Annotated in this window: 32 protein-coding genes; 22 read left to right on the top strand and 10 right to left on the bottom strand. The window is 46.8% G+C overall.

Features of this window, described 5'->3' with window-relative positions; genetic code table 11:
- Positions 1 to 117: 117 nt before the first annotated feature.
- On the bottom strand, positions 118 to 930 hold the full coding sequence (locus GPL15_RS09900) for a histidinol-phosphatase HisJ family protein (RefSeq protein ID WP_215698515.1): 813 nt from the start codon (positions 928 to 930) through the stop codon (positions 118 to 120).
- A gap of 261 nt (positions 931 to 1191) precedes the next feature.
- Here GPL15_RS09900 and GPL15_RS09895 point away from each other — a divergent pair, with 261 nt between their 5' ends.
- The 4 genes from GPL15_RS09895 to GPL15_RS27710 all read left to right on the top strand — a co-directional run bounded on the left by GPL15_RS09895 (position 1192) and on the right by GPL15_RS27710 (position 7683).
- Positions 1192 to 2877: a Na/Pi cotransporter family protein gene (locus tag GPL15_RS09895; RefSeq protein ID WP_215698514.1), complete on the top strand. Its 1686-nt coding sequence runs from the start codon at positions 1192 to 1194 to the stop codon at positions 2875 to 2877.
- 143 nt (positions 2878 to 3020) lie between these two features.
- Positions 3021 to 4316 (top strand): extracellular solute-binding protein, encoded by a 1296-nt coding sequence (locus GPL15_RS09890; RefSeq protein ID WP_215698513.1) that lies wholly within the window; start codon positions 3021 to 3023, stop codon positions 4314 to 4316.
- Positions 4317 to 4342: 26 nt separating this feature from the next.
- Positions 4343 to 6820 (top strand): response regulator, encoded by a 2478-nt coding sequence (locus GPL15_RS09885; protein ID WP_215698512.1) that lies wholly within the window; start codon positions 4343 to 4345, stop codon positions 6818 to 6820.
- A gap of 236 nt (positions 6821 to 7056) precedes the next feature.
- Entirely contained in the window at positions 7057 to 7683 is a 627-nt protein-coding gene (locus GPL15_RS27710) for a 3D domain-containing protein (RefSeq protein WP_215698511.1), read from the top strand.
- 72 nt (positions 7684 to 7755) lie between these two features.
- Here the strand turns inward: GPL15_RS27710 and GPL15_RS09875 are convergent, their stop codons facing one another.
- Positions 7756 to 7938: a (2Fe-2S)-binding protein gene (locus GPL15_RS09875; RefSeq protein ID WP_215698510.1), complete on the bottom strand. Its 183-nt coding sequence runs from the start codon at positions 7936 to 7938 to the stop codon at positions 7756 to 7758.
- A 325-nt stretch (positions 7939 to 8263) separates the two neighbouring features.
- Between GPL15_RS09875 and GPL15_RS09870 the strand changes: the two genes are divergently transcribed.
- From GPL15_RS09870 to GPL15_RS09820, 12 genes are all read left to right on the top strand, one after another.
- Entirely contained in the window at positions 8264 to 9853 is a 1590-nt protein-coding gene (locus tag GPL15_RS09870; RefSeq protein ID WP_215698509.1) for a sensor histidine kinase, read from the top strand.
- Positions 9846 to 11426, top strand: coding sequence for a response regulator (locus tag GPL15_RS09865; protein ID WP_215698508.1), 1581 nt, complete (start codon positions 9846 to 9848; stop codon positions 11424 to 11426). Before GPL15_RS09870 ends, GPL15_RS09865 begins: the two co-directional genes overlap by 8 nt.
- Positions 11427 to 11740: 314 nt before the next feature.
- Positions 11741 to 13147, top strand: coding sequence for a sugar ABC transporter substrate-binding protein (locus GPL15_RS09860; RefSeq protein ID WP_215698507.1), 1407 nt, complete (start codon positions 11741 to 11743; stop codon positions 13145 to 13147).
- Between the two features lie 114 nt (positions 13148 to 13261).
- Positions 13262 to 14170: a sugar ABC transporter permease gene (locus tag GPL15_RS09855; RefSeq protein ID WP_215698506.1), complete on the top strand. Its 909-nt coding sequence runs from the start codon at positions 13262 to 13264 to the stop codon at positions 14168 to 14170.
- The gene (locus tag GPL15_RS09850; RefSeq protein ID WP_215698505.1) at positions 14167 to 15009 is read left to right on the top strand and encodes a carbohydrate ABC transporter permease; all 843 of its coding nucleotides are present in this window, start codon (positions 14167 to 14169) and stop codon (positions 15007 to 15009) included. Before GPL15_RS09855 ends, GPL15_RS09850 begins: the two co-directional genes overlap by 4 nt.
- Before the next feature lie 10 nt (positions 15010 to 15019).
- Positions 15020 to 15997: a uroporphyrinogen decarboxylase family protein gene (locus GPL15_RS09845; RefSeq protein WP_215698504.1), complete on the top strand. Its 978-nt coding sequence runs from the start codon at positions 15020 to 15022 to the stop codon at positions 15995 to 15997.
- A gap of 1 nt (position 15998) precedes the next feature.
- Positions 15999 to 18509: an alpha-mannosidase gene (locus GPL15_RS09840; RefSeq protein WP_215698503.1), complete on the top strand. Its 2511-nt coding sequence runs from the start codon at positions 15999 to 16001 to the stop codon at positions 18507 to 18509.
- Positions 18510 to 18525: 16 nt separating this feature from the next.
- Entirely contained in the window at positions 18526 to 19542 is a 1017-nt protein-coding gene (locus GPL15_RS09835) for a uroporphyrinogen decarboxylase family protein (RefSeq protein WP_215698502.1), read from the top strand.
- Positions 19543 to 19951: 409 nt separating this feature from the next.
- Complete coding sequence (gap, locus tag GPL15_RS09830) at positions 19952 to 20983, top strand: type I glyceraldehyde-3-phosphate dehydrogenase (protein ID WP_215698501.1); 1032 nt, start codon at positions 19952 to 19954, stop codon at positions 20981 to 20983.
- A 188-nt stretch (positions 20984 to 21171) separates the two neighbouring features.
- Complete coding sequence (locus GPL15_RS27400) at positions 21172 to 22386, top strand: phosphoglycerate kinase (RefSeq protein ID WP_252198269.1); 1215 nt, start codon at positions 21172 to 21174, stop codon at positions 22384 to 22386.
- Between the two features lie 21 nt (positions 22387 to 22407).
- Positions 22408 to 23157 carry a triose-phosphate isomerase gene (gene tpiA, locus GPL15_RS27395; protein WP_252198267.1) on the top strand — a complete coding sequence of 250 codons (750 nt, stop codon included), beginning with the start codon at positions 22408 to 22410 and terminating at the stop codon, positions 23155 to 23157.
- Positions 23158 to 23322: 165 nt separating this feature from the next.
- Positions 23323 to 26274 carry an EAL domain-containing protein gene (locus GPL15_RS09820; RefSeq protein WP_215698500.1) on the top strand — a complete coding sequence of 984 codons (2952 nt, stop codon included), beginning with the start codon at positions 23323 to 23325 and terminating at the stop codon, positions 26272 to 26274.
- 132 nt (positions 26275 to 26406) lie between these two features.
- On the opposite strand, the gene GPL15_RS09815 is transcribed toward GPL15_RS09820, so the two are convergent.
- Positions 26407 to 27201 carry a M55 family metallopeptidase gene (locus GPL15_RS09815; protein WP_215698499.1) on the bottom strand — a complete coding sequence of 265 codons (795 nt, stop codon included), beginning with the start codon at positions 27199 to 27201 and terminating at the stop codon, positions 26407 to 26409.
- 358 nt (positions 27202 to 27559) lie between these two features.
- Here GPL15_RS09815 and GPL15_RS09810 point away from each other — a divergent pair, with 358 nt between their 5' ends.
- On the top strand, positions 27560 to 28255 hold the full coding sequence (locus tag GPL15_RS09810) for a FadR/GntR family transcriptional regulator (protein WP_215698498.1): 696 nt from the start codon (positions 27560 to 27562) through the stop codon (positions 28253 to 28255).
- 509 nt (positions 28256 to 28764) lie between these two features.
- Positions 28765 to 30486: a dihydroxy-acid dehydratase gene (ilvD, locus tag GPL15_RS09805; RefSeq protein ID WP_215698497.1), complete on the top strand. Its 1722-nt coding sequence runs from the start codon at positions 28765 to 28767 to the stop codon at positions 30484 to 30486.
- Between the two features lie 79 nt (positions 30487 to 30565).
- Here ilvD and GPL15_RS09800 read toward each other — a convergent pair whose 3' ends face one another.
- Genes GPL15_RS09800 through GPL15_RS09790 form a run of 3 tightly spaced genes read right to left on the bottom strand, consistent with a single transcriptional unit; the run spans position 30566 to position 33694 of the window.
- Positions 30566 to 31912 carry an ABC transporter substrate-binding protein gene (locus GPL15_RS09800; protein WP_215698496.1) on the bottom strand — a complete coding sequence of 449 codons (1347 nt, stop codon included), beginning with the start codon at positions 31910 to 31912 and terminating at the stop codon, positions 30566 to 30568.
- 38 nt (positions 31913 to 31950) lie between these two features.
- Positions 31951 to 32808 carry a carbohydrate ABC transporter permease gene (locus GPL15_RS09795; protein WP_252198265.1) on the bottom strand — a complete coding sequence of 286 codons (858 nt, stop codon included), beginning with the start codon at positions 32806 to 32808 and terminating at the stop codon, positions 31951 to 31953.
- On the bottom strand, positions 32798 to 33694 hold the full coding sequence (locus GPL15_RS09790; protein ID WP_215698495.1) for a sugar ABC transporter permease: 897 nt from the start codon (positions 33692 to 33694) through the stop codon (positions 32798 to 32800). The genes GPL15_RS09795 and GPL15_RS09790 overlap by 11 nt, the downstream gene beginning before the upstream one ends.
- 416 nt (positions 33695 to 34110) lie before the next feature.
- On the opposite strand from GPL15_RS09790, the gene gpmI reads away from it, so the two are divergent.
- Positions 34111 to 35649: a 2,3-bisphosphoglycerate-independent phosphoglycerate mutase gene (gene gpmI, locus GPL15_RS09785; RefSeq protein ID WP_215698494.1), complete on the top strand. Its 1539-nt coding sequence runs from the start codon at positions 34111 to 34113 to the stop codon at positions 35647 to 35649.
- Between the two features lie 98 nt (positions 35650 to 35747).
- Here gpmI and GPL15_RS09780 read toward each other — a convergent pair whose 3' ends face one another.
- From GPL15_RS09780 to GPL15_RS09765, 4 genes are all read right to left on the bottom strand, one after another.
- Positions 35748 to 36527, bottom strand: coding sequence for an amidohydrolase family protein (locus GPL15_RS09780; protein WP_215698492.1), 780 nt, complete (start codon positions 36525 to 36527; stop codon positions 35748 to 35750).
- Entirely contained in the window at positions 36524 to 37303 is a 780-nt protein-coding gene (locus tag GPL15_RS09775; RefSeq protein ID WP_215698491.1) for an amidohydrolase family protein, read from the bottom strand. Before GPL15_RS09775 ends, GPL15_RS09780 begins: the two co-directional genes overlap by 4 nt.
- Positions 37304 to 37322: 19 nt before the next feature.
- A complete protein-coding gene (locus GPL15_RS09770; RefSeq protein ID WP_215698489.1) occupies positions 37323 to 38621 on the bottom strand; it encodes a hypothetical protein in 1299 nt (432 codons plus the stop codon).
- Between the two features lie 96 nt (positions 38622 to 38717).
- The gene (locus GPL15_RS09765; RefSeq protein WP_215698487.1) at positions 38718 to 39947 is read right to left on the bottom strand and encodes a pyridoxal phosphate-dependent aminotransferase; all 1230 of its coding nucleotides are present in this window, start codon (positions 39945 to 39947) and stop codon (positions 38718 to 38720) included.
- 469 nt (positions 39948 to 40416) lie between these two features.
- On the opposite strand from GPL15_RS09765, the gene GPL15_RS09760 reads away from it, so the two are divergent.
- The 3 genes from GPL15_RS09760 (at position 40417) to GPL15_RS09750 (ending at position 43480) form a co-directional block, all read left to right on the top strand.
- Complete coding sequence (locus GPL15_RS09760) at positions 40417 to 41088, top strand: PAS domain-containing protein (protein ID WP_215698485.1); 672 nt, start codon at positions 40417 to 40419, stop codon at positions 41086 to 41088.
- Positions 41089 to 41249: 161 nt separating this feature from the next.
- Entirely contained in the window at positions 41250 to 42788 is a 1539-nt protein-coding gene (locus tag GPL15_RS09755) for a DUF1538 domain-containing protein (RefSeq protein ID WP_215698483.1), read from the top strand.
- Between the two features lie 14 nt (positions 42789 to 42802).
- A complete protein-coding gene (locus GPL15_RS09750) occupies positions 42803 to 43480 on the top strand; it encodes a P-II family nitrogen regulator (protein WP_215698481.1) in 678 nt (225 codons plus the stop codon).
- The last annotated feature ends 142 nt before the right edge of the window (positions 43481 to 43622 follow it).

The following is a 43622-nucleotide window of genomic DNA, read 5'->3' as shown; positions in this document are numbered from 1 at the left end:
CTTAGTTTCACTTACGGTTGGAAGCTGGTTTTCATCCCCGAAGGATTCCCCTGGGCCCGCCCCCATCCAAACATCCAGTCTGTCCCCTCGTCCCGCTTTCCTGCGTATCTTTCTCAATTAACCCCCAATTTTGATAAACTCCGGCTTTCTCTCATGAAATACCGTATAATATCGGAATCCGCATTTTTCAAGCACTGGCTTTAACCGTTCAAAATCATAAGCCAGGTGCTCCAGCGCATGGGCGTCAGATCCAATGGTTAAGATTTCACCGCCCAATTGGCGGTAGCGGGACAAAATCTCTTCGCTGGGATTGGGGTGGCCCAGCTTGTATTTGTAGCCGCCGGTGTTGCATTCCAGCCCCTTTCCTTTTTCGATCAATGTTTTCAGGATCGGGTCGATCAAATCTCCGTATTCTTTCAGAGAATAGAATTGATTCTTATTTGGGCCGTAGCGGACGACATAATCCAGATGGCCGAATACGTCGAAACAGTCCAATTCCTTCACCCGCTTCAGGGTGACTTCAAAATACCGGCTGTAGGCCTCTTTTTCGGTGCGCCCTGCAAAGAATTCAGGATAATAAGGATCCATACGGTCGATGAAATGGCTGGAACCAATGATGAAATCAAAGTTGTATTTACGGACAAAATCTTCCAGATACTCTTTCAGGTGAAGCTGCAGGCCCAGCTCAATGCCGATGTTTACCCGTATCCGGCCGGAATATGTTTCCCGTATCCGGTTCATATATGGGAGGTAAGCGTCGATGTCCAGCTCGAAAACAGGCCCCAGGCCGGGGATGATGATGTCATGATCGTGGTGATCCGTAATGCAGATTTCCTTCATTCCCAGTTCAACGGCCCGGTCAAGCTGTTTGGAAACCGGTGTGTCGGAATCGCCGGAAAAATCAGTGTGCGTATGAAAGTCAGAAAACATGGTGCTGCTCCTTTTGTGTGATGTTTGCACGATACCATTTCCAATTTCACGGCCCGTAAAAGGCGGAAAGGGAGGATATCCATGCCGGTCTTAGGGATATTATACAGCAGATATGGGCAGATTTGGCGATTTAACTTAAAATTAACGAAATTTTACATAATTTTTAAAAATGATTGAATTAAAAACCATGTCTATGTTATCATTGATATGTCTGCGCGTGCAGAAATACGAAAGATATTTTTTTCATGTTAGGAGGAATTTATGTCAATCAGTGACATTTCGAATCTGTTTGGGTTCTTGGGCGGTCTTGGTATGTTCTTGTACGGTATGAATATCATGGCCGACGGTATGCAGAAAACTGCAGGGTCTAAGATGAGCCAGTTTTTGGGGATGCTGACAAATAACCGTTTTCTGGCAGTCGGGCTGGGTGCATTGATCACTGCGATCATTCAGAGCAGCGGGGCTACCACGGTTATGGTAGTGGGGTTTGTAAGTGCCGGGGTTTTAAATTTGTCCCAGGCGGTAGGCGTGATTATGGGCGCCAATATCGGTACCACAATTACCGCGTGGATTGTATCCATGAGCCAGCTTGGAGACGCGTTTGAAGTTATGAAGCCGGCATTTTATGCGCCGTTTTTAATCGGTATCGGCGCTCTTTTACTGGTATTTGCGAAAAAACAGAAACAAAAAACAATCGGGGAGATTTTAATCGGACTGGGGCTTTTATTTATGGGACTGGATCTGATGTCCGATTCGATTTCCGTATATACGGATGCGCCTATCTTTGCAAAAGCGTTTGAAGTTCTGGGCGGCAATCCGCTTTTAGGAATGCTGATCGGTGCATTGGTTACCGCATTGCTTCAGAGTTCATCCGCGTCGGTCGGTATTCTCCAGACGCTGGCGATGAACGGGGTGGTGACCACTGGGGCGGCTATCTATATTACATTGGGTCAGAACATCGGGTCCTGTGTGACTGCCATGATCTCCAGTGCAGGCGGTTCCAGAATCGCCAAGAGGGCCGCGGCAATCCATCTGAGTTTTAATATCATCGGCGCCATCCTCTTTGGAGTGCTGGGATTTGTATTATTTACCATCAGGCCGTCGTTTGGCACCAGCGGGATATCAGCCGTGCAGATTTCCATTTTCCATACCATATTCAACCTGACCAATACGGCGCTGTTGTTTCCATTTGCCAATCAACTGGTTAAATTGTCCGGCATTTTGGTGAAGGAAAAACCGGAAAGCAGTTTGGGCGAAGGGGAATATGAAGAAGATGATGAGGCGGTTCTGGCAGGACGCCATCTGGATGAAAGAATTTTCGAATCACCGGCATTTGCGGTGGAAACAGCCGCTTTGGAAGTGGTCCATATGGGACAGATTGCGACAGCCAATGTGAAAAAGGCGATAGACGCCATAATTACAGGTAATATCGATGAGATAGAAGAAGTTTATAAAATGGAGAAAGTGATCAATAACATGGAAAAACTTCTGACCGAATACCTGATTAAAGTGGATAATTTATCGTTAACCGAACATCAGAAGCTGGTTGTCAACGACTTGTTCTACAGTGTCAGCGATATTGAGCGGGTGGGGGATCATGCGGAGAACCTGGCCGAATCGGCGGAATATATGGTAAAACACAATCTGGATTTCTCAGAGACGGGGATCGCGGATCTGGAAGAGATCAGCAGCTCTGTGTTAAAAGCATTTGAATATGCCATTGACGCAAGGCAGAATGGAAATATGGATTCCGTCCGCAAGGTGAGCCAGTATGAGGACGATGTGGACAGCATTGAAGAGGAGCTGAGAGAGAAGCACATTGAGCGCCTTTCCAGCGGCGAATGCGCTCCTTCGGCAGGCGTGGTATTCCTGGATATTATCAGCAACATGGAGCGTATATCTGACCATGCTTACAATCTGGCAGGTTATGTTAAAAATGAGATGTAAATGAAAGAAGGATGGCAGGAAATGATCCGGGGGTTCGGACCGTTCCGGTCATCTTTTTGTTATGGAAATTTTTCCTGAAAATCCAATTTATGCGAATGATATTCTATGCTATAATAGCAGGTATCAGGAGGCTTGGAGACAGTATGGGAAAACATGAGTTCTTCCGGGCTGCAGCGCTGGCGGCGGCTGTTTGTCTGTGCGGCTGTACGAAACCGGAGATTAAGAATATGGAAAATACTTCTGCGCCTGTATACGAGTGGGGGACTGTGACCGGGCGGACCATAACCGTATGGGGCAGGGAAGATGATCTGACCCGCAGTTATATTAGCCGGGCATTCAGGCGGTATGAGGAGATGACCGGGAATGCGGTGGAAATCAAAGCATTTTCACCAGATCAGGTGGAAGAGCGGGTGTCTGAAGCGATTATGGACAAGGAGTCCGGTATGGATGTGCTCCTGTATTTCGGAGGCGTCAATATCGATGCATTTGACCCTGATGCGAATTTTTATGATTTCAGTGAGGCTCCATGGGTGGAGGACTTGACTGATACTGCGGTGAATCAGGCCATTTATCATGGTAAGGTGATCGGACTTCCCCATTGGGAGGCGTCTGTGTCAGGAACATTATATAATAAGAAGCTGTTTAAACGGTATGGGATCACCCCTCCGGAAACGCAGGAGCAGTTTTGGCAGACCTGTGAAACGCTGCTTCAAAACGGGATCACGCCGCTGTATCTTCCCTGCGGCTCCCCTACGATGCTGCTCTACCAGTTCCCTTTGGATACCATTGTCAAACAGAACGGGGTTTTAGAGGAAATCAACCGGGGGACTTTGGATTATGCCGATTTGCCGGAGATGAAAACTGTGGCGGATTGGTACCGGAGGATGGCAAAAAACGGTTATCTGGGAGAGGGTTTCATGGAAAATGACTGGGCCGGAATGAGCCCGGCCATGGAGAGCGGCGAATATGCCATGATGCTTTGCTGGGATACCTGGCTCTATACCGATTTTGAAGGGGATCCATCGGATTTTGGGCTGATGCCCGCCTTTGTGGGGGTGCCGGAGAAGGGGACATTTGAAGGGCCCAATCTCTCACTATTCATGGTGAACCGCCATGGGGCGCAGGTGGAGGCGGCTCTTGACCTGATTTCCTTCATGGCTGATCCCTATAATTATAATGATGCGTTTGAGGGGATTTACACGGCCCCTGTTTTCAAAGGCCAGAAGGCCAGCATTTCTACGCCTCAGTATGTGGAAGCAGCACGGTGGATTGAAGAAAATTATAATGACTCCATCGCCTGGCTCAACATCAAAGGATTTTCCCAATGGGATGCGGTCTGTATCCGGGATTATATGTCTTCCGATGAAGACGTTACGGCGGAGGAATGTCTGAGGGATATGGATGAGCTCAGGAGGAAGAGAGCTTCGTTATCCCCCTGAATGAAGAAAGAAGAGGAAACGGTCAGATGAAAAAGCTCAATAAAGAACAAAGGCGTTTTTTATTTGCCATTGCGGCGCTGATCTTCATTGTGGCGGTGTTCGGCGTTTTGTTTTTCAATTATATCAGGAAGTTTGAACGAACTTTAAAAGAGGAGAACTGTTCCCGCCTATCCGAGGTGTCCGGACACATTTCCAATTATATGGAGAAGATGATGTCGGAACAACTGCTGGAACTGGGCCTGGCTGCCAATTTTGTTTCCTCTGTGGAGGAAACATCCCAACAGGTGGAATATCTGGAAGATATAGCGGAAGAATTGGGATTTGAGTACATCGGTATCGCGGACAGTGACGGCCGGCTGGCGGCATCTGTTTTCCCGGAACCGGAAGACGTGTCGGAGGAAGAGTATTTTAAGGCCGCTTCCATGGGCAAAGTTTTTATTTCGGATATTACCAGAAGGATCTTTTATGATAAAGCGGTGGGCGGCGTCATCATGTCGGTTCCTGTTCCCGGGAAAAAAGGGCAGATTCTGGCGGCTATGGTCAGCACGGCCAAGCTGGGGGAAGATGTCCAGGTGGACAGTTTCGATAAGGAAGGGTATTCCTATGTGATAAACAGGAATGGGGATCTGGTGATCCATGCCAGAAGCATGGAATACAATAACCTGTTCCAGTCTATGGAAAATATGGAGTTTGCCTCCGGTTACAGCCTGGATGCGATGCGGGATGATATTTTAGGCCGCCGGGAGGGCATGACGGCCTATTCCGATTTTGGAATTGAAAAATTCGCGTATTACCGTCCCATGGAAGTAAACGGCTGGACGGTGGTCAGCACGGTGCCTCAAGGCGTGATCACAAAAAGGACGGCAGGATTGCTTAAAAACCTGATCACCCTCTGCGCCGCCTCCATGGCAGTATTTCTGCTGATGATCCTGGTAGTCTGCAATATGTTTCTGAGACTGGAAAGCAGAAGGAGGGCGAACCGGGCAAAGTCCGTATTCCTCGCAAATATGAGCCATGATATGCGCACGCCGATGAATGCGATCATGGGGATGACAGCTATAGCGGGAACCCATGCGGATGAGCCGGAACTGGTGAAGGACTGCCTGAAAAAGATCACCCATTCCAGCCGGCACCTGCTGGGGCTGATCAATGATATTCTGGATATGTCCAGAATTGAAAGCGGTAAGATTGTCCTGAGCCGTGAACCATTTTTCCTGGCTGAAGTTATAGAGGGGCTGGTGGATATGATCTATCCCCTCATAAGCGCCAAACACCAGAAGTTTTCCATCCGTCTTCATGGGATAGGTCATGAGAAGTTTGAAGGCGACAGCCTGAGACTGAGCCAGATATTTATAAATATTTTAACAAATGCGGTTAAGTTTACGCCGGAAGGCGGCAGCATTATCATTGACATAGAGGAATTGGATAGGAAGGATGAAAATACGGCTTCCATGCGGTTTTCTTTTGCCGACAATGGAATCGGCATGAAAGCGGAGTTTTTAAAAGACGTATTTTCCGCATTTGTGCGGGAACGGGACAGCAAGGTGGACAAGATAGAAGGAAGCGGCCTCGGTATGGCCATCACCAAGGAGATTGTGGAACTGATGGGCGGCAGCATCTGTGTTGAAAGCGAAGAGGGCCGGGGAACCATGTTTACCGTAATCCTTCCCCTTGCCATCTGCCGGGAGGAAGGGGAAGAACAGTTGACAGCCTGTGAAACAGTGCTGGCGGCTGGCGGTGACAAAGACCAGGGGGTGGAATTGGTTAAGACCCTGGAAAAGATGGGAATCAGGGCTTTGTGGGCGGCCGATGGAACGGAGGCGGCAGCGCTCATTTCAAAGGAGGGAGAACAGAAAATCCGGCTCATCCTGATTGACCGGGATCTTCTGGAACATGGGGATGTGGATTTGATCCGCAATGCGGGCGGCGCGAAGATACCGATGATTCTGGCTGCTTATGCCTGGAATGATCTTAGGGACGAAACAGAGGCGGCGGGAATTACAGGATTCGTCCAAAAACCGCTGTTCCCGTCTGTGCTGCGCCGTATGTTTTACCAAAACGCAGAGAAGGAGGGCGGTGAGGAATTTATAAAACCGGATGAGTTTGATTTTAATAACCGCCGTGTACTGCTGGCAGAAGATAATGAGCTGAATCTGGAGATTATCCGGAATATTCTCATGGAAACAGGCGCCGATGTGAGCTGCGCGAAGAACGGGGCGGAATGCGTGCTGAACTTTATGGAATCGGAACCCGGTAAATATGATCTGATCCTGATGGATATCCAGATGCCGGAGATGGACGGCTATGAGGCGGCAAGAAGAATACGCGCTTTAGAACGCGCCGATTCCGGGATACCCATATTTGCCATGAGCGCCAATGCCTATGAAGAGGATATCGAAGCAGCCCGCAAGGCCGGAATGACCGGATACCTGACAAAGCCCATCGATGTAGGGGGCTGGCTGACGGAGATCAGCAGATATCTGGCGGCCGGCAGGGGGATGTGAAGAAGGGATGAATGCTGTTTAATGACCGATGCGGTCATTGGACGGCATTTTTCATTTTTATACATGTTTTACGGTGAAAAATAAAAAAAATTTAAAAAAATGGAATAAAACGGCTGATTTAGTCAATGATTTCTTAATATGAGGGGTGCGGCCCGTCTATGAGAAGGGGATCCGGAGAAAACAGATATGCCCCATAAAAAGGCTATAGCCTTATTTATAAGCGTTAAGGAGATCAGATGAAAAAGTTTTTGTTATTTATGATTACCGTGTTATCCATTATTACAGTGACAGACACCGCTGCGCAGGCGGATGAAAGGGAAGCGCGCATCATAACCGCGGAACAGTTTATACAGAGATTACAATATATTGATGATACTTCCACAAGATATGCGGTGTCCAATGATATCAACATACGGATGGAGCCCAATACAAACTGCGGAGTATACAGACATACCCGATACAATGAACGGTTCGAGGTCCTGCTGGAACTGGGCGGCTGGAGTATGGTTTCCAAGGACGGCATGACTGCCTTCATTAAATCGGAATACCTGTCCAAAGAGGAAACGGCAGTTTATATGGGGAAATTTAAAATCAGCCATTACTGTTGTGAAAAATACAAGCATATCTGCGGAACAGGAAGCGGAAAGACGGCAACCGGCCTGGATGTGCGGCCCGGCCTGATTTCTGTGGATCCCAGAGTGATTCCTTTAGGCTCCGTAGTCATAATCAACGGTAAGGAATACCGGGCGGAAGATACCGGTGGCATGATAAAAGGTAAGAAGATCGATCTGGCGGTTGCCCATCACCAGGAAGCGCTGGATCTTGGGGTTTATTATGCCGATGTTTATGTAAAAAAGAGATGACAGGATTGGCCGCTGGTCCGGATTTTATGACAGATTCCGGATCAGCGGCCGGCCTGATGTCCGGGCAGCCTTTTATTTACCTTTGACAAGCTCATCAATTAACTGCTGCACATCGTCCAGACATGCACCGCATATGGTGCCTGCTTCTGTTATTTCCTGCACCTCTTCCAAGGTTCTGGCGCCGGAATCCACAGCCTCCTTGATCATTCCGTTGGTAATTCCAAGACATGGGCAGATTGTATCGTTAAGATCCATTTTGTTATCTCCTTTTTTTAAAATAGTATCTGCGGAAATGGCCATATTATTCATTTCTGGATTTTGTTAAATATTTTTGATAAACTAGCTTATAACAGGTGCTGTTGTTTTAAATTTGGCCATTGGTGGGAAGGGATATCAAAAAGTGAAGAAAATAAACAGTATAAGATTTAAACTGATTTGTTTTATGATTACCATAACGGTAATCCCGTGTACGCTGATTTTGCTTTTGCTACTGAATCGCACGACCTCCGTGCTTAAACATGAGATGAGTCTTTCACAGCAAAATAGTCTGAATTATATTCTGAAGTTGGTAGATATTACAATGGGTGAGGTGGATAATGTATCGGCCAATATTTTATTCGATAAAGACCTGCAAAAAAGAATTGACTTGGATGTAGATCTTATGACGCCGTATGAGAATTATATAAACACGGCTTACATAAGGGATTCACTGCTGAAACTTAAAAATACGAATCCCAATATCGATTCGATTTTTCTGGTGGATTGGAAAAATAAAAGGGGATTTTCTACGGAAACAGCCGGTTATACAACAGAGAAGCAGTTTGACCGGTTCGGTTGGACCAGCCTGATTGAACAGACCGGACATAAATCGGATTTATATCTGATCGATAAAAATCTGGTAAATTATATGCCAAGTTCCGGCACCTACGCGGGTCAGAAACTGCTTTGCGCCAAGAGAACATGTATCTACCAGCAGAATGAATTATTTACTTTTTATGTCAATATAGATAAGTCCACGATTGACCGCCTTTTAGCCGAACTTAAAACTACTCCAGGGGCAAATGTCTATTTGACGGATGGGGATTTTAATCTTTTAAGCGGTACGACTGAGTATGAAGACTTGAAAATGGATAAAGGATATGAAGGAGGAGCTGGTTATTTTACTAAGGATGATGATTTTTATGTGTATACGACTTCGGCAGCGACGGGCTGTCATTTGATTTCTGTTATGCCGATGAATGAAATCGACTATGTCATCAGAGACGTGAGCGTGATAACGAAAATAATATTGTTGGTTTCCGTTGTTTTAATCCTATTTTTCGGTTCTTATGTGTACCACCTTTTCTATAAACCGATGAACAGTTTAATCGGTACGATGAAAGACAATGAATCCGGAAGATTTACGCTCAGCCCGCTGGAGAGCCAAAAAGACGAATTTGGTGAAATCGGCGGCCATTTCAATAAGATGCTCACAACGGTGACACAATTAAATATGAAGCTGTATAAGCAGGAATTATTGGCAAAAAATGCCCGCATTAAGCTTTTACAGTCTCAAATCAATCCTCATTTTCTATACAATGTGCTGGATACGATTCACTGGATGGCCCGGATGGGGAAAAATGATGAAGTGGCGAAAATGACATTTGCCTTATCCAATTATTACAGGAAAAGTCTTCAGGAGGGACGGGAGGTTGTTACTATATCGGAAGCGGTAGAACTTGTGTATGCCTATTGGGATATCATAAAGCTAAGATTCGGTGATAAGATGGAGTTAATTGTGGACTTAGAACCGGAGATAGAGAATCTTCTCATTTCCCAATGGCTTCTTCAGCCTCTGGTTGAAAATGCCGTGATGCACGGATTTGAACAGAATGGACAAAAAGGGGTTATCATTGTGTCAGGCATCGAATTGGAACGATGCATTAAACTGGTGGTGGAAGACAACGGCATCGGGATGTCGGAGAAAAAACTTAAAATCCTGTTGGATGATATAGAAAAAGAAGACACTTCTTTAGGCAACTTCGCCCTTAGGAATATAAATAACCAACTGAAGCTGGCATACGGGGAAAATGGCCGCCTATTGATAGAAAGCCGGGAAGGAGAGGGCACAACCATTACAATTGTGATACCCAAAAAAACAATTCAGGAGAAGGGGGATATTGATGTATAAATTACTGATTGTAGATGACGAAGAATGGATTAGAGAAGGCTTGACCCGTACAATTGACTGGGAATCATATGGCATATCCTCTGTAAGGGCGGCGGTGGATGCGATTGACGCCATGGAAAAAATGAGGGTCGATGCACCGGATCTCGTCATATCCGATGTTGTGATGCCGGAGATGAAAGGGACGGAGCTGATTAAATGGATCCATGAACATTATCCTGCGGTAAAGACCATTATGATAAGTGGATTTGACCAGTTTGAGTATGCAAGAGATGCATTGCGAATGGGAGCGGTTGACTATATCTTAAAGCCGGTTGATGAAGTCAGTTTGATGGAGGCTGTAAAAAGGGCAGTCCGTATGATCCGGGAGACGGAAAAAAAATTCTCAGCTTCATCCGGCAATAAAGAGGATGCCGGCTTAAAACATCTGTTTTATATGAAACTAATTGACCTGGAACAGCCTATCGATGCAGTTAAATCTATACTGGGCGAATTCTCAGGCATTAATATGACCGGGAAGATCAGATACAGTGGTGCTTTATGGGAGTTTAACGGCATTCAGGAACGAATTATGAGCCGGATTATTACTGCAATGGAGAGTCGGCTGGGAGAGAGCTTTTGCGGTGATGCAGGTTATGAGCTGTTTCCGTATATGGATATGGTAGTTGTTATCGTATATAGTGAAAATGGGGAACAGGATTTATCCCATCTATTGAAATCTCAGTGTGAGCGCTTGGAAATGGGACGGATTTGGGATCAGTACCATTGCTGTGTAGGTGGTAATGGTGTGGGAATGGAGGGGCTTAGAGAGGTTTTGGCCAGATTAAATCTTCTGGAGGAAAATTCGATGCAGCTGCCTAAAGCCTCTGTTCTGACAGATTATGAACTGGCTAGTATTCACAAGAATGCCCTTCATCAGTGCAGCCTCATCGTTCCTGCGTTTATTAAAGAGTTCAGAGAAAAGGGCATCCCATGGGCTCATGCCCATGGCGGGGAACTGTTGGATGAAATCCTGGATAAAGCGCCCTATATCGGAAAATCTGAACTGGGCACCATTCTATTCCGGTTTATGACCCAATGTATTGCGGTTACGGAAGAGACAGGAAGGCTATTGAATCATCAGATAGAAGAGGATAATGAGGTGCTCACCTGGGTGTTTTCTATAAAAAGTATTGCGGATATCAGAATAAAACTGGAAAGCTTTTTTGCATTTCTTTCCGATAGCATTTATGCATCTAGTGAAAATGTACAGAAAAAAATTATTCGTGATGCTTTAAGATATATTCATCTTCACTATAAAGAAGATATTTCAGTACAGGATTTATCAAGTTATTTATCCATCAGCAGTTCTTATTTTTCCCAGCTTTTTAGCAGAGAAACAGGAATTGGGTTTTCCAGATACCTGATGAATTACAGGGTGGAACGAGCCAAAGAACTGCTGTCTGGTACGTCCATGAGAGTCTATCAGATCGCTGCGGATGTGGGATATTCTGATGTAAAATATTTTTTGAAGGTATTCAAGAAAGTGACGGGAGTGTCTCCGCAGAGTTATCGGGATAAGGGGGGATTTAATTGATTTATTCGTGAAAGTAACGCCGCGAAGAAGGGAACTCCGGAGCGGAGGGCCTTTTGATCCAAGGCCCTCCGCTCCGGAGTTCCCTTCTTCACGGCTGGGTATTGGCTGAATAAAAGATCAATAAAGGATTGGCGGGGTGGTCTTATTTACTGTGTAGCGTTTGATAGGTGCCTCCATGTTTACTCTGTCTTTATTTGTGTAAAATAGTACACCTAATCTATTAAATGTGGAATGTACAGGGGGAAGTGTATAATTTATACTAAAAATATGAGAAAAGCAACTGGAAAATAGTCAAAATGACGGGAGGGAGTCGTATGAAATGTAAAAAGTATATGATACCGTTGATATTATCATCGGCCTTGGTGATGTCTGTAACCGCGGGATGCGGTAAGCCGCAGACGCCGGCTGCATCTTCGGAGCAGCAGACACAGAAGGAGCAGCAGACACAAAAGGAGGAGCAGGTTCAGACGGAGCAACAGAAAAAATCATCAGAGGCACCGGTGGAAAAGGTAAAGATCAAGATGATCAGTTCCACGGAATTTGAGGTAAATGAATTTGCCAATCTGGAAGAAACCTTTGCAAAATTTTCCGACATCGCTCCTAATGTGGAGATTGAGGGAGAATATATTCCATGGACAGAGCTGGATAATAAGCTGTTTTTAACCAATGCGGGAGGGGATTATTATGATGTGATTCTGGTAAACAACTCTACCTTACCGGCATTGGTGGAAGCCGGAATTCTAGCTGATATGAAGGAGTTTACAAAAAAGGATAATTTTGATGTGGATCAGGTATTTACACCTGCTATGGCTGATTTGTGCAAGTATAAAGAGGGGATCTATGCATTCCCATTCCAGACAGATACCAGAGTTTTGGCCGTCAATACGAAGATGCTGGAGGAAGCGGGCATGGAACTGCCCAAGACAAAAGAGGATATGCTGGAAATTGCCAAGGCAGTCACAAAGGACACCAATGGAGACGGAACCCCGGATCAGTTCGGTTATTCCATGAATATCTCAAGAACCCTTCCCTGTGTGTATATTCAAGGGAACTGGCTTATCGCCAATGGGCTGCACCTGTACGAAGTGGAGGACGACGGACAGTACGTGTGCAGGCTTAATTCAGAGGCAGGTATTGACTTTTTCAAATGGGCTACAGAAATGGCCAAATACATGCCCAATGACATGATAAGCTACGATAACGCCATGATTGACAATGCATTTGCCAGCGGTAAATTCGCAATGTATACATATGGAGCCTGGATGACAGCCCGTGAGGATTTCATTAAAACAGTGGAGGAAACGGGAACAGAGTATCAATTAATTCTCAATCCGGAGGGGCTGGAAGGGACAGCTTCTACCAGTGGAGGTTGGATGCTGGGAGTATCGCCGAAATCACAGAATAAAGAGGCGGCCTGGGAATTTATTAAATTTATCGTGAATCCAGAAGTGAATGCTTCTATCTGTTCAGGCCTTCCGCCGGTTCAGGACGCTTATAACTATCCTCCGTTCAACACCGAAGAATATGGAATTTTGAAAGAACAGCTCCAGACATCCCAGACAGCGGTTAAGAATTTTATTCCTGAGTTCAATGAACTGGTAGATATCTATGGAAATAATTTCATAGCGTCCGTACTGGGGGAAAAATCACCGGAGCAGGCGGCAAAAGAAGCTGAAGACGGTGTAAATGCATTGTTAAAGGAAAAGGGATACCAAAAGTAAAGGATATTAAATAAAGGATATCATGAATAAAAGGGAGGGGCCGCCACATTCGAAATATGATATGTGGCAGCCCTTTTCAAATCAATCTGCGGAACATAAGGTGAGGAGGATATCATGGCAAAAGGAAATAAAAAGACCGTCTACCTGTTTCTTGCCCCTATGGCGGCGGTGCTGCTTTTAATGGTGGCCTATCCGTTTCTTGCTAATATCGGGTACAGCTTTTTAGACTACAAATTGACTAAAATGGACAAACCATTTATATTTTTCGATAATTATATACGAATCTTCACCTCTGAAGATTTTTTGGGGATTTTAAGAAAAACAGTGGTTTGGACTATTGGAAATATGGTTTTGATTTTAACTCTTGGAATATCGGTTGGAATGCTTTTGGATTCTAAATTAAAGGGGAAAGTGATTCTCCAGACCGTTCTTCTCATTCCGTGGGTGATTCCAGAAACAGTGACAGGCTATACCTGGAAATGGATGATGGCATCCGATTACGGAATTCTCAACCGGATTTTAATGCAGCTCCATATCATTGATTCCAATTTTTCCTGGTTCAGAAATGGGGATATGGCCATGCTGGCGGTTATTTTGGCAAATGTGTGGAGGGCGTTTCCGTTTATGTCGGTGATGGTATATGCCAAAAAGAAATCCATGCCGTTGGACTGGGAAGAAGCAGCCCTGGTGGACGGCGCCAATAAGTTCCAGATATTCCGCTATATTACGATTCCGTATATTATGCCGGTGGTGGCCCGGGTGGCTACTCTGATCTTTATCTGGTCTTATAATGCGTTCGGAATCATATACACCATGACAGACGGCGGGCCTTTGGGGGCCACTACCATTTTTCCCGTTTACATACAGAAAAAGGCGTTTGCCAATTATGATTTTGGAATCACATCCGCAATGTCTGTGCTGATGATGGTATCCATGATTGTGATCTTATTCGGTATTAGAACGGGCACGAAAGGGATCAGGAAGCTGTGGGGGCTTCAGACGATAGAGGAGGAGTGCCAATGAAGATGAATAATCAATGGAAAAAGAAGATTTTTGATGGTCTTAGGTATCTTTATGCGGCTGTGATCGTCGTCTTTTGTATTTTTCCGTTCTCATGGATGCTGTCGACTTCATTTAAATCCCAGAAGGATATTTTTACATCGCCGCCCAGATTCATTACGTCTGATATGACCCTTAATAACTATGTCAATGCGATTGAAAAGAACAATCTTCTGTTATATACGAAAAACAGCCTGATCATAACAATTGCCACTGTCATTCTGACTATTCTCATAGCGACCCTGGCCGCATTTGCCATCGGCTATCTGAAGCTTAGGGGAACCAGGATTTTAACCAGCCTGCTGGTATCCCTTCAAATGCTGCCTGTGGTGATCGCCATCATACCGCTGTACATTATTTGTGGGAAAATGGGAATTTTGAACACTTATAAAGCGCTGGTACTATCCTATCTGGGAAGTTCTGTGCCCATTGCCGTGATTCTTCTGACCGGTTTCTTCGTGGATGTGCCTGCGGATCTGGGAGAAGCGGCTATGATAGACGGATGCAATATCTGGCAGTGTTTTTGCCGGGTAATCCTGCCGGTATCCATACCGGGGATTATATCGGGAGCGATCTACACATTTATCAGGATTTGGCAGGAGTTTATTATCGCCCTGTCATTTACCACCAATAAAAGCATGTATACGCTCACCATCGGCCTTAGGGCGTATGAAGGCTATAACCAGACGGATTGGGGCGGGCTTATGGCTACGGCCGTGGTAATCTCCATTCCTGCTATTATTTTATTTGTATTGGTACAGAAACAGTTTGTTGACAGTCTTTCGGGATCGGTAAAAGGTTGAGGAGGGGAATATGACAGGCAGAGAACGGCTGATGAAAACACTTAATTTGGAGAGAGTGGGAGGGCGGGTGCCCCATTTTGAAATCTCTATGTTTTTAACCATGGAATCCCTGGGCCGGGTTCATCCAAAACACAGAAACTATGCCCAATGGAATCAGATGAGCCTGAGGGAAAAGAAACTGACAATGGAGGATATGGCGGATGTTTATGCTGAGATAGCTTCCAAATACGGATATGATGCCATATTTGTTAATTATCTGTTCCCGGATATCAGGGATCAGTTGGAGTTTCTCAATGTGATCTCAGAGCGCACGAAAGGACAATATATGATTCTGACCCATGGCGATGCCACCTATGGGATACCGGATGGAAACGGATTGGAGGAATTTTCCTACAGGCTGGCAGACGAACCGGAAGCGTTGCGGAGGGAGGCAGAGTGCATGGTGGACGAAGCGTTAAAAAAGGCTGAAATTTATGAGCGGTCAGGCCTTTTAGACGGATTTATTCTCTGTTCCGACTATTGTTTTAATTCAGGGCCGTTTTTAAGCCCCAGCATGTTTGGCGAGTTTGTCGCTCCTTACCTGAAGCGGCTGATACGGTCCTACAGGGAAATGGGGTTTTATACGATCAAGCATACGGACGGAAATATTATGCCCATAATAGACCAACTGGCAGAGGCTGGCCCCCATGCCCTTCACTCTCTTGATCCACAGGCGGGGATCGATATAGGGGAGGTAAAGAAGCTGTATGGAAACAAGATGTGCCTTATGGGAAATGTGAACTGCGGTCTGATGCAGACCGGAACGGAAGAAGAGGTGAGAATGTCCGCACTGTATTCACTTGAACAAGGGATGTCCGATGGGAAAGGCTACATATTTTCCACCTCCAATTGCGTTTATACGGGCATGCCTCTGGAACGTTATGAGCTGATTGTGGATTTATGGAGAACATACGGAGTTTATCAACCGACAGAACAGGAGGAAATATAGGATGCAGAAAATACATTTGATCAGCAATGCCCATTTGGACCCGGTCTGGCTTTGGCGCTGGGACGAAGGCGCGGCGGAAGCCATTTCCACATTCCGGGTGGCGGCGGAGTTTTGCGAAAATTATGAGGGATTTGTGTTCAACCACAATGAAGCGGTTTTGTATCAGTGGGTGGAAGAATACGAACCCCGGTTGTTTGAACGGATTAAAGCCCTGGTGAAGGCCGGAAAGTGGCATATTATGGGCGGCTGGTATCTTCAGCCCGACTGTAATATGCCTTCCGGAGAAGGGATTATCCGTCAGATCGAGCAGGGGCGGCGCTATTTTAAAGAGAAATTTGACTGTGTGCCCACTGTAGCGGTCAACGTGGATTCCTTCGGCCATTCCCGGGGATTGGTGCAGATTCTTAAAAAGACGGGATATGAAGGTTACTTATTCTGCCGCCCTCTCAGGGAGTTTCTGGGGGAAGTGATCGACGAATGGGGATATGATAATTTTAAATGGAAAGGCTACGACGGATCTGAGGTATTTGGGCACCGCCATTACGCAATCTACAATTCAAAACTTGGAAAAGGGGCGGAAAAACTACAAAATTACCTGGAAGTGAGAGGGGATGTGCCGAGAGGGTTGATGCTTTGGGGAATCGGAAACCATGGAGGAGGGCCTTCCAGAATCGATTTGACGGAAATCAATTCCATGATTGAGAAAGAACAGGGACGGCAGATCGTACATTCCACGCCGGAGGCATTTTTTGAAGAATTGAAAGAACAGGAAAGCCGCCTTCCTGAGATCGCCCATGATTTAAATCCCTGGGCGCCCGGCTGTTATACCACCCAGGGGGAGATCAAGAGAAAATTCCGCGAACTGGAGAACGAGCTGTTTGTGACGGAAAAGATGGTATCCCACGCGGCAGCCTTAAATTTATGCCAATACCCGGGAGACGTGATGGAAGATGCAGAACAGGATCTGTTGTTTTCCCAGTTCCATGATATCTTGCCGGGAACCGTGATACCGCCTGCCATGGAAGATTCCCTGCGCAGAATGGATCACGGGCTGGAACTGCTGGCCAGAGTGAAAGTCAAAGCATTTTTCGCCCTCACCGGCGGCCAGATAAAGGCAGAGGATGGGGAGATCCCCATTATGGCATATAATCCTCATCCTTATCCGGTTGAAGGAATCTGGGAATGCGAGTTCCATATGAATGAAGAGTTTTCCAGGAAACATTTTGCGGCAGTGCCCTTGGTGTATCAGGATGGAGTGAAAATCCCCAGCCAGCTTGAACAGGAAACTTGTCAAATGCCCATGCAGTGGAGGCGGAAAGTGGCTTTCAGAGCAGTTTTGAAACCCATGCAGATTACCAGGTTTGACTGCCGGATTGAAAAACAGGAAAAGAAAATCCCAACAGTATTTCCTTATGATAACGGCGTTTACCGATTTGAGACGGAAGAATTGCTGGTAGAAATCAATACGAGGACAGGGCTTTTGGACCGTTACTGTGTAAATGGCACGGATTACCTTGAAAAAGGCGCATTTACACCGGTTGTGATAGAAGATAACGACCATTCCATCGGCACATTTGTCAAATCATTTCGGAACGTCTGCGGCAGATTCCAATTGGCGGCAGATATTGATGCCACTAGATTCTGCGGTGTTTACGGAAAACTGTTGTCTCCGGTTCATATTGTGGAAAGCGGGGAAGTCAGGGTGGTTCTGGAGGCGGTTTTTGAGTGGAATGAATCGAAACTGTGTCTCAGATACTGCCTTCCCAGGAAAGGGACGGAACTGAAGGTGACAGCAATTGTCCACTGGAATGAAAAAAATAAAATGCTGAAGCTCAGCATTCCGTCATGTTTGAAACAGCCCCAATATATGGGACAGGTGATGTACGGTTATGACCGGTTGTATGAGAACGGAGATGAAGCCGTTGCACAGAAATGGACCGGCATTTTGGATACCGGTGACGGACGGATGCTTTCTGTCATCAACGACAGATGCTACGGTTCCAGTTTTGAATCCGGCGAAATCCGCATGTCTCTGGTGCGTTCTCCCAGATACGGTTGCCTGGTCAGGGACGAAGACCGGTATATTCTATATAATGAAGGTTATGTGCCCCACACCGATCAGGGAGTTCATACCTTTAACTTCTGGATCAATGGGGAAATGGCTCAGGAGAGGCTGAAAAAACTGGAACGGGAGGCGGCCGGTCATCATGAGACGCCGTATCTCATGTCATTCTTCCCAAGCGGGGATGGAGAAAGAATCCATGGCCTTTTGGAATTGAAGGGGGACGCTACGGTGATAACAGTCATAAAAAGATGCCATTATTCCGATAATTTCCTGATCCGCCTTTATCATGGTTTTGCAAAATCTGAAGAGATTGAATTAAAGCTTACCGGATGTAAAAAGACGATCAGGCTGACTATGAATGCATTTGAGGTGAAGACCTTGATCGTGGATTTTAACAGCGGGGAATGGAAAGAGACGGATATGCTGGAAGATGAGTATAAGAAATAGAAAGGGGATCATAAAAATGACATCGAAACAGTTGGTAGCCGATACACTGGAGTTTTGCCATACCGGACGGGTTCCGCGGCAGATGTGGGTATTAAACTGGGCAAAGCTGAATTATCCCCAACAATTGGCTGCGATATCCGGAGAATTTCCGGATGATATTGTGAGTCCGCCGGTTTTGTGCAGAGAGGCCAGCAAGGTTAAAAGGGGCAATAAATTTGCAGCCGGCTCTTATACGGATGAATGGGGCTGTACCTTCCTGAATGTGCAGAACGGAATAGCAGGGGAGATGAAAGAACCTCAGGTTTGCGGGGAAGAGTGGGAGGATTGGGAAAATGTACATATACCGGACGAAAATCTCACGCTGGATGTGGAGGAAATCAACCGCTTCTGCCGCCAAAACCGGGACAAATACCTGTTAAGCGGATGTTTTCCCCGTCCGTTCGAACGTCTGCAGTTTATCCGAGGGACGGAAAATCTTTATATGGACCTTATGTTTCCTCCTGATGCCATGATATCATTTATGAAAAAAATGCATGAACATTACTGCAATGAACTGGAAATCTGGGCCAAAACGGATGTGGATGGGCTGCAGATCATGGACGACTGGGGCGCGCAGAACAATCTTCTGATTAACCCGTCCATATGGCGAGAGTTATTTAAACCCATGTATAAAGAGTATGCCCAAATTGCTCACAGACACGGCAAGAAATTATTCATGCATTCCGATGGAAATATATTGAAAATCATACCGGATTTGATTGAGATCGGCGTGGATGCCTTAAACTCCCAGATTTTCTGCATGGGAGTGGAGAATTTAAAACCTTTTAAAGGAAAGATCACATTCTGGGGCGAGATTGACCGGCAGAATATACTGCCGTCTCCCCACATCGGAATGACAAGGCAGGCAGTGGATGAGATATACGGCGCCCTGTATTCAAAAGGCGGATGCATTGCCCAGTGTGAATTCGGTCCGGGAGCCAGACCTGAAAATGTGTATGAAGTGTTTCACCGATGGAATGAGAGATCGGGATGAATGCAGCTATATAATAAGGAAGGGATTATGACGGAAGATCAGAATGATTCTGTTAAACAGATGTTGTCAATGTGATCCGATTCTGGTACAATATCAATGGATGACATGGCATCAGCTCTTTATGGAAACATTTATTTTAAGAATAATTTTGAAGAAATGTGCCATTCTACTACAACAGGAAGTAGGCAGCAGACTGTGTTCTAAGGAATCTGGCTCTTGCAGCGATTTGGCCGCAGCCACTCAAAATGACCACGTAAAGCCCTAAAAACCTGATAAAATAAGCGTTTTTAATGAAAATGAAAAAAATAATACAAACTACTTGATCTTTCGTACTTTTTTATGTACAATGATCTGTAGGTTGATTATATTTTAACAATCATTTAAAATTATTCTTTAGGAGGAATTAATTATGGCAGTAAAAGTAGCGATCAATGGTTTTGGACGTATTGGCCGTCTGGCTTTCAGACAGATGTTCGGTGCAGAAGGATACGAAGTAGTTGCAATCAACGATTTAACAGATCCTAAGATGCTCGCTCATTTATTAAAATATGATACCGCTCAGGGCGGATATGCCGGACATCTGGGTGAAGGAAAACATACAGTTGAAGCTGGAGAAGATTCCATCACTGTTGACGGAAAGACAATCAAAATCTATGCAGAAAAGAACGCTGCTGATCTTCCTTGGGGAGAAATTGGTGTTGACGTAGTATTAGAGTGTACAGGCTTCTACTGCTCCAAAGAGAAATCCCAGGCTCATATCGATGCAGGCGCTAAGAAAGTTGTTATCTCCGCACCGGCTGGCAATGACCTTCCGACTATTGTATACAGTGTTAACGAAAAAGTTCTTACAGCTGACGATACAATCATTTCCGCAGCTTCTTGTACAACAAACTGCTTAGCTCCTATGGCGAAAGCTCTGAATGACTATGCTCCGATCGAATCCGGTATCATGTCAACCATCCACGCTTATACAGGCGATCAGATGATTCTTGACGGACCACACAGAAAAGGTGATTTAAGAAGAGCAAGAGCCGGCGCAGCTAACATCGTTCCTAACTCAACAGGCGCAGCAAAAGCCATCGGTTTAGTTATTCCTGAGTTAAACGGCAAATTAATCGGTTCTGCACAGCGTGTTCCGGTTCCGACAGGATCCACCACAATCTTAGTAGCAGTTGTTAAGGGCAAAGATGTGACAAAAGAAGGCATCAACGCAGCTATGAAAGCAGCATCTTCCGAATCCTTCGGTTACATCGAAGATCCGATCGTTTCTTCCGACGTTATCGGTATGAAATACGGTTCTTTATTCGATGCTACTCAGACCATGGTTTCCAAGATCGGTGATGATCTGTATCAGGTACAGGTTGTTTCATGGTATGACAACGAGAATTCTTACACAAGCCAGATGGTAAGAACAATCAAATACTTCGCTGAATTAGCTTAATATCGTTCTGCGGATCAAGACGCAGACTTTATAACGATCCATAGAAGGGTCCGGTCATTTGGGCCGGGCCCTTTTGAAGTGTATAAGAATAATGTATACAAAATTTGAGTCCGGGCCTGTTTGAACTCTCAATCCGGCCCGGGGCCCGGATTTTGTCCATTAGGAATGATAATAGGAGGAAGAATCCCATGTTAAACAAAAAAACTGTTGATGATTTAAAAGATCTGAAAGGCAAAAAAGTATTAGTCCGCTGTGACTTCAACGTACCGTTAAAAGACGGCGTGATTCAGAACTACAACCGTATTGACGGAGCGATCCCAACCATCAAGAAACTGCTTGACCAGGGCGCAAGAGTAATTCTCTGTTCCCACCTTGGCAAACCGAAGGGAGAACCGGTTCCTGAGATGTCTTTAGCGCCTGTTGCACCGGCTCTGGCTGAACGGTTAGGCGTGGAAGTGAAATTTGTGGATGATCCTAAGGTTACAGGACCTGAGACACAGAAAGTTGCCGCTGAATTAAAAGACGGAGAAGTACTGCTGCTTCAGAACACCCGTTACAGAGTGGAAGAAACCAAATACGGCAAAGATGATGCGGCTGCAGCATATGCAAAAGAGCTGGCTGACCTTTGCGACGATGGTATTTTCGTAAATGACGCGTTTGGTACCGCCCACAGAGCTCACTGCTCCAACGTTGGCGTGGCAAAATGCTGCAAAGAGAATGTTGTTGGATACTTGATGGAAAAAGAGATCAAATTCCTGGGCGAAGCAGTTGAGAACCCGGTTCGTCCTTTCGTTGCAATCCTGGGCGGAGCAAAAGTATCTGATAAGATCAATGTAATCAACAACCTGCTGGATAAAGTGGATACCTTAATCATTGGCGGCGGTATGGCGTATACCTTCGCAAAAGCGCAGGGACAGGAGATCGGCAATTCCTTATGTGAAGAGGATAAACTGGACTATGCTCTGGAGATGGTGAAGAAGGCAGAAGCCAAAGGCGTTAAACTGCTCCTTCCTGTAGATCATGTGGAAGGAAAAGAGTTCTCCAATGATACAGAAAGAAAAGTTGTGGAAGTGATCGACGCAGGATGGTCTGGATTTGATATCGGACCGAAAACCATCGAACTGTACAAGAAGGCTCTGGAAGGCGCTAAGACAGTGGTATGGAACGGACCGATGGGCGTTTTTGAGTTCTCCAATTTTGCAGAAGGAACTTTGGAAGTATGCCGTGCCGTTGCTGAATTACAGGATGCTACCACGGTTATCGGCGGCGGAGATTCTGTAAACGCTGTAAAACGTCTTGGATTCGCTGATAAGATGACACATATTTCCACAGGCGGCGGCGCTTCTCTGGAATTCCTGGAAGGAAAAGAATTACCAGGCGTGGCTGCGGCAGACAATAAATAAATAAACAGGGAGAATAAGGGAATGGCAAGGAAAAAAATTATCGCTGGCAACTGGAAGATGAACATGACGCCTACAGAGGCCGTGGCATTAGTGAATGAATTAAAACCATTGGTTGTGAATGATGAAGTGGATGTGGTATTCTGCGTACCGGCAATCGACATCATTCCGGCTATGAAAGCCGCTGAAGGAACCAACATCAATATCGGTGCGGAAAACATGTATTATGAAGAGAAGGGCGCGTTTACAGGCGAGATTTCTCCAAATATGCTGGTTGACGCAGGTGTAAAATATGTTATCATCGGCCACTCTGAGAGAAGAGAGTACTTTGCAGAGACAGACGAAACCGTTAATAAGAAAGTTCTGAAAGCATTTGAACATGACTTAACACCGATTATCTGCTGCGGCGAGAGTTTGACACAGAGAGAGCAGGGAATCACCATTGACTGGATCCGTCAGCAGATTAAGATCGCGTTCCTGAATGTGACGGCAGATCAGGCCAAGACGGCAGTTATCGCTTATGAGCCGATCTGGGCTATCGGAACAGGAAAGGTTGCGACTACAGAGCAGGCACAGGAAGTCTGCGCGGCTATCCGCGTATGCATCGGCGAAATCTACGATGAAGCTACTGCAGAAGCGGTCCGCATCCAGTACGGCGGTTCTGTTTCAGCTTCCAGCGCGGCTGAATTATTTGCTCAGGCAGATATTGACGGCGGTCTGGTTGGCGGAGCATCTCTGAAACCGGATTTCGGAAAGATTGTAAATTACAAATAATAGTTAAATGATTGTTGAAAAACCACAGCCGGACAGGCAATTGCCCCGGCTGTGGTTTTTTGTCGTATTTTTCAGTCTAAACCTGCTGTTCCGGTTGACGGCGGTAACCGGAAAACAGTATAATAATGGTATTCATTATATTAAAGTTGCCGGATGGGAGTTATTATGAATACAATTGCGGGAAGCAGAGAGACCAGTATTTATATTATAGATGATAAATATAGAATCGTTCATTTTAACCGGGCGCTTCAAAAGGTATTTCCAACGGTACGCTGTGGGGATGTCTGTTATGAGACGCTGTGCCGGGAAGAAGAGCCATGCAAAGGCTGCCCGCTGTCGAAGACGGATAATGACAATGCCATCTTTTTTAATAAGATCGTCCAGGAATGGCTGGAAGTGAGCACGGGCATGATAGACTGGCCGGGCGCTGGAAGCTGCAATGCTGTTTTTGTGCGGGAAATTCATGCGGGCAATAAAAATCTGCTCTATAACCTCACCAATATTTCCGCTTACGATGAACTCTATGAACTCAATCTGACCGAGGACAGTTACAAACTCCTCTATCACACGGAAGGCAAATATGTGATTCCGGCTAAAGAGGGCAGGCTGGAGACGATGAGAAACGATGTGGCCGGCCATATGATCCATCCGGAAGACAGAGAACGGTTTCTGGAATTTTGGAATTTGGAAAGCGTCATCCCCCGCATCCAGGAGGAGAACAGCGACCATGTTTTAAAGGGAGAGTTCCGAAAACTGAAAGAGGACGGCGGATACTGCTGGGTGGTTCAGACGGTTGTCCCTATTTCGGAAAATGAAAAAGATGATAAACTGGTTATGTGCTTTATTCAGGACATCGATGAACAGAAGAGTAAGGATCTGGAGGACCGTAAGCTGAGGGATGATTCCTATGACCGATTCATCGGGCTGTATAAGAGAAGTGCATTTTTGAAAAAGGCCGGAAGTTTTTTAAAGGAAGCGGCGGAGCATGCTTATGTTATGGTGGCCATTGATATTGAACATTTTAAATTGTTCAATGACTGGTACGGACAGGATGCGGGAGACGCATTTTTGGTGAAGATCGGCGGATTCTTAAAGGATGCCCAGGAACGGTACGGAGGAATTGCAGGATACATGGGCAGCGATGATTTCTGCATTATTTTGCCTGATGATTCGGATATTCTGACCGGGCTTCAGAACCAGATTATGGATTATGTGAAGAATTACAGCGGAAATGTGGGATTCCTTCCTGCATTTGGAGTGTATGGGATTGAAAATAACGGCCTGACCACCAGCGCCATGTATGACAGGGCTTTAATTGCCCTGACTTCTGTGAAAGGCAATTATGGAAAAAGGGTCTGCCGGTATGACGCGGGTATGAAGAAAACCTTGGAGGAAAACCAGAAACTGCTTTCAGAGGTTCAAAGGGCATTGGTAAACCGGGAATTCACATTTTACGCCCAGCCCAAATGCAATCTGATAACGGGAAAGATCATCGGCCTGGAATCCCTGGTGAGATGGAACCACCCGGACAGGGGCCTGATTTCACCGGGAGAATTTATACCGCTTTTAGAGAGCAACGGATTTATAACAAACCTGGATATCTTTCTGTGGGACCGGGTTTGCAGCAGTCTGAAACAATGGATCGACCGTGGGAATAAGCCGGTTCCTATCTCGGTCAATGTGTCCAGGGTGGATATTTATACGCTGGATGTGGTGGAACATTTTAAAAAATTGACGGAGACTTATAACCTGGACCCCGGGCTGGTTGAAATCGAAATCACGGAAAGCGCCTATGTGGAGGAATATCAGATCATACCTGCTGTGATTGATAATTTAAGAAAAGCAGGGTTTACAGTGCTGATGGACGATTTCGGAAGCGGATACTCCTCTCTGAACATGCTGAAAGATGTCAATGTGGATGTGCTGAAAATTGACATGAAGTTTTTGGAGATCAGCGAGGGCAGCGCGGATAAAGGCGTGGGGATTTTGGAAGCCATTGCCAGAATGGCAAGAATCATGCGGCTGAATCTGATCGCGGAAGGGGTGGAGACAAAAGAACAACTGGATTTCCTTCTGAACATCGGCTGCATTTACGGACAGGGATATTATTTTTACCGGCCTATGCCCATTGAACAGTTTGAAGCGTTGCTGGCGGCAGAGGATAACATTGACTTCCGGGGAATGAAAGCGAAGCAGATGGCCAGCCTCAACATCAAAGAACTGCTCAATGAAGATGTATTCAGCCAGACCATGATCAATAACATTCTGGGCGGAATTGCATTTTATGATGTATATGAAGGCCGGGTGGAACTGATCCAGGTGAATGAGCAGTATTACAAGGTTACGGGCATGAATCCGGTCGATCTGGAGGAATGCCGTAAGGCCATCATGGAGCAGATTTACAAGGCCGACCGCAGAATTGCGCTTAACATCTTCGAAGAGGCGTATAAAAATACGCTGAACGGAGCGGAAGGGGATGTAAGGCGGTTGAAAGACGGCAGCATGATCTGGATGCATTTGAGGGCATTTTTTATAAAAGAACAGGATGGGCACAGGCTTTTTTACGGATCGGTCAGTGATGTGACGGAAAAGATGCGGAAAGAACAGAACCTGGAATCTTCTCAGAAGGCCTTGGCGGCGGCTGTAACGGTGCGGGAATTTGACAACGACGAAGCCATGCAGAAGCTTTCGGAGAGGAGCCGTCGGGAAGCGGTTTCTGTTTTTGCCAGAATTACGCCAGGCGGCATGATCGGAGGATATTGTGAGGCGGATTTTCCGCTTTATTTTGCCACCGGTGAGCTGATCCAACTGATGGGTTATGAATCTTACCAGGAATTTGTACAGGCTGTGGATGGAAAAGTGATCAATACCATTCATCCGGGAGACAGGGAACGGGTGATAAGGGAATTGGGAACCGATTATTATCCGGGGATGGAATATACCACGATGTACAGAATGATGAAAAAGGATGGAAGCTGGTTCTGGACTCTGGACAAGGGCAAAGTGATCCAGACCGACGAGGGAGGTCTGGCGGTTGTCAGCGCCTGTAAGGATATTACGGAAATCCTGGAGATGCAGCAGCAATTGGAGGGCATCAATGAAATGCGGAAAGGGTAAAATGTGATTGAAGCATGTGGTTGAATCCCCATTTTTGCCATCTGTATCCCTTGCTTTGCGGTGCATTGGGCCCCGATTCATTCAGCGCAGGCGGCATTGCGGAATGAACCGGGGCCAGGTATCATATAAGGGTTATAATATAAACATTCTGGCGGTCATCACGTCTTTGATGGAGGAAGAGGTATAGGATACGGTATAATCGTCAATTTTTTTCACGCCGGGATACCAGGATGCTTTGGAAGCGCTGGTGTGGTCTTTGTAGTTGATTTCCATTGTCAGGGTTTCAGGAAGCCGGATGTGGCAGTTGTCCCGCTGGAGCAGGGCCAGTCTGGCTTCTTCCCGTATCATTTCCTGGGCTTTAGCGGGAGCGACGCTGATTGCTGCGGCCCCTATGCCCTGTTTTACGGCGGCTGTGCGGATGTTGGGATCGTATCTGCGTACATGTTCGGTCAAGGCCAGATCACCGCTCAGGAATACCACAGGGACGTCCATGGAGGCGGCAATATAGGCGTGGATTAAAAATTCGGAAGCTAACTCACCGTTGAACTTCACGTAGTTATTGCCCCGGTTCATGGTGTGGCTTAATGGGCTTCCGCTGCTGCCTGCTGGTGAATGGTAGCCTACAAACATGACGGCGTCAAAGCTGGCATCCAAACCGCCCACCATGGAATCGGGCGTACAGGTCCAGCCGTTTATGATCTTCACCTCTTTTGGAAACAGGGAAAGATCCATATTACGCCCGGTTTCATGGGCGTCTTTTACGTAAATTTCATCTGCGCCCGCGTCCAGAGCCCCCTGGCAGGCGGCCACGGCTTCTAAGGTCATCTCTCTTGCCAGAGGCGCATATTCAATGTCCCCCATATTGGTGGAAGACCAGGAGACGGAACCTGATATTCCTTCAAAATCAACGCTGATATACACTTTCATTGCTTAAACCCCCTCATTTTATTTGAATTAATTGTAAATCAAAATGAGGATTTAATCAATATATCCGGCCGCAGAGGGACTGTTGACAGAGAAAATGGTTTATATTATGATGGTAATGCTGTGAAGACATCAGACGGGAAGGGATAATTGGAAAAATGATCCTGATGGCTTGATTCCACGGCAGAATTTGTGACGGAGCCACGAATTTGATCCGCAGATGGGAATTGGAATTCTCAGCGCGTGGATGGGTAGCGCAGTGGATGCGTGATGCAGTGGATGCGTAACGCAGTAGATGCATAATGCAATTGATGCGTAATGCAGAATCTGCGTAAAAATGCTTCGGAATGGAAGGATTATTATGGAACATGTAGGCGGTTTATATAATGGAAGGCCGTTAGCAGATCAGGCGGCGGATCTGATATTGAATTATATTATTGAGAATGACCTGGAAGCCGGGGCCAAACTGCCCAATGAGTTTGAGCTGGCCCGGCAGATCGGAGTCGGCCGCAGCACGGTCAGAGAGGCCATTAAGATTCTGGTATCCAGGAATATTGTGGAAATCCGCAGAGGGGCGGGAACATATGTATCGGAAGGCCAGGGGGTGATCGAAGATCCCCTGGGGCTGACCTTTGTGAAGGACAAAAAGGGGCTGGCCCTGGATCTTTTAAGCGTCCGTCTCATGATGGAGCCGGAAATTGCCATGATGGCAGCAGAACATGCCAGAGAAGAGCAGATACGCGGCCTGTACGTCCAGTGTGAAAAGGTAGAAGCCATGATACACGAGGGAAAGAACCATTTAGAAGAAGACATCCTGTTTCATAAGATGATTGCGGCGTGCAGCGGCAATGTGGTGGTGGAAAAACTGGTTCCGGTTATCAATTCTTCCATTGCCGTATTTGTGGATGTGACCAACGGACGGCTGAAGGAGGAAACCATAGAGACCCATCGGGAAATTGTGGACGCCATTGCAGCAAAGGACGGAGAGGGAGCCAGATGTGCGATGCAGATGCATCTTTTGTACAACCGGAGGGCGATAAAAAGCATATTGGATTGACGGATGGAGAGATGCCGGTTTGCAGAGGATGAATGGTCGGATGCAATGCTGGGACATCTCTCCTTTTGGATTGGCGGAATAGCTATTTAGATTCGGCTTATGAATTGAAATACATATGATGTCTATTGGATGCGCGAAACCTCAGATTTGTAAGTAACGCCGTTATTGTTGGTGTTTGTAACGTTCAGACGGCTCGCCTTCCTGACCGAAAAACGGTCGAAAACCATCAGGATGCCCATTCGGTATGAAACTTGGTTAAAAACAGCTTATAAACGAGCTTGACGCCGCTTTTTTAATCAATTTTACCGCCGTCTGAACTGTCACTGCTGTGCTGCAGAAAAATGGAAGTTGTATTGACAAAGACAGCGATATGTGATAATTTTAAATTATAAAATACATCATACGTCTTATGACTGCGATATTACGAAAAATGGAACGCTAATTGAAATTGGGTGAGCAGAGGGCCGCCCGCACAGCCGTGCCGAAGGGCCGGCAGAATGGAGGATAATATGAAGTTAAAAAGCCAGGAAACCCGGGCGATTGCGCCGGAGATGGATCCGCTTCGCATGGGAATGGGATGGAAGGTAGAGGATTTGGAAAAACCGCAGATTCTGGTGGAGAGTACATTTGGCGACAGCCATCCGGGAAGCGCCCATCTTCTGGGATTTGTAGAGGAAGCGGTTAAAGGGATTAATGAACAGGGCGGCAAAGGCGCCAGATATTTTGCTACGGATATTTGCGACGGCATGTCCCAGGGACATGACGGGATCAACTATTCTTTGGCGTCCAGAGATACCATCTGTAATTTGATTGAAATCCATGCTAATGCGACTACATTTGATGCAGGTGTATTTGTGGCCAGTTGTGACAAGGCGGTTCCTGCGCATCTGATGGCCATCGGAAGGCTGAATATTCCGTCCATCGTGGTGACGGGAGGCGTTATGGAAGCGGGGCCGGATCTGCTGACACTGGAACAGATCGGCATGTACAGCGCCATGTGCCAAAGAGGTGAAATCTCCGAAGAAAAGCTCACTTATTATAAACATCATGCATGTCCGTCCTGCGGGGCCTGTTCCTTTATGGGAACCGCATCCACCATGCAGGTAATGGCTGAATCCCTGGGGCTCATGCTGCCGGGCAGCGCCCTCATGCCTGCCACCTGCGCCGATTTAAAAGAGGTTGCTTACAAGGCGGGGAAACAGGCGGTTGAACTGGCCAAGAAAGGGATGAAAGCCGGTGATATCGTGACCATGAAGTCATTTGAAAATGCAATTATGGTGCATGCGGCGATTTCCGGTTCCTCCAACTCCCTGCTCCACATTCCAGCCATTGCCCATGAGTTCGGGTTTGAACTGGATGCGGATACATTTGACAGAATGCATAGGGGCGCCCATTACCTGTTGGATATCAGACCAGCCGGAAAATGGCCGGCAGAATATTTCTACTACGCAGGCGGCGTTCCCAGAATTATGGAAGAGATCAAGAGTATGCTGCATCTGGATGTCATGACCGTAACCGGCAAAACTCTGGGCGAGAACCTGGAAGACTTAAAAAAGAACGGTTTCTATGAAAAATGTGACGCTTATCTGGAAAAGGTGGGAAGAAAACGCACGGATATCATCCGTACCTTTGACGACCCCATCGGCACGGACGGCACGATTGCCATATTGAGAGGCAACCTGGCGCCGGAAGGAGCGGAAGTAAAGCATACGGCGGCTCCAAAAGAGATGCATACGGCAGTGTTAAAGGCGAGGCCGTTTGACTGCGAGGAGGATGCCATTGAAGCGGTTATCAGTAAGAAAATCAAGCCAGGGGATGCGGTGCTCATCCGCTATGAAGGCCCTAAAGGAAGCGGCATGCCGGAGATGTTCTATACAACCGAGGCGATTTCCTCCGATGAAGAACTGGCAAAAACAATAGCCCTGATTACAGACGGCCGTTTTTCAGGCGCGTCCAAAGGGCCGGCCATCGGCCATGTATCGCCAGAGGCCGCCGATGGAGGCCCAATCGCACTAGTAGAAGAGAATGACCTGATTGAGATCAATATCCCAAAACGGATTCTCAGAATTATAGGCATTGACGGAGTGGAGAAAACGCCGGAAGAAATCGATGCGGTTCTGGCCGAGAGAAGGAAAGCATGGTCTCCCAAGCCGAGAAAATATACTTCAGGGGTGCTTAAAATTTTCTCTGAACATGCGGTGTCACCGATGAAGGGCGGATATATGGAGTAGGGATTTAAAGTAACGGGCGATTAAAGTAAAGGGTCAAGGCATTTTCGAAAATGCCTTGACCCTTTACTTTAATCGCCCGTTACTTCACCTCATCCAACGCCGCCTGAGCCGTTTTTGCCGCCTCCTTCAGCGCTGTGTCCGCAGGGACATTTTCTATCTCCACCTGATCGGCGGCGATTGACAGGGCGTCAAAGATTTTGCCGCCTGTGGGATCGATAGGATCAGGAGAGGCGTGCATGGACTGGTTAAAGGGGATGAGAGCCTGAGGGGTTTCTTCCGTATATGCTTTATATTCAGGATCGTCCAAAGTGGATTTTCGAACCGGGATATACCCGGTGGCCATGGACCATTTGGCCTGCTGGGCGTTTTCTGTGAAATACTTCATGAATTCATAAGCGCCGTCCTTTGTCCGGTCCTTCCCTGTTTCTACCATGACTAACTGCAGGACTCTGGCTACCGGCGCGGATTCGTGATCCCCGAATCCGGGCTGTTCCATGGCGCCAACGATTGAGAAGTCCAGATCAGCCTGGTCGCCGGAGGATCCGGTATAACCTCCCGCCTTATCCTGAAGCACATCGTCCATGGTAGCGTACCAGTATTCCCAGCCCTGGCCGCCGTAGTGGATGGCCATGGACTTATCGTCATGGATCCATTTTCGTACGGATTCCCAGGCCTCCACCCATGGCTCTGAATCTATGAGAACCGTGGTGTTATCGCTGCTTATCATGGCCCCGCCGTTGCTGAGCGCCATATCGATCAGGTTATCAGCGCCCCACATGGGTTCCCAGCCATAGGCGCTGCTGCCGGTTTTCCTGTAAATGCCGCCGGACGCTTCTGCCAGATCCTGCCAGGTTTTGATGGCATCCGGTTCAATCCCGCATTGTTCAAAAATGCCTCTGTTATAGTACATTACCTGAGTGGTACCATAAGCGGGAATGGCGAACAGCGTGCCGTCCTCCTGAATGCACTGGTTGTAAAATACAGGAATCAGCCCGCTGCTGTCAAAAGAAGGATCCTGTTCTATGTAGATATCCATAGGCACCAGCAGATTTTTCGCCATAAGGCTCCGGGATTTATCCGAATCCAAAAGAGCCACGTCTGGCGCATTTTTTCCGGCAATCCCTGCCTGAAGCTTGGTGTAGGTTTCGTCGTAGTCTGCCTGCTGTATGCCGGTCACCTGATATTGATCCTGGGACTGGTTGTAGCCCTGGATGATTTCTTCCATCACTCCGGCCGCAGTTTTCCCTCCGGAGTACCAGAACATGACCTGTACCTTTCCGCCGGCTGTGACATCCTTTGGCTGGCCGGCTGCCCCACAGCCGGTGAGGAGCAGGGAAAACAGAGCTGCTGTTAAAGCGGCTGTACGGAAATTTTTAGTGAAGCTTTTTTGAGAGATTTTCCTCTTTGTCAATGTTTTACGGTTCATTTGATTTCCTCCTTGCAGATGATATTTTTTATAGGAAATTATCCTTTGCATCCCAAATCTGTAATGCCTTCCACAATCCATTTCCAGGATGCCGCAAACAGCAGCAGCAAAGGGACTACCACAACGGTTCCGGCAGCCATCACAAGTGACCATTCGGTTCCATACGCCCCTCCTTCATAGAGAAATCGTCTCAGCCCCTGGGATACCAGGCTTAATTTTGGTGTATCCGTAATAAGGGAAGGCCACATATAGCTGTTGTAAGTATTGATAAAGGACAGCAGGATAAAAGTTATAAATGAAGAGCGGGTCATTGGAACTACAATTTTTACGAGTATGGAAAAATGGCCCGCGCCGTCCACTCTGGCCGCTTCCATGGTTTCAGCCGGAACCGCCTTAAATGCCTGGCGGAGCAGGAAAATACCGAATACGCTTACCCCGTTCGAGAGAATCAGTCCTCCGTAGCTGTCCAGTAGCCCCATACGGGAAAGTATGATATAACAGGGAATATAGGTTACGGCTGTGGGCACCATATAAGTGAACAGCACCAGCCTAAACAGTATTTCCCTGCACTTGATCTTCATAAAAGTGACTGCATACGCGAAAAGAGAACAGCAGGCCACCTGGATCAAGACCACGCAGACTGCCACAAAAAGGCTGTTTGCAAGATAGCGTGGAATGGGGGAACTGCCCAGTACGGTCATATAATTTTCATACCTGGGAACCGCCGGCCAGAAATTGTGAAGGGACATCACTTCCTCTTTTGTTTTAAAAGAGCTGACAGCCATCCACAAAAATGGAAATATAGTGAAGCAGCAGGCTGGTCCCAATAGGAGATGGGCGGCCAGACGGCCCGGATTATGCCTCTTTCCGGAAGCCCGGATTCTTTTATTGTTCATCAGACAGCCCTTCCTTTCGGTTTATATAAGTCTGCAAGAGAGCGAGCGACATTCCTATAGCCATGAGGACGACGACAGCCGCCGCCGCTTTTCCCATGTTAAACTGTTCAAATCCCAACTGATAATAGAGATATAACAGAGTACGGGTGCTGCCGGAAGGCCCTCCCTGGGTCAAAATCTGGATTTGGTCGTAAGCCCTCAGGGAATCAGCCGCTGTTACAAGGCCCACCAGCAGGACAGCAGGGCGCAGCAGAGGCAGGGTAATATAGAAGAAACGCCGGAGACTGTCCGCTCCGTCCATGGATGCCGCCTCATATAATCCTTTTGGAATTCTGGACAGCGCTCCTGTGAATAAAAGCATGACGTAACCCAGATTTTTCCAGACAGTTACCAGGGCGACGCTGGCAAGGGCTGTTTGGGAACTGTGAAGCCAGGGAAGACCTTCCATCCCAAGCCGGTTTAGGAGATAATTGGCCAATCCACTTTCCGGTTCAAAAATCCAGGTCCACACGATGGATACGGCCACAGCCGGTGTGATCCAGGGCGAGAATAGGATGAGGGAATAGATGGTGTGTCTGCCTGCCGGCCACAAAACCAGAGCCAGCAAAAGTCCCAGGCCCATTGCCGGGATCACCGTTTCCAGGGCGAATAATAACGTATGGGACAAGGCGCTCCGAAAGCTGTCGTCCCTGAAAAGAGAACGGTAATTTTCCAGCCCGGTGATGTGAAAATCCGAAGTCATATAATCCCAGTCCGTGAAGCTGATCCCTATGGAAGCCCCTATGGGAATCAGCCAGAAGAGGGTGAGAAAGACCAGAGCAGGCAGTATAAAGGCGGCAAAAACCAGACCGTCTTTTAGAGCTTTGGAACAATGGATGTGGGACATAGTGGCAGTCCTCCTTAATCAAATGACATGATGTTCATAAAAATAAATAATGCACGAAAAATGAACAAGATAGACAATATCATTAATTCCATATACTGTCAATAAAAATGTTCAAAAAATTTTTAATAACTAATAAAATGAACATCAACCCATAGATATGAATGCAAAAACAGATTCTTCTGCAAAAGAAAACATCGGAGTGGCCTGTCGTGGAGTTTTTGCCTGGAAGCAGAAAAATGATGGCATTTTGCATAGGAAATATAAGGAAAGACTGACAAAATATTGTCATTCCTCTGTTGCAAGAATGCATAAAATCATGTACAATATAGTATTGTTAGAATTAGTATGCTTATAATTTAAAATAAACAAGCAGGAATCAATTGCGTCCTGCGTAAAAATGATGAAGGAGAAAGAAAATGAGTAAAAAGCCTGTAGTTTTAATGATACTCGATGGATATGGATTAAACGATAACTGTGAAGCCAATGCGGTCTGCGAAGGCAGGACGCCGGTTATGGACCAGTTGATGAACCAGTGTCCATTTGTTAAGGGCAATGCAAGCGGCATGGCGGTAGGGCTTCCGGAAGGACAGATGGGAAACTCGGAAGTGGGTCATTTGAACATGGGCGCAGGCCGCATCGTATATCAGGAACTGACCAGAATTACCAAATCAATTGCGGACGGCGATTTCTTTGAAGTTCCGGCGTTCTTACAGGCCGTAGAGAACTGCAAAAAGAACGACAGCGCCCTTCATTTATTCGGATTGGTTTCAGACGGCGGAGTTCACAGCCACAATACCCATATCTATGGTCTGCTGGAGCTGGCTAAGAGAAACGGACTTGAGAAAGTATATGTACACTGTTTCCTGGACGGACGTGATACGCCTCCGGCTTCGGGAAAAGAGTTTGTGGCAGCTTTGGAAGATGAGATGAAGAAAATCGGCGTGGGTAAAGTGGCGTCTGTGATGGGCCGTTATTACGCTATGGACCGTGACAACCGCTGGGACCGTGTGGAACTGGCTTATAACGCCCTCACCAAGGGACAGGGCAATACAGCGGACAGCGCCACCGGAGGAATCCAGGCATCCTACGACGATGATAAAAATGACGAATTCGTAATTCCGTTTGTAGTGACTGAGGACGGCAGACCGGTTGCCACAATTCAGGATCACGATTCCGTAATTTTCTATAATTTCCGCCCGGACCGCGCGAGAGAAATCACCAGAGCGTTCTGCGATGATGAATTTACCGGTTTTGCCAGAGAAAAACGCCTTGATCTGACTTATGTCTGCTTTACCGATTACGATGAAACCATTCAGAATAAGCTGGTGGCATTCCACAAAGAGAGCATTACCAATACATTTGGCGAGTTCCTGGCTGCCCATGGAAAAACCCAGGCCAGAATTGCTGAGACGGAGAAATATGCCCATGTGACTTTCTTCTTTAACGGAGGCGTGGAAGAACCCAATAAAGGGGAAGACAGAATCCTGGTTAAATCTCCTAAGGTGGCAACCTATGATTTACAGCCGGAGATGAGCGCTCCTGAAGTTTGTGACAAGCTGGTGGAGGCCATTAAGTCCGACAAGTATGATGTGATCATCATAAACTTTGCAAACCCTGACATGGTTGGCCATACCGGCGTGGAAGCAGCGGCTGTGAAAGCGATTGAGACAGTTGACAACTGCGTGGGCAGAACAGTGGAAGCGATTAAGGAAGTGGACGGAGTGATGTTCATCTGCGCCGACCACGGCAACGCGGAACAGCTGGTGGATTATGTGACGGGGGATCCATTTACCGCCCATACCACAAATCCAGTGCCATTTATTCTGGTCAATGCAGATCCTTCTTATAAATTGAGAGAGGGCGGCTGCCTGGCAGATATCGCGCCTACTTTGATTGAACTGATGGGATTGGAACAGCCTGAAGAGATGACAGGGAAATCTTTGCTTGTTAAATAGAGAAAATAAACAGTGAGTATAGACAGTGCATGCCGCAGCAGGAATCCAAGAGATTTTGCTGCGGCATGCATTTTTAATTAGAGGGAGAAACAGACCGCCTATGCCTGTTTTTCAATTTTAAATAACCGGGCCGCGTTCTGATATAAAACAGCCTCTTTTACGTCATCCGGAAGCTTTGCTCTGGTGACTTCGTTGAGGATCCCTTTCTGGACATATAATGGGAACTGGGATCCGAATAAGAACATCTCCTTGGGATAAATCTTTAAGAGTTTTTCTAATGGAAATGAAGTGAAGATGAACCCGGACATATCCACGTATACCTTATCCCGCGGTAAAATGTTAAATCGCAGCGCATACGTATCCCCGAAGCTGAAATTAGCCAGTACAAATGTGTTGTCCCGGTATGTCCCTAAAAATACCCCCAGCTTATCCAACGGTATGGGCGCCGGATGGAGCAGATAGGACACCCGCAGATCCTCAACCTGGCCGGCGATGATCACCGGCAGGTCATATTTTCCGGCGGTTTCGCATACCTGTGCCAGGGCGGGATCCTGCATCTGGTAACCGTGATATCCCGGATATAGTTTGATGCCGCGAATGCCGAACTCGTTGACAGCGGTACGGACATCCTCCTTCCAGCCGGAGGAGAACGGGTTGACGGTCATGATGTGGTACGCGTTTTGTTCATCGGCAATGGCTTCATGAAGCTTAATATCCCCTTCAAAGGGGTCTTCATAAAAAATGGAATTGACGCTGGAGACCATCAAAGTCCCAATTCCGTTTTTGGCGCAGTGTTCTTTGATGCGTGAAAAATCAGTTTCACCCGCGTCACGGAAAGGCCAGCTTCCATAATAGATGTTGGTATCTGCAATTTTCACAGGGGATCACCTGCCTTCCAAGTCTTATCGTAAATCCGCAGAGCATTTTTATATAGTATGTCTTCTTTTATTCCCTCTGAGAGTTCTGCATCCTGGACTTTTCCTATGCAGACAGCAAAGGGGACATAGGGGAAATCGCTGCCGAACAGCACCCGTTTGGCTCCTAAATGTTTTACCGTATATTCCAGAGCGCCGTAACGCATCAGTGAACCGGAGATATCGACCGCTACATTGGGGTGGTTTTTTACATTTTTTACTGCCAGATAAGCGTTGCCTCCGGTATGGGCCATGATAATTTTTGCCTCTGGGTAACGGGCGGCCAGGTTAGCGATGTGGCCGCTGTGTGATTCCAGAGGATACATGGGCACTCCAGGGCCCTTGGCTTTGTGGGAGGTGTGGATTAGGATGGGAATATTGGCTTTTATGGCTTCTTCCACCACGGGATCGGCCCTGTGGTCATCCATATAGCATTCGCTGAGGAATTTTAAACCGACCACGTTATGGCCGTAAATGCCGCGCCGGGCCACCTCCACCGCATTTTTATTCACGATATTTACGCGGCAGTAGCTGCGGATGTGCTGGGGATGGGCCGCTTCAAAAGCGTATTGGGCGGCGTTGAGACGGTCGGTCTCTTCCTCGTTGGGCACCTGGTTTGTCAGTTCGATTGCAGACAGAAAGGCCAAATCGATTCCATAGCGGTCAATTGTTTCCAGGACTTCCCGTTGATCTTGTTCTAAATTGGAACCGAAGATATGTCCATGCATATCAATAATCATAGTTTCATTCTCCTCTCTGCTATACTAGCCCCAAACTGCCGAGAATAACGCCGATGACGGATACGATGAGAGGGATCACCACCGTTGTCACTCCCAGATATTTATAACCTTCTTTATGAGACACGCCGCAGTATCCCAGAATCAGCACGCAGGCGCTGTTGTGGGGCAGGGAATCAAAACTCAGCGAGGACAGGCTCATTAAACGGGAGACCACTGCGGGATTGCCGCCCAAAGCCAGAACTTTATCGCCGATTGCCGTACAGGCGATGCGCATGCTTCCGTAAGCGGAACCGGATATGGCGGCGATGACTGCAACGGCGATAATCGTGTACAGATAAGGATTGCCAAAGCTCACCGCGGAAAGGCCATCTGCCACCAGGGCATAACCCGGTACAGACGTTACTACGGCGCCGAAACCGGAAAGGGCTGCGGTTGTGACCACAACCTGGGAATTTTGTACCGCTTCTCCCAGCAGCTTGTTGCAGGAGGGAAGAAGGGTTTTGGCAAACATCAGGACAATAATGATGCTTCCACAGAACAGGCTTGCATATGCGGGAAATTTAAAGCAGTTCAAAGTTACGATGATAAAGATCAGCGGAACTAAAATTATCAGAGGATTGGGCAGCCCTGTCTGATCCATATCGAACCCTGTATATTTGGCATCTTCCGGTATGGGATTAAAATGCTCCCCCTTTTTACGGCATTTTTTGGCTTCTGCATTCAGGTAGAGGATGCATCCGGCGGCGGCTGAGAAAAATGCGATGAAACCGATTGTAGGGGCCGCCAGTACGGTAACGCCGAAGTGAGAGCTGGGAATAGTGTTGTTGAGGGTGGGAAGACCCGGTATCATGCAGGCTGTTACGGTGGGCCCGAGAATACAGGCAGGAATCAGTTTACGGGGGAGATCCGCTTTTTTGAACAAAGCAAGAGCAATGGGGTAGATGGTGAAAATGATCACAAAGGTGTTTACGCCGGCAACTGCCAGCACGATATTACATATGATCATGGCTAAGACAATATTATCCGTACCCAGCTTATTGAATAAATTGAGGGCAATGGAAGTGCTCAGACCGGAGGCCTCCAAAAATTTGCTCAGCAGGGCTCCTGTTAAAAATACGGGGAATTGCTGGATAATAAAACTTCCCAGCCCATTCATATACGTTCCCGCATATCCTTCCGCCAGCCCCATGCCTCCGGACAGGGCGACGATCAGCGCGCAGATGGGGGTCAGGATCACTAAATTTACAGATTTGACACAGCCGTAGATCATGACGGCTATGGCTGTGAGAATGCCAATCAAACTAATTATTTCCATCATGTTATCTTCTCCTTTTAAGGCTCAGGCAGTTTATGTAATTTCATTGCAGCAGCCTTGGACTGCGATGATTTACTTTGGTTGCAGCCGGATTTAAGTTTATCCGGACACTCCTTTTACAGCCGCCAGTTTGGATAATGCCTCAGCTACCCGGTCCAAAATGGCGTAACAGTCTTCGTCCTCCCAGCAGCATCCGGCAACGAGGCGGATATGGCCTTTTCCCTGCTCCCCATAGAATTTTCCGTCATTTACATTTACCTTAGCTTCCTCAATCAGGTAACGGGCCACTTCCGTGGAGGTTCCCAGTTTTGAGATGTTAATCCAAAGCAAAAATGTGGCCTCGGGCATCAGGATGGATACGCCTGGTATGGAGTTAAACAGTTCATATGCGTAATTTCTCCGCCGGTCATATTTCTCTTTGTATTCCTGGATGAATCTGTCGTCTTCAAATGCCGGCATGACGGCCATCTGGCTCAGGGTGCTTGTCGCTCCCTGAATGTTGACTGCAGCTCCATAGAGGGCGTTCATGATCACATCGTCGGCATAAATCCAGCCGATACGGAATCCGCTCAGCGCCATGCCCTTGGACACGGAGCAGACTGTGACGGTTCGTTCCCACATACCTGGAATCTGTGCCATACAGACCATATCATGGCCTTCGAAGGCCAAATCCTCGAAAGCCTGGTCACAGATGCAGACCAGATCATTTTTAATACAGAAACCGGCCAGTTGTTCCAGCTCTTTTCTGGTATAGGAGACGCAGGTAGGATTGTTGGGGTTGGTGAGAAGCACCATCTTTGTTTTACCTGTCAGGCGCTTTTCATATTCTTCAATCCTGATATGCCAGTTGTCTTTTTCATAGGTGGGAACCCGGACCGTTTTACCACCCAATAGTTCGGGATTCAGGAAATTGCTGCCGTAGCTGGGATCGTGAACCAGAACTTCGTCTCCCGGGTTGATCCATGGAAACATGGCAAAGAGCAGGCCGATGTCGGATCCGGGATTGATGATAATATTTCTTTGAGGGTTTAAATCAATGCCGTAAATGTTCTTGATCCGTTTCGCAATCATTTCTTTTAAATCCCGGCTTCCGATGGGCATGATATAGTGTGCGGGAAAACCTCCGCTTAATGCTTCGGATGCTGCTTTCATCACGTGATCCGGGATGGAGGGATCCGGGGCGAAGGGGTCTGCCCAGCTCATCATGGCAACCCCCTGTTGTTTCATCCTTTCTGCCACGTCGCCGACATCCGCTTTCTCCGTCTCGGAAAACAGCCCGCCATCCAGGTTTGCGAATACCGGCCTCATTCTGTTTTTAATATTACCCATTAGTTTTACTCCTTTTTGTTCTAAAAGGCATGCTTTTTGCAGAGCCTGAGGTTTAACCGCTTACCTTATCTGCCATCCGGCCGTTTGTTTCCGTTCGGAAATGACGCTGCTGACATGCGGTATTCTGTGAGCAGGTGCTTGTGTAAAAAAATAACTCCCATATGGATTCTCTTCCCCCTTTCATTAAAAAACTAAAATTATTTTTAAAAATAACTAAAAATAAATACAGTATTTCTTTATGATTACATTATAATACTAAAATTTATTTTAGTCAATTCTGTTTAAAAACTAAAATATATTTTAGCGTATAGTGGCTGATTTTTGTATTTCACATCAGTCCGGAATGGGAATTGGTGGAAGAAACTTGTATCAACTGTTATAGTTTTCTCTCTCCTTATTAAAAACAATGATTGCAATCCTTTCTATATTATTGTAAACTTAAAGCGCGTTTAACAAGGGGAAAAATGATATGAACCATATTATATTAACAGAGGAAGACCGTAAAATATTAGAATCTTATAAGACTGTCATCGACGGTTTGGCTGCCTATCTGGGGAGCAGTTATGAGATTGCGCTCCACAGCCTGGAGGATTTGGAGCATTCGGTTATTAAAATTGTAAATGGATTCCATACGGGAAGGTCAGAGGGATCGCCGATCACCGATCTGGCCCTGTTTTGGCTGGAGAAAATAGAAAGTGAAAACGGTTCTCATGATTACTATGAATATTTCAGCAAAAATAAGCTGGGAGAGCCGCTTAAATCAACGACCATAGCGGTCAGGGGCAGCGAAAACAGGATTATCGGGCTGATATGCATAAACCTGTATCTGGGCACGCCGCTGATACATTTTATTTCAGATATGATTCCGGAAGATAAGACCGTATTCGCCACAGAGACATTTACGGACAATCCAAATGATACCATAAAGCAGGGGCTGGAGAATGCGAAGGAGATTGTGCTGAATGATAAGACGATCCCTCCGTCACAGCGGAAAAAGGAAATTATCAGGATTTTGCAGATGAAGAAGATCTTTGAAATCAAAAATTCTGTGGAGCAGATCGCCAATGAACTGAATATATCCGTCAATACGGTTTATTTTCATTTGCGGAATATCGCAAAGCAGGAAGGCAGTCTGGATTAATTGGACAACCGATGTTTCTTGACCTGCCATTTCGGTCGAGAAAATAATCCGTCTGAAATGCTTCATTTTATGCAGATTCAATCTTAACAAAATCTTAATACGGGAATACAACCCTCATCATGTATAATAAAATAGTTCACATAACATAAAAAGGAGGGTTCATGATATTCTATCAAACTAAACTTCAGGAAAAGCTGCAGGAAGCTTTAAAAGCGGTCCTCCCGATTATTGGGATTGTGCTGCTGCTCTGTTTTACCATTGCGCCGGTATCGCCAAGCATATTGATGGCCTTTATACTGGGGGCGGTCCTGCTGATTGTGGGAATGATGTTTTTCTCTCTGGGAGCGGAACTGGCGATGACGCCCATGGGAGAGAGGGTCGGCACCAGCATAACCAAGTCTAAAAAGCTGCTTGTAATGGTCGGTCTGGGCTTTGTGCTGGGCTTTATGATTACAATTTCGGAACCGGATCTGCAGGTTTTGGCGCAGCAGGTTCCTGCCATTCCAAATATGGTGCTGATACTGGCAGTGGCAGTGGGGGTTGGGATATTTTTAAGCGTAGCGCTTCTTCGAATGCTTTTTGGCATCGCTCTGCCGCCTCTTTTGGTGGCGCTCTATTGTATGGTGTTTGTTTTGACATTTTTTGTTCCGGCTGATTTCCTGGCTGTGGCTTTTGATTCCGGAGGCGTTACCACCGGGCCTATGACAGTGCCTTTTATCATGGCTCTTGGTATTGGTATTTCTTCAATCCGAAGCGATAAACATGCGGCAGACGACAGTTTCGGCCTCGTGTCCCTCTGTTCGGTGGGGCCTATTTTAGCGGTTCTTGTATTGGGGATGATATTCCATCCGGCTGGGAGCGCATATGAGCCGGAAGTGATCCCGGAAATTCAAAATTCCGTTGTGCTGAGGAAACTGTTTTCCGATGCATTGCCTGAATATATGGTTGAAATGGCGGCTTCGCTGTTTCCGATCATCTTCTTTTTTGGAATATTTCAGATGGTATCTTTAAAACTCAGCAGAAAAAAATTGATTAAAATTTCCATTGGACTGATCTATACATATATCGGTCTGGTCCTGTTTTTAACAGGAGTGAATGTGGGCTTTATGCCGGCGGGAAATTATCTGGGACAGGTGATTGCCGGGCTGCCTTACAGGTGGATTATTGTGCCCATCGGAATGGTAATCGGCTATTTTATCGTTATGGCTGAACCTGCGGTCTATGTGCTGACCAAACAGGTGGAGGAACTGACAGACGGGGCGATACCGGGAAAAGCTATGGAAACAAGCCTCTCAATCGGTGTGTCCTGTTCCATTGCTCTGGCTATGATCAGGGTATTGACCGGTATTTCGATTTTATGGTTCATTGTGCCGGGATATGCGATCGCATTGAGTTTATCCTTTTTCGTGCCTAAGATATTTACGGCTATCGCCTTTGACTCAGGAGGCGTGGCATCCGGTCCGATGACAGCCACCTTTTTGCTGCCGTTTGCCATGGGAGCCTGCGTGACTGTTGGCGGCAATATTGTGACGGATGCATTTGGCGTTGTGGCGATGGTTGCAATGACTCCGTTAATCACCATACAGGTGCTGGGTGTGATCTATCAGTGGAAGGCGAAACGTTCCAAGGTGCAGATCCCCGCAGCAGAACTGCCGGCTTCTCTGGATATGCTGGACGATTACGATATTATTGAATTATAGAAAGGAAATGAGGCATGAGTGAAGTATATTTGATGATCACTGTAACAAACCGGAGCCGTGTAGAGAAATTCCTTTCATTTTACAAAGAAAGACAGTTAAATGTCATGACGGTAACCTTGGGAGCCGGGACGGCATCCGGGGATATGCTGGATTATCTCGGATTAGAAGCGGCTGAAAAAGCGGTAATCTTTTCCGTGGTGACGGACGATAGCTGGGATAAGGTGAAAAGAGGCTTGGAAAACCAGATGAAAATCGATATTCCTGGCAGCGGAATTGCATTTATCGTTCCATTGAGCAGCATCGGAGGAAAGCGGGAACTGATGTTTTTGACGGAAAACCAGGGATATGAGAAAGGGGAAGAAACCGTATTGAAGGAAACAACTCATGAACTGTTAGTAGTAATTGCAAATAACGGATATATAGAAACCGTAATGGATGCGGCCAGAACCGCCGGAGCAGCCGGAGGAACCGTAATTCACGCCAAGGGAACCGGCATGGAACGTGCGGAACAGTTTTTAGGCGTATCGCTGGCTTCCGAAAAAGAGATGATCTTCATCGTCGCCAGGAAAGAACAGAAAAATGCCATCATGAAAGCCATCATGACCCAGGCGGGAATGGAATCCAAAGCGAAATCCATTGTATTTTCGCTGCCGGTTACGAGTACGGCGGGGCTGCGGCTGTTGGAGGATTGAGGGGGGAAATCTTTATTTAGGTGATTGGCGAGAGTTACGCCGGGGATCCAGGGAATGTGAGACCCGAAACCGTTCAGGCGGATGGAGAGGGGACACCGGATGGGCGGTTGGATCCGCAGGAGGCCGGGGCACGGTTTGCGGT

It is taken from the genome of Clostridium sp. MCC353 (genome assembly GCF_018785315.1).
GTDB lineage: Bacteria > Bacillota > Clostridia > Lachnospirales > Lachnospiraceae > CHH4-2.
Note: the sequence above shows the minus strand (reverse complement) of the source record. Positions and strands in the feature narration are given on the sequence as shown.

Excerpts from the sequence above, each read along its gene's own strand:
- GPL15_RS09900 (WP_215698515.1), bottom strand. The coding sequence starts at position 930 with ATGTTTTCTGACTTTCATACGCACACTGATTTTTCCGGCGATTCCGAC.
- GPL15_RS09895 (WP_215698514.1), top strand. The coding sequence starts at position 1,192 with ATGTCAATCAGTGACATTTCGAATCTGTTTGGGTTCTTGGGCGGTCTT.
- GPL15_RS09890 (WP_215698513.1), top strand. The coding sequence starts at position 3,021 with ATGGGAAAACATGAGTTCTTCCGGGCTGCAGCGCTGGCGGCGGCTGTT.
- GPL15_RS09885 (WP_215698512.1), top strand. The coding sequence starts at position 4,343 with ATGAAAAAGCTCAATAAAGAACAAAGGCGTTTTTTATTTGCCATTGCG.
- GPL15_RS27710 (WP_215698511.1), top strand. The coding sequence starts at position 7,057 with ATGAAAAAGTTTTTGTTATTTATGATTACCGTGTTATCCATTATTACA.
- GPL15_RS09875 (WP_215698510.1), bottom strand. The coding sequence starts at position 7,938 with ATGGATCTTAACGATACAATCTGCCCATGTCTTGGAATTACCAACGGA.
- GPL15_RS09870 (WP_215698509.1), top strand. The coding sequence starts at position 8,264 with ATGGGTGAGGTGGATAATGTATCGGCCAATATTTTATTCGATAAAGAC.
- GPL15_RS09865 (WP_215698508.1), top strand. The coding sequence starts at position 9,846 with ATGTATAAATTACTGATTGTAGATGACGAAGAATGGATTAGAGAAGGC.
- GPL15_RS09860 (WP_215698507.1), top strand. The coding sequence starts at position 11,741 with ATGAAATGTAAAAAGTATATGATACCGTTGATATTATCATCGGCCTTG.
- GPL15_RS09855 (WP_215698506.1), top strand. The coding sequence starts at position 13,262 with ATGGCAAAAGGAAATAAAAAGACCGTCTACCTGTTTCTTGCCCCTATG.
- GPL15_RS09850 (WP_215698505.1), top strand. The coding sequence starts at position 14,167 with ATGAAGATGAATAATCAATGGAAAAAGAAGATTTTTGATGGTCTTAGG.
- GPL15_RS09845 (WP_215698504.1), top strand. The coding sequence starts at position 15,020 with ATGACAGGCAGAGAACGGCTGATGAAAACACTTAATTTGGAGAGAGTG.
- GPL15_RS09840 (WP_215698503.1), top strand. The coding sequence starts at position 15,999 with ATGCAGAAAATACATTTGATCAGCAATGCCCATTTGGACCCGGTCTGG.
- GPL15_RS09835 (WP_215698502.1), top strand. The coding sequence starts at position 18,526 with ATGACATCGAAACAGTTGGTAGCCGATACACTGGAGTTTTGCCATACC.
- gap (WP_215698501.1), top strand. The coding sequence starts at position 19,952 with ATGGCAGTAAAAGTAGCGATCAATGGTTTTGGACGTATTGGCCGTCTG.
- GPL15_RS27400 (WP_252198269.1), top strand. The coding sequence starts at position 21,172 with ATGTTAAACAAAAAAACTGTTGATGATTTAAAAGATCTGAAAGGCAAA.
- tpiA (WP_252198267.1), top strand. The coding sequence starts at position 22,408 with ATGGCAAGGAAAAAAATTATCGCTGGCAACTGGAAGATGAACATGACG.
- GPL15_RS09820 (WP_215698500.1), top strand. The coding sequence starts at position 23,323 with ATGAATACAATTGCGGGAAGCAGAGAGACCAGTATTTATATTATAGAT.
- GPL15_RS09815 (WP_215698499.1), bottom strand. The coding sequence starts at position 27,201 with ATGAAAGTGTATATCAGCGTTGATTTTGAAGGAATATCAGGTTCCGTC.
- GPL15_RS09810 (WP_215698498.1), top strand. The coding sequence starts at position 27,560 with ATGGAACATGTAGGCGGTTTATATAATGGAAGGCCGTTAGCAGATCAG.
- ilvD (WP_215698497.1), top strand. The coding sequence starts at position 28,765 with ATGAAGTTAAAAAGCCAGGAAACCCGGGCGATTGCGCCGGAGATGGAT.
- GPL15_RS09800 (WP_215698496.1), bottom strand. The coding sequence starts at position 31,912 with ATGAACCGTAAAACATTGACAAAGAGGAAAATCTCTCAAAAAAGCTTC.
- GPL15_RS09795 (WP_252198265.1), bottom strand. The coding sequence starts at position 32,808 with ATGAACAATAAAAGAATCCGGGCTTCCGGAAAGAGGCATAATCCGGGC.
- GPL15_RS09790 (WP_215698495.1), bottom strand. The coding sequence starts at position 33,694 with ATGTCCCACATCCATTGTTCCAAAGCTCTAAAAGACGGTCTGGTTTTT.
- gpmI (WP_215698494.1), top strand. The coding sequence starts at position 34,111 with ATGAGTAAAAAGCCTGTAGTTTTAATGATACTCGATGGATATGGATTA.
- GPL15_RS09775 (WP_215698491.1), bottom strand. The coding sequence starts at position 37,303 with ATGATTATTGATATGCATGGACATATCTTCGGTTCCAATTTAGAACAA.
- GPL15_RS09770 (WP_215698489.1), bottom strand. The coding sequence starts at position 38,621 with ATGATGGAAATAATTAGTTTGATTGGCATTCTCACAGCCATAGCCGTC.
- GPL15_RS09765 (WP_215698487.1), bottom strand. The coding sequence starts at position 39,947 with ATGGGTAATATTAAAAACAGAATGAGGCCGGTATTCGCAAACCTGGAT.
- GPL15_RS09760 (WP_215698485.1), top strand. The coding sequence starts at position 40,417 with ATGAACCATATTATATTAACAGAGGAAGACCGTAAAATATTAGAATCT.
- GPL15_RS09755 (WP_215698483.1), top strand. The coding sequence starts at position 41,250 with ATGATATTCTATCAAACTAAACTTCAGGAAAAGCTGCAGGAAGCTTTA.
- GPL15_RS09750 (WP_215698481.1), top strand. The coding sequence starts at position 42,803 with ATGAGTGAAGTATATTTGATGATCACTGTAACAAACCGGAGCCGTGTA.